Annotated in this window: 58 protein-coding genes and 1 tRNA gene (2 of these 59 running past the window's edge); 40 read left to right on the top strand and 19 right to left on the bottom strand. The window is 67.1% G+C overall.

Annotated features, from left to right (window positions below; translation table 11 throughout):
* Positions 1-120: the 3' end of a MogA/MoaB family molybdenum cofactor biosynthesis protein gene (locus BM199_RS21185; RefSeq protein ID WP_091675127.1), read on the top strand. 387 nt of this gene lie to the left of the window's left edge; 120 of the gene's 507 nt are visible here — the last part of the coding sequence; the start codon falls outside the window, past its left edge; it ends in the stop codon at positions 118-120.
* Positions 117-314 carry a hypothetical protein gene (locus BM199_RS21180; protein ID WP_091675033.1) on the top strand — a complete coding sequence of 66 codons (198 nt, stop codon included), beginning with the start codon at positions 117-119 and terminating at the stop codon, positions 312-314. Before BM199_RS21185 ends, BM199_RS21180 begins: the two co-directional genes overlap by 4 nt.
* A gap of 169 nt (positions 315-483) precedes the next feature.
* Here the strand turns inward: BM199_RS21180 and mscL are convergent, their stop codons facing one another.
* From mscL to BM199_RS21160, 4 genes are all read right to left on the bottom strand, one after another.
* Entirely contained in the window at positions 484-885 is a 402-nt protein-coding gene (mscL, locus tag BM199_RS21175) for a large-conductance mechanosensitive channel protein MscL (protein WP_091675032.1), read from the bottom strand.
* Between the two features lie 69 nt (positions 886-954).
* Positions 955-1,515, bottom strand: a complete 561-nt coding sequence (locus BM199_RS21170) for an SAF domain-containing protein (protein WP_245788494.1) — start codon at positions 1,513-1,515, stop codon at positions 955-957.
* A gap of 286 nt (positions 1,516-1,801) precedes the next feature.
* The gene (locus BM199_RS21165) at positions 1,802-2,203 is read right to left on the bottom strand and encodes an FmdB family zinc ribbon protein (RefSeq protein WP_091675030.1); all 402 of its coding nucleotides are present in this window, start codon (positions 2,201-2,203) and stop codon (positions 1,802-1,804) included.
* A 148-nt stretch (positions 2,204-2,351) separates the two neighbouring features.
* Positions 2,352-2,954: a 5-formyltetrahydrofolate cyclo-ligase gene (locus BM199_RS21160; protein ID WP_091675029.1), complete on the bottom strand. Its 603-nt coding sequence runs from the start codon at positions 2,952-2,954 to the stop codon at positions 2,352-2,354.
* 24 nt (positions 2,955-2,978) lie between these two features.
* Between BM199_RS21160 and BM199_RS21155 the strand changes: the two genes are divergently transcribed.
* The 7 genes from BM199_RS21155 to BM199_RS21125 all read left to right on the top strand — a co-directional run bounded on the left by BM199_RS21155 (position 2,979) and on the right by BM199_RS21125 (position 9,759).
* Positions 2,979-3,884 (top strand): UTP--glucose-1-phosphate uridylyltransferase, encoded by a 906-nt coding sequence (locus BM199_RS21155; RefSeq protein WP_091675028.1) that lies wholly within the window; start codon positions 2,979-2,981, stop codon positions 3,882-3,884.
* Positions 3,881-5,176 (top strand): molybdotransferase-like divisome protein Glp, encoded by a 1,296-nt coding sequence (glp, locus tag BM199_RS21150; protein WP_245788493.1) that lies wholly within the window; start codon positions 3,881-3,883, stop codon positions 5,174-5,176. The genes BM199_RS21155 and glp overlap by 4 nt, the downstream gene beginning before the upstream one ends.
* Positions 5,177-5,180: 4 nt before the next feature.
* Positions 5,181-5,852: a GNAT family N-acetyltransferase gene (locus BM199_RS21145; RefSeq protein WP_091675027.1), complete on the top strand. Its 672-nt coding sequence runs from the start codon at positions 5,181-5,183 to the stop codon at positions 5,850-5,852.
* A gap of 224 nt (positions 5,853-6,076) precedes the next feature.
* Positions 6,077-6,985, top strand: coding sequence for a divisome protein SepX/GlpR (gene sepX / locus BM199_RS21140; RefSeq protein WP_091675026.1), 909 nt, complete (start codon positions 6,077-6,079; stop codon positions 6,983-6,985).
* 57 nt (positions 6,986-7,042) lie between these two features.
* Positions 7,043-7,118 (top strand) — tRNA-Ala (locus BM199_RS21135).
* A gap of 714 nt (positions 7,119-7,832) precedes the next feature.
* The gene (locus BM199_RS21130; protein WP_143101879.1) at positions 7,833-8,603 is read left to right on the top strand and encodes a hypothetical protein; all 771 of its coding nucleotides are present in this window, start codon (positions 7,833-7,835) and stop codon (positions 8,601-8,603) included.
* A gap of 58 nt (positions 8,604-8,661) precedes the next feature.
* A complete protein-coding gene (locus BM199_RS21125; protein ID WP_143101878.1) occupies positions 8,662-9,759 on the top strand; it encodes a hypothetical protein in 1,098 nt (365 codons plus the stop codon).
* Positions 9,760-9,832: 73 nt separating this feature from the next.
* Here the strand turns inward: BM199_RS21125 and BM199_RS21120 are convergent, their stop codons facing one another.
* The 3 genes from BM199_RS21120 to BM199_RS21110 form a co-directional block, all read right to left on the bottom strand.
* Positions 9,833-10,972, bottom strand: a complete 1,140-nt coding sequence (locus tag BM199_RS21120; RefSeq protein WP_091675023.1) for an SMP-30/gluconolactonase/LRE family protein — start codon at positions 10,970-10,972, stop codon at positions 9,833-9,835.
* Between the two features lie 275 nt (positions 10,973-11,247).
* Positions 11,248-12,258 (bottom strand): helix-turn-helix transcriptional regulator, encoded by a 1,011-nt coding sequence (locus tag BM199_RS21115; RefSeq protein ID WP_091675022.1) that lies wholly within the window; start codon positions 12,256-12,258, stop codon positions 11,248-11,250.
* 46 nt (positions 12,259-12,304) lie between these two features.
* Entirely contained in the window at positions 12,305-13,348 is a 1,044-nt protein-coding gene (locus tag BM199_RS21110) for a TetR/AcrR family transcriptional regulator (protein ID WP_218160386.1), read from the bottom strand.
* 483 nt (positions 13,349-13,831) lie between these two features.
* Here BM199_RS21110 and BM199_RS21105 point away from each other — a divergent pair, with 483 nt between their 5' ends.
* Positions 13,832-14,752 carry an SMP-30/gluconolactonase/LRE family protein gene (locus tag BM199_RS21105; RefSeq protein ID WP_177242719.1) on the top strand — a complete coding sequence of 307 codons (921 nt, stop codon included), beginning with the start codon at positions 13,832-13,834 and terminating at the stop codon, positions 14,750-14,752.
* A gap of 34 nt (positions 14,753-14,786) precedes the next feature.
* A complete protein-coding gene (locus BM199_RS21100; protein WP_091675019.1) occupies positions 14,787-15,038 on the top strand; it encodes a hypothetical protein in 252 nt (83 codons plus the stop codon).
* 406 nt (positions 15,039-15,444) lie between these two features.
* Here BM199_RS21100 and BM199_RS21090 read toward each other — a convergent pair whose 3' ends face one another.
* A complete protein-coding gene (locus BM199_RS21090) occupies positions 15,445-16,593 on the bottom strand; it encodes an epoxide hydrolase family protein (protein ID WP_091675017.1) in 1,149 nt (382 codons plus the stop codon).
* A 63-nt stretch (positions 16,594-16,656) separates the two neighbouring features.
* On the opposite strand from BM199_RS21090, the gene BM199_RS21085 reads away from it, so the two are divergent.
* The 3 genes from BM199_RS21085 (at position 16,657) to BM199_RS21075 (ending at position 19,193) form a co-directional block, all read left to right on the top strand.
* Entirely contained in the window at positions 16,657-17,613 is a 957-nt protein-coding gene (locus BM199_RS21085; protein ID WP_091675016.1) for a helix-turn-helix transcriptional regulator, read from the top strand.
* Positions 17,614-17,771: 158 nt separating this feature from the next.
* Positions 17,772-18,149 (top strand): peptidase inhibitor family I36 protein, encoded by a 378-nt coding sequence (locus BM199_RS35220; RefSeq protein ID WP_177242718.1) that lies wholly within the window; start codon positions 17,772-17,774, stop codon positions 18,147-18,149.
* 465 nt (positions 18,150-18,614) lie between these two features.
* Positions 18,615-19,193 (top strand): dihydrofolate reductase family protein, encoded by a 579-nt coding sequence (locus BM199_RS21075; protein ID WP_091675125.1) that lies wholly within the window; start codon positions 18,615-18,617, stop codon positions 19,191-19,193.
* 5 nt (positions 19,194-19,198) lie between these two features.
* Here BM199_RS21075 and BM199_RS21070 read toward each other — a convergent pair whose 3' ends face one another.
* Positions 19,199-21,079: an ABC transporter ATP-binding protein gene (locus BM199_RS21070; protein ID WP_091675014.1), complete on the bottom strand. Its 1,881-nt coding sequence runs from the start codon at positions 21,077-21,079 to the stop codon at positions 19,199-19,201.
* Between the two features lie 194 nt (positions 21,080-21,273).
* On the opposite strand from BM199_RS21070, the gene BM199_RS21065 reads away from it, so the two are divergent.
* From BM199_RS21065 to BM199_RS33935, 14 genes are all read left to right on the top strand, one after another.
* Positions 21,274-22,710, top strand: coding sequence for a pyridoxal-dependent decarboxylase (locus BM199_RS21065; RefSeq protein WP_091675013.1), 1,437 nt, complete (start codon positions 21,274-21,276; stop codon positions 22,708-22,710).
* A gap of 135 nt (positions 22,711-22,845) precedes the next feature.
* Positions 22,846-23,301, top strand: a complete 456-nt coding sequence (locus BM199_RS21060) for a hypothetical protein (protein ID WP_143101877.1) — start codon at positions 22,846-22,848, stop codon at positions 23,299-23,301.
* On the top strand, positions 23,298-24,587 hold the full coding sequence (locus tag BM199_RS21055; protein ID WP_218160385.1) for a M16 family metallopeptidase: 1,290 nt from the start codon (positions 23,298-23,300) through the stop codon (positions 24,585-24,587). Before BM199_RS21060 ends, BM199_RS21055 begins: the two co-directional genes overlap by 4 nt.
* Entirely contained in the window at positions 24,584-25,891 is a 1,308-nt protein-coding gene (locus BM199_RS21050; RefSeq protein WP_091675010.1) for a M16 family metallopeptidase, read from the top strand. The genes BM199_RS21055 and BM199_RS21050 overlap by 4 nt, the downstream gene beginning before the upstream one ends.
* A 119-nt stretch (positions 25,892-26,010) precedes the next feature.
* Positions 26,011-27,507 carry an acyl-CoA dehydrogenase family protein gene (locus BM199_RS21045; protein WP_177242717.1) on the top strand — a complete coding sequence of 499 codons (1,497 nt, stop codon included), beginning with the start codon at positions 26,011-26,013 and terminating at the stop codon, positions 27,505-27,507.
* 23 nt (positions 27,508-27,530) lie between these two features.
* Positions 27,531-28,622 (top strand): acyl-CoA dehydrogenase family protein, encoded by a 1,092-nt coding sequence (locus BM199_RS21040; RefSeq protein WP_091675008.1) that lies wholly within the window; start codon positions 27,531-27,533, stop codon positions 28,620-28,622.
* Between the two features lie 176 nt (positions 28,623-28,798).
* On the top strand, positions 28,799-29,059 hold the full coding sequence (locus BM199_RS21035) for a hypothetical protein (protein WP_091675007.1): 261 nt from the start codon (positions 28,799-28,801) through the stop codon (positions 29,057-29,059).
* A gap of 79 nt (positions 29,060-29,138) precedes the next feature.
* Positions 29,139-30,011 (top strand): hypothetical protein, encoded by an 873-nt coding sequence (locus tag BM199_RS21030; RefSeq protein ID WP_091675006.1) that lies wholly within the window; start codon positions 29,139-29,141, stop codon positions 30,009-30,011.
* A complete protein-coding gene (locus BM199_RS21025) occupies positions 30,008-31,873 on the top strand; it encodes an ABC transporter ATP-binding protein (protein WP_245788492.1) in 1,866 nt (621 codons plus the stop codon). The genes BM199_RS21030 and BM199_RS21025 overlap by 4 nt, the downstream gene beginning before the upstream one ends.
* A gap of 5 nt (positions 31,874-31,878) precedes the next feature.
* A complete protein-coding gene (locus BM199_RS21020; RefSeq protein ID WP_091675005.1) occupies positions 31,879-32,796 on the top strand; it encodes an alpha/beta fold hydrolase in 918 nt (305 codons plus the stop codon).
* Positions 32,793-33,371, top strand: coding sequence for a DUF5819 family protein (locus BM199_RS21015; protein ID WP_091675004.1), 579 nt, complete (start codon positions 32,793-32,795; stop codon positions 33,369-33,371). Before BM199_RS21020 ends, BM199_RS21015 begins: the two co-directional genes overlap by 4 nt.
* Entirely contained in the window at positions 33,371-34,570 is a 1,200-nt protein-coding gene (locus BM199_RS21010; RefSeq protein ID WP_091675003.1) for an NAD(P)/FAD-dependent oxidoreductase, read from the top strand. Before BM199_RS21015 ends, BM199_RS21010 begins: the two co-directional genes overlap by 1 nt.
* Positions 34,571-34,672: 102 nt before the next feature.
* The gene (locus tag BM199_RS21005; RefSeq protein WP_091675002.1) at positions 34,673-34,933 is read left to right on the top strand and encodes a hypothetical protein; all 261 of its coding nucleotides are present in this window, start codon (positions 34,673-34,675) and stop codon (positions 34,931-34,933) included.
* A gap of 306 nt (positions 34,934-35,239) precedes the next feature.
* Entirely contained in the window at positions 35,240-35,413 is a 174-nt protein-coding gene (locus BM199_RS33935; protein WP_177242716.1) for a hypothetical protein, read from the top strand.
* Positions 35,414-35,419: 6 nt separating this feature from the next.
* Here BM199_RS33935 and BM199_RS21000 read toward each other — a convergent pair whose 3' ends face one another.
* A complete protein-coding gene (locus tag BM199_RS21000) occupies positions 35,420-36,082 on the bottom strand; it encodes a helix-turn-helix transcriptional regulator (RefSeq protein WP_143101876.1) in 663 nt (220 codons plus the stop codon).
* Between the two features lie 331 nt (positions 36,083-36,413).
* Between BM199_RS21000 and BM199_RS20995 the strand changes: the two genes are divergently transcribed.
* The 7 genes from BM199_RS20995 to BM199_RS20965 are packed head-to-tail and all read left to right on the top strand — an operon-like array spanning position 36,414 to position 43,317.
* Positions 36,414-37,310: a hypothetical protein gene (locus tag BM199_RS20995; protein WP_091675000.1), complete on the top strand. Its 897-nt coding sequence runs from the start codon at positions 36,414-36,416 to the stop codon at positions 37,308-37,310.
* Complete coding sequence (locus tag BM199_RS20990; protein WP_091674999.1) at positions 37,307-38,278, top strand: alpha/beta hydrolase; 972 nt, start codon at positions 37,307-37,309, stop codon at positions 38,276-38,278. The genes BM199_RS20995 and BM199_RS20990 overlap by 4 nt, the downstream gene beginning before the upstream one ends.
* Positions 38,275-38,907 (top strand): hypothetical protein, encoded by a 633-nt coding sequence (locus BM199_RS20985; RefSeq protein WP_245788491.1) that lies wholly within the window; start codon positions 38,275-38,277, stop codon positions 38,905-38,907. Before BM199_RS20990 ends, BM199_RS20985 begins: the two co-directional genes overlap by 4 nt.
* Positions 38,892-39,647, top strand: a complete 756-nt coding sequence (locus tag BM199_RS20980) for a class I SAM-dependent methyltransferase (RefSeq protein ID WP_091674997.1) — start codon at positions 38,892-38,894, stop codon at positions 39,645-39,647. Before BM199_RS20985 ends, BM199_RS20980 begins: the two co-directional genes overlap by 16 nt.
* Before the next feature lie 24 nt (positions 39,648-39,671).
* Positions 39,672-40,958: a glycosyltransferase gene (locus BM199_RS20975; protein WP_091674996.1), complete on the top strand. Its 1,287-nt coding sequence runs from the start codon at positions 39,672-39,674 to the stop codon at positions 40,956-40,958.
* Positions 40,946-42,037 (top strand): cytochrome P450 family protein, encoded by a 1,092-nt coding sequence (locus tag BM199_RS20970; protein WP_091674995.1) that lies wholly within the window; start codon positions 40,946-40,948, stop codon positions 42,035-42,037. The genes BM199_RS20975 and BM199_RS20970 overlap by 13 nt, the downstream gene beginning before the upstream one ends.
* Positions 42,034-43,317 carry an activator-dependent family glycosyltransferase gene (locus BM199_RS20965; protein ID WP_281245729.1) on the top strand — a complete coding sequence of 428 codons (1,284 nt, stop codon included), beginning with the start codon at positions 42,034-42,036 and terminating at the stop codon, positions 43,315-43,317. Before BM199_RS20970 ends, BM199_RS20965 begins: the two co-directional genes overlap by 4 nt.
* A gap of 6 nt (positions 43,318-43,323) precedes the next feature.
* Here the strand turns inward: BM199_RS20965 and BM199_RS20960 are convergent, their stop codons facing one another.
* Both BM199_RS20960 and BM199_RS20955 read right to left on the bottom strand, forming a co-directional pair.
* On the bottom strand, positions 43,324-43,926 hold the full coding sequence (locus BM199_RS20960) for a response regulator transcription factor (protein WP_091674993.1): 603 nt from the start codon (positions 43,924-43,926) through the stop codon (positions 43,324-43,326).
* Entirely contained in the window at positions 43,923-45,113 is a 1,191-nt protein-coding gene (locus BM199_RS20955; protein WP_091674992.1) for a sensor histidine kinase, read from the bottom strand. Before BM199_RS20955 ends, BM199_RS20960 begins: the two co-directional genes overlap by 4 nt.
* Before the next feature lie 145 nt (positions 45,114-45,258).
* On the opposite strand from BM199_RS20955, the gene BM199_RS20950 reads away from it, so the two are divergent.
* Both BM199_RS20950 and BM199_RS20945 read left to right on the top strand, forming a co-directional pair.
* Entirely contained in the window at positions 45,259-46,227 is a 969-nt protein-coding gene (locus BM199_RS20950) for an ABC transporter ATP-binding protein (RefSeq protein ID WP_091674991.1), read from the top strand.
* Positions 46,224-46,979 (top strand): ABC transporter permease, encoded by a 756-nt coding sequence (locus BM199_RS20945; RefSeq protein WP_091674990.1) that lies wholly within the window; start codon positions 46,224-46,226, stop codon positions 46,977-46,979. The genes BM199_RS20950 and BM199_RS20945 overlap by 4 nt, the downstream gene beginning before the upstream one ends.
* A gap of 68 nt (positions 46,980-47,047) precedes the next feature.
* Here the strand turns inward: BM199_RS20945 and BM199_RS20940 are convergent, their stop codons facing one another.
* Positions 47,048-47,743, bottom strand: a complete 696-nt coding sequence (locus BM199_RS20940; protein ID WP_091674989.1) for a response regulator transcription factor — start codon at positions 47,741-47,743, stop codon at positions 47,048-47,050.
* Positions 47,744-48,288: 545 nt separating this feature from the next.
* Here BM199_RS20940 and BM199_RS20935 point away from each other — a divergent pair.
* Positions 48,289-49,020: a class I SAM-dependent DNA methyltransferase gene (locus BM199_RS20935; RefSeq protein WP_245788490.1), complete on the top strand. Its 732-nt coding sequence runs from the start codon at positions 48,289-48,291 to the stop codon at positions 49,018-49,020.
* 20 nt (positions 49,021-49,040) lie between these two features.
* Here BM199_RS20935 and BM199_RS20930 read toward each other — a convergent pair whose 3' ends face one another.
* From BM199_RS20930 to BM199_RS20910, 5 genes are all read right to left on the bottom strand, one after another.
* Complete coding sequence (locus tag BM199_RS20930; RefSeq protein ID WP_245788522.1) at positions 49,041-50,159, bottom strand: DegT/DnrJ/EryC1/StrS family aminotransferase; 1,119 nt, start codon at positions 50,157-50,159, stop codon at positions 49,041-49,043.
* Positions 50,160-50,161: 2 nt separating this feature from the next.
* Positions 50,162-50,662: a sugar 3,4-ketoisomerase gene (locus BM199_RS20925; RefSeq protein ID WP_091674988.1), complete on the bottom strand. Its 501-nt coding sequence runs from the start codon at positions 50,660-50,662 to the stop codon at positions 50,162-50,164.
* 137 nt (positions 50,663-50,799) lie between these two features.
* Positions 50,800-51,609 carry an SGNH/GDSL hydrolase family protein gene (locus tag BM199_RS20920; protein ID WP_425425564.1) on the bottom strand — a complete coding sequence of 270 codons (810 nt, stop codon included), beginning with the start codon at positions 51,607-51,609 and terminating at the stop codon, positions 50,800-50,802.
* 68 nt (positions 51,610-51,677) lie between these two features.
* Positions 51,678-52,868: an MFS transporter gene (locus tag BM199_RS20915; RefSeq protein WP_091674987.1), complete on the bottom strand. Its 1,191-nt coding sequence runs from the start codon at positions 52,866-52,868 to the stop codon at positions 51,678-51,680.
* 4 nt (positions 52,869-52,872) lie between these two features.
* A complete protein-coding gene (locus BM199_RS20910) occupies positions 52,873-54,363 on the bottom strand; it encodes a GAF domain-containing protein (RefSeq protein WP_091674986.1) in 1,491 nt (496 codons plus the stop codon).
* Positions 54,364-54,479: 116 nt separating this feature from the next.
* Here BM199_RS20910 and exaC point away from each other — a divergent pair, with 116 nt between their 5' ends.
* Positions 54,480-56,003 (top strand): acetaldehyde dehydrogenase ExaC, encoded by a 1,524-nt coding sequence (exaC, locus tag BM199_RS20905; RefSeq protein ID WP_091674985.1) that lies wholly within the window; start codon positions 54,480-54,482, stop codon positions 56,001-56,003.
* Between the two features lie 155 nt (positions 56,004-56,158).
* A complete protein-coding gene (locus BM199_RS20900) occupies positions 56,159-56,545 on the top strand; it encodes a DUF779 domain-containing protein (protein WP_091674984.1) in 387 nt (128 codons plus the stop codon).
* 50 nt (positions 56,546-56,595) lie between these two features.
* Here the strand turns inward: BM199_RS20900 and BM199_RS20895 are convergent, their stop codons facing one another.
* Positions 56,596-56,952: the end of a beta-N-acetylhexosaminidase gene (locus tag BM199_RS20895; RefSeq protein WP_091675120.1), read on the bottom strand. It continues 1,188 nt past the right edge of the window; the window shows 357 of its 1,545 coding nt (coding positions 1,189-1,545); its start codon lies beyond the right edge, outside the window — the gene reads right to left on this strand; the stop codon is at positions 56,596-56,598.

Below are 56,952 nucleotides of genomic sequence, written 5' to 3'. Positions count from 1 at the left end.
ACCCTCGTCGTCAACCTGGCCGGTTCCCGTGCCGCTGTTCGCGATGGAATGGCGACCCTGTCCGGTCTGGTGCCGTTCGTGATCGGCGAGCTCTCCGGACTCGAGGAAGCCCAGGCGTGACAGAGCGGCCTGGCGGGCCCGTCCCGCCCGGTGACTCGTCTTCACCTCCCCGTCGACCCGACAAGCGGGAACTCGACGCGGTCTTCGGGGAGGTACTTCCGGACACCACCTCGGACGAGCGTGAGCCCGGTGTGCGGGGCCGGGACTCCGATGACTGGCATCTGGAGAACCGGCCACCGCACCACGACCGGTAGAAACTGCCCGCCCTTGGCTCTGCTCGGTTGGCGGCTGAGGATCGAGCTGACTTGTGACGGTGAGCAGAAGAACGCGCCCTGCCGCCTCGATAGCGGGACTTCGTCGGCCGAGTTCCACGGATCATCGTGACCACGCAACGTCAGTTCTCAGACGCTCTCTCGGACAAACTCAGCTCCGGCCCTGCTGCTGGCGAAGCAGGTCCCTGATCTCGGTGAGCAGTTCCACATCGGTGGGTGCGGCGGGGCCGGCTTCCTCGCCGCGCTTGCGCCGCTGCTGGACCTTCTGCACCGGGAGCACGATGACGAAGTAGACCACCGCGGCGATCAGCAGGAAGTTGATCGCCGCGTTGATCACGCTGCCGAAGTCGAGGAATGTGGCATCGTTTTCGCTGAGGATGTTGAAGCCGAGCCCCTGCCCCGCGTCGGCACCGCCCAAGGCGTTGATCAGGGGCTTGATCAGACCCTCGGTGAATGACGTGACGATCACGGTGAACGCGGTACCGATGACGACGGCGACCGCGAGGTCGACGACGTTGCCGCGCATGATGAAGTCTTTGAAGCCCTTCAGCACAGTGCTCTCCTGAGTGGTGTCGGGACGGTGGGTGAGTGGCGGTCTCTCCCTTATGGACCCGGGCACCGCCTAGCGGAGCGTAACCGTTACGGGTTGTCCCAGCGACGCCGACGCCAATGCGGTGGCTGATGCCAGCGGCACGGAGAGCAGTACCAGCGGGCCGTCCTGCTCGCGCTCGGCACTCGGAAGCACGGTCAGCACGGTTGCGGTGTCCAGGTCGTCCGCGTGGTCGCTGTTGGCCACCGGCGGAACCGGGTGCTCGGTACCGGTCGTCACGACGCCGACCTTCGTGCCGGCCTGCAGCAGACCCGCGATACCCGGGTCGGCGAGGCGAACCGGCACTGTTGCGGTGCCCGGAGCGGTTGGGCGGCCACCGACCAGGCGTGCGTCGGTCAGTGCCTCACCGGCCCTGACCGCTCCGGCGAGCGGACGGCCCAATGCGTTGTCCGGCGAGTCCATGGCCCCGTTCGGGCGCAGCGGCGCGGGGACGTCGACGACACGTAGGTCGCCGGGGGCGAGGCTGGTACCGAGCGAGAGGTCACGGGCGGCGACCAGAGTGGGTATCGACGGCTCCACCCCTGTTGCGGCAGGGTGCACCGCCAGCACGGTGGCGAGCACCAGCAGCACCACTGACAACGCCCAGCGCGCGAGGGTGAACGGTCGTGCCGTGGCAAGCGGTCCGAGCCAGGCCCGCCAGCGGTGTCGACAGCGGGATCCGGTAGCCGAAGGCCCTGCCGTAGATCTTCCCGGATTTCCTGGACGTGCTGTCCTCATCACAACCCCCGTCTCGGCCCGCGGAAGGCGAGTCGTCCTCGCCCGGCCCGATCGACGCTAGGGGCGCCTGCGCGTGAACCGGAAGGACGGAATCACGCGCCTGTGGACAACTCAGGGGATGTGGACAGAACCGGTGGTCCGGTCAGGACGCGGCGGCAGCTTTCGTCGAGGACGAGGACGCCCCCGAGGACGAGGACGAGGACCCGGACGACGTTGCCCCCGAGGACGAGGACGAGGACGAGGACGAGGAGTCGGTGGACGAGCTGCTGGTGGACTCCGACTTCGCCGAGCCGCCGGAGTCGCCGGAGTCGCCGTTCTTGCTCTCGCCGGTATTCGCGTTCGACTTGCTCGAGGCCTTCGCGGAGTCGGAGCGGGCGTCGTTGCGGTAGAAACCGCTGCCCTTGAAGATCACGCCGACCGAACCGAACAGCTTGCGCAGCTGGCCGGAGCACTGGGGGCACTCGGTCAGGCTCGAGTCGGAGAACGACTGGACCGCGTCGAAACGGTGGTCGCATTCCTTGCAGGCGTACTGGTACGTGGGCACGGGGGCTCCTTCGCGAGTTGGCACTCGATCCGCGAGAGTGCTAACCCAATTCTGCGGGACGACATTCCCCGAGCGCAAACACGGATTCGTCACAGCAGGTCACGGGTGGGGCACCACATCACAGCACACCTGGTCCGGCCAGATCCACTCACGGTTCGCCTCGTTCGGGCAGGGCCAGCATCCCCCGTCCGGGTGTGAGTACGGCATCCATCCGCGTGTCGTGTGCTTCGGCGGGCAGCCGCCGGACGAGTTCTGTGTCCCGAATCACGGCGACGAACGCCGTCCCCGGTCGCGCGAGCGGCAGAGTCCGATCGTAGAAGCCCGCGCCCCTGCCGAGCCGCACACCGCGATGGTCCACGGCGAGCGCGGGCACCAGAACCACCTCGGCGGCTGCCACTCCGGCAGACCCGAGCCGCTCGCCCGCCGGCTCCATTAGCCCGCGAAATCGGCCCTGGACCAGGAGTGGGCTACCGGTGTACTCGGCCCAGTCGAGGGGGCCGGGCCGAGGAGGGACGATCGGCAGGAGCACGCGGACACCCCGATCACGCAGTGCGTCGAGCAGCGCGAGCGAGCCGGGTTCATCGCCGAACGGGACGTAACAGCACACGGTTCGAGCCTGGATGCTTGCCGTCGCGAGGGCCAGGGCGTCGGCCTCGGCCGCCCGCTGGGCAGGCGGCACGCCGGCCCGCCGGGCGAGCAGGTGCGCGCGCCACTCCGTCTTGCTCAGGCGCTCATTGCCGCGGGGGTGCACGTCGCCAGGTTAGGCTTTGCGCCCATGACGGGCGCCGCGAATAACCAGACGTTCCGAACCGCAATCGTGCCTGCCGCAGGCCTTGGCACGAGGTTTCTGCCGACGACCAAGGCAGTGCCCAAGGAACTGCTGCCTGTGGTCGACACACCGGGCATCGAGCTGGTCGCCGCCGAGGCGGCTGCCTCGGGCGCGAAACGCCTGGTGATCGTCACTTCGCCGGGCAAGGAAGCAGTGGTCGACTACTTCCGCGAAGCTCCGGAGCTGGAGCAGACGCTGGAACGCAAGGGCAAGACCGAGTTGCTGGAGAAGGTGCGCAGGGCGCCGGGGCTGCTGGACGTCGAGGTGGCGATCCAGCACGAGGCCCTCGGCCTCGGGCACGCCGTCGCGCAGGCAGAGGGAAACCTCGCCGACGAGGACACGTGTGTCGCCGTGCTGTTGCCGGACGACCTCGTGCTCCCCACCGGGGTCCTGGACCGGATGGCACAGGTACGGGCGCGGTACGGCGGCAGCGTGCTCTGCGCGTTCGACATCCCCAAGGAGCAGATCTCCGCGTACGGGGTGTTCGACGTGCAGGACACCGACGACTCCGACGTCAAACGGGTGCACGGGATGGTGGAGAAGCCCGCACCCGAGGACGCACCGTCGACGTTCGCGGCGGCGGGCAGATATCTGCTCGACAGGGCGATCTTCGACGCGCTGAAGCAGATCACCCCCGGGTCCGGCGGCGAACTGCAGCTCACCGACGCGGTGGCGCTGTTGATCGAGCGGGGGCACCCTGTGCATGTCGTCGTCCACGACGGAGGACGGCACGACCTCGGTAACCCAGGCGGCTTCCTGCGGGCGGCCGTCGACTTCGCCCTCGAACACCCGGACTACGGACCGTCGCTACGTGATTGGCTGGCCGAACGGATCGGAAACCCTCGCTCATGACCGAACCCGAACCGATTCCCGCCCCTGGAGCACCGGAGGCACTGGACTCCGCTGAGCCTGCCACCGACTTCCGGTCGGTGGAGGCCCAGATCGAGGCCGTGCTCGGTGCCGCGGTGCGTCCACGGCCGGTGCGCGTCGCGATCTCCGAGGCGCAGGGACTGCTGTGCGCGGAGGAGGTCGTCGCCGAACACGCGCTTCCTGGCTTCGACCAGGCGGCGGTGGACGGATACGCGGTCCGCAGCGTGGACGTCCGCGCTGTCGGGGACGAGCCGGTGCAGCTTCCGGTGGTCGGCGAGATCGCGGCGGGCTCGCGGCAGCCGCGCAGGCTGCAGCCGGGTCAGGCGGTTCGGGTCGCGACCGGCGCACCGCTGCCCACGCTGGCCGACGCGGTCGTGCCGACGTCGTTCACCGACGGGCACCAGGCCAAGGTGACGGTGCACCGACCGGTGCCGTCCGCCGGATACGTGCGGCGGACCGGCGAGGACGTGCAGATCGGCGACGTCGCCGTGCGGCAGGGTGACACCATCGGCTCCGCGCAGGTCGGGCTGCTCGCCGCGGTCGGCCGCTCCAAGGTGCTCGTCTACCCGCGCCCACGGGTGTCGATCGTGTCCGTGGGCGACGAGCTGGTCGACATCGACCGCACGCCCACGGTGGGCCAGGTCTACGACGTGAACTCCTATGCACTGTCGGCCGCAGCGCGCGACGCGGGCGCGGAGGTCAGCAGGGTCGGCATCGTCCCGAGTGATCCGAAGCGGCTGCAGGAGATCGTCGAGGGCAGGCTGCTGATGTCGGAGATCGTGGTGGTCGCGGGCGGAGCCGGTGGCAACATCGGTGACGAGGTACACGCCGCGCTGGCCGATCTCGGCGATATCGACATGACCAGGGTCGCCATGCACCCCGGTTCGGTGCAGGGCTTCGGCAGGCTCGGCCCGGACTCGGTGCCGACGTTCCTGATCCCGGCCAACCCGATGAGCGCGCTGGTGGTGTTCGAGGTGCTGATCCGGCCGCTGATCCGGGCGGCGCGTGGCACCAGGAACCCGCATCGGCGCGTGGTGGGTGCTCGTCTGCTCTCGCCGGTCACCTCGACGAAGGGGCGCAAGGGCTTCCTGCGCGGGCAACTGCTGCGGGACGAGGGCAACGGTGAGTACCTGGTGCAGCCGCTCGGGACATCCGGCGCGCATCTGCTGGCGTCGCTGGCCGAGGCGAACTGCCTGATCACGGTGGACGAGGACCTCACCGAGGTATCCGTGGGTGAGCAGGTCAAGGTGACTTTCCTCGCCCAGCGCACATAGCGCTATGTCGACACCGGCGAGTGGCACCACGCACCAGATCGAGTCGCGGCACCCCGGATGGCCTGCGCGTCCCGGCGCCCTCCGGGTGCCCGCGGGAGTGGTCGCGCTACGCCCGGTGCGCCTGCGGGACGCGGGCGAGTGGAGCAGGCTGCGGCTGCGGGACCGCGTGTACCTGGAGCGCTGGGAGCCGACCGCGCCCGGGGCGTGGGACGAGCGCAATTCCATCACGGCATGGCTGCCCCAGTGGTCGAGTCTGCGGCGGCTGGGCAGGCAGGGGTTGTGCCTGCCGTTCGCGATCACCGTCGACGGCGTGTTCGCCGGCCAGATCACGCTGGGCAACGTGATCCGGGCGTCGCTGCGCTCGGCCTGGGTCGGCTACTGGGTGTCCTCGGAACTGGCAGGCAAGGGGGTCGCGACGGCGGCTGTCGCGATGGCCGTCGACCACGCGTTCGGCGAGGCAGGGTTGCACCGTGTGGAGGCGACCGTGCGGCCGGAGAACGGGGCGAGTCTGCGGGTGCTGGCGAAGGCGGGCTTCCGGGAGGAGGGACTGTTCCTGCGTTATCTCGACGTCGCGGGAGCGTGGCGGGACCATCTCTGTTTCGCGGTGACCGCCGAGGAGGTCGAGGACGGCCTGTGCGCGCGGCTCGTCCGCTCGGGACGGGCCGAACACGCTTGACCAGCGCTGATCCAGCCGTGTGTGGTGGCTGTTTGAGGCCGATACCACATCATCTTGATTTCACCTAGTTCAGTGATGACTTTTCAAGTTTCCATGCGGCGTGGCGCTCCCGCTCGTGTGACTCCTGTGGCTAGCGTGACAAGAGGAGACAAGGATGGTTGTGCACAAGCCAGTGCATGAACCGGCTTTGGCATAGGGACAGAGGTCGGGGGAGGTGACGGGAGATGCCGAGCTCGTTGATCATCGTCGCGCTGGCTGCAGCGTGGCTTGTAATTTTGGTTCCGATGGTCGCGCGCAAGCGTCAGGAAATCGCGCAGACGAACGACTCAGCGTTGGCGGCCCGCGTCGTGCGGGCCGGGGGAACACGCGGAGTTTTCGCTGCACCTGCTGGGGGGCGGGAGGGATTCGCCATGTCCGACAAGACTCATCAGGACGCGCCCGTCGAGCGCGCTGCCGACCTGGATGTCGGTGACTACGATGCTGATGACCCCGTCGATCTCGAGGACGAGTTCGACGACGGTTTCGACGACGAACCGGACGAACTGGACAACGTCCACGAGGACTTCGTGGACGAGGAGTCGATGACACTCGAGGAGCAGCGCCCCCAGGGACGTGGCACCGGTGTGCCCTCGGCCGGCCGTTCGGCGCGTCGATACCGCCCGGGACGCGGCGGATTCGATCCGGAGGCCGCGGAGATCGCCGCGAAGGCGAAGTACGCATACCGGCAGCGTGTGGTGCTGTCACTGATCGCTGTCGTGATCATCACAGCTGTGGCCGCGGTGTTTCTCTGGTCGTCGCTGTGGTGGGCCAACGGGGCGGCGGGTGTCACTCTGGTCGGGTATCTGGCGTATCTGCGCAGGCAGGTGCGTATCGAGGAGGAGATCCGGCAGCGCAGGCTGGCCAGGATGAACGCCATAGCCCGCGACCGCAGGGGCATGGCGGAGTTCGAGTCGCACGAGGAGATCGAGGTGGCCGAGTATCGCCGCGAGATCGTGGGTGCCGAGCGCAAGCCGGTGCCGACCTCGCGGATCCGGCGCCAGGCCGTCGTGCTCGACCTGGATGACGAGGATCCGGCCTTCCATGAGCTCAACGACCCGGGGCAATTGCCGTTCCGTAGGGCGGTGGGCGAGTAGCCACCCCGCTTGAAAGGTGGGTCGCGCCCGACTGTTATGCTCGTCGCGCTTCACCAAGGGGCTGTAGCGCAGTTGGTAGCGCGTCTCGTTCGCATCGAGAAGGTCAGGGGTTCGATTCCCCTCAGCTCCACCAGTTGAAGATGTAGCAAGAATCAACCCCTGGCCTGCGGTAATGCGGTCGGGGGTTGATCTCGTTCTGGGCCCCGCTCTTCCGCACGCATAGGACCTGTGGCGGGGCACAAAGACGGCACCAGCTCGGGACCCGGCCCACCTCGACCCGGCCCGTAGCGCAGCCGTACCCGGTACTCGCCACGAGCGAGGTGTGGCAGCCGACCAGTGTGTCCTCCCGCCGGACTCGGGCGCTCGCGGGCAGCGTGTGCTGCCTGCCGCGTTCGGCACGATCGAGCGGTGGCCGCTGCGGCCGCGACCCCGTGCCGTCCGGATTCCGAGTGGCGCACACGGAGCGCTGGCCGACCCAAACAGGCCAGGAGTGGGCGTGTAAGCCATTGGAGGAACCCGTCGCATGCGAATGTCGCGCAGGAACACGGCCGTAATGCTCGCCGCTATGGCCCTCGCCGTGCTGCCGGCCTGCGACAGCCACCCAGCCGAGTCCGCAAGCGGGCTGTCCGCGAAAGACCTGTCCGGATTCGTGCGACTCCACGTGCCGAAAGTCCGGGACAGCGGGGACGTCTCCGTGACATTCCATGATTCCGACGGCGGCGCCGAGCGGGTGCGGTTGGACCTCAACGTCACCAAGTACGACAACGGCTACGTACCAAGGCCCTTGAGCCTCAGTTTCTCACCTGACTTCCGCCGGGTGGCGTGGACGTTCGACCATGGAGTACGCGTGGCCGAGTTGGACGACCGTACCCACGCCTACAGGGAGGCTGGAGCCGTGCCGCCGCCCCAGCCAAGTCCGGAAGGGCACTCCATGCAGTACGGGGAGGTCCAGTTCTCTCCGGACGGGTCACAGATCTGGTTCGTGCTCCGGCCCAAAGCCAAGCCCGCGTGGCGCGAGGATGGCGCGTCATGGCGGGTTCTGTCGATCGATGCCACCGATCCCTCCGGATCGACACCGCGGCAACGAGGACACCTACCGGCCCCGGCCCAGTCCGTGAGCGACCTGGGCCAGAGCCTGTTGGCGGATACGAGCGAATCGGCGTTCCAGATCTCCCAGGGCAACACGCTGCGCGTCCTTGAGCGCAGGTCCGATCGTGACGACCGCCGTGACCTCGACTACTTCAGTGACGGGTCACAGGTCATCCCGGCGAATTTCAGGCACTACGCCGGTCGCAGCTACCTCCGGATCAGTGACACGAAGAACGGACCGGCAAGCGAGCGCGATGGCCGGGCCCTGATTGCCTTCGACATGAATCCAGACGGCACCGTCTCGAACGAGCGGACGCTCTTTCACTACCGTCGCACCTCCATCTGGAATGTGTTCGTCGATGCCGCCAACGACCGGCTGATCTTGTGGACAGACGACGGCTTCTACTCCGCAGGCGTCGACTCCGATGCCGATCCGCAGCGGCTGTTCGAAACATTCACCCACGCCGAACCCACACCGAAGTTCCACGCCGAAACAATGCTTGGCTTCTATCCACAGGAATCCGAGTAGTGCAAGGAATGCTGTGTCGTGCGGTGTTGTCATCGAGCGTTTGAAGGGGAAGCGGCCCATGGGAACGCTACGTAGTCACCTGGCGGTCGTGCTCGCCGCTGCGACGGTTGGGGTGCTGTCGGCGTGCGATGGCGGTCAGGCGGAATCCACGAGCAGGTTGTCCGCAACAGATCTGTCCGGATTCGTGCGACTCAACGTGCCGTCCAGTTGGGCCGCTGGCCCAATGAACGCCTACCTGACATTCCATGACCCTGACGACGGGGTCGAGCGGCTGCGACTCGACCTCACCGTGACCAGAGAAGACAGGCGACGGATGCCTACGCTGGGCGACTACGCATTCTCGCGCGACTTCCGCCGGGTGGCGTGGATCGGCGCCGACGGAGGTGTGAGGGTGGGTGAAGTCGACGACGGTACCCGCGCCTACGCCGAAACCGGATCCGTCGCGGCGCCGCGTGAAGGTCGGATGGAATACGCGCTCCCCCAGTTCTCCCCGGATGGGTCGCAAGTCTGGTTCATGTCGCGAACCGACGACAAGAAGTCCTGGGACAAGGAGGATGCGAGGTGGGAGATTCTCTCGGTCACCGCCGCCGATCCCTCCGGGGCGCCACCACAGCTGAGAGGAGAGGTGGCCGCCCCCGCCGAGCCGCGGAACGATCTGCGCCGGACCTTCGTCCAAATGAGAGGGTTCTTGCCCGATATGAAGTCGGCTGTGGTGGTTTCCGCGGACAACACACTGCGCATCCTCGACTCGGCGTTCGACGGGGACGACCCGCGCGGCCTCGAGTACTTCACCGACGGATCAGAGCTCATCCCAGCCAATTTCGTGCACTACACCGGCGAAACCTACTTTCGGCTGAGCTGGTCCGAGAACGGGTCCGCAGGCATCGGTCCCTATGTAATCGCGTTCGACATGGCCCCGGACGGCACCGTCTCCAACGAGCGGGTGTTGTTCCATCGCAGCGACCGCACGATACGGCGGCTGTTCGTCGATGCCGACAACGACCGGCTGATCCTGTCCGGCGACGGCTACTACGCCGCCACCACCAACTCGGAGGTCGATCCGCGACCACTGTTCGACAAGTTGACCTACACCGGCCGGGAAGAGAAGTACACCGAACGTTCGACGCTGGGCCTCTATCCACCGGAACCGGGGTAAGGACCCCGAGTGGCTAAGCCTTTCTGCTCCGACTGGACATCGGCCCAGCCCGATCGGCGCAGTGCCGGTGCCTCTAGTTGATCTGTGGCCGAAACGGCTGCAGTCCCTTTTCTGCCGCGTAGATGTCGTAGACGACGAAACTGTTCGGGTTTCCGACCAGGAAGGAGTGGTTGGTCACCAGCACCCGGTCGTCGAGGAACACGACGCTTCCTGGGCTGTCCATCGGGACCTCGAGCAGCAGATTCTCCACGTGGTTGGCGGGGTTGCGCCCCAACTCCTCGCCTTCTGGGGAGATCACGGCCAGGGAGTTGGCGACCGCGAGCGCGACGTAGATGTTGCCGGACTGCGCGATCGCGAAGCCGTCTGGGATTCCACCGGGCTCGCTCTCCCAGAAGAGGTCAAGCTCACCGGGACTGCCATCCGGCTGCACGGTCAGGGTGTAGAGGCGTCCGGTGTCCGGCCGTGGCGGCACACCGTCGAAGGGACCGGTGAATGACTGGACGAACATGAGCGTCTCGCCGTCCGGCATGACCTCGATGCCGTTGGGGCCGAAGACGCTGTCCAGACGGGTGTCGGTGAACCACACCTCGGCGTCACCGCCGCCACGTGGCACTCGCCAGATCAGGTTCTGCCGTACGTCGGTGACATACATCGTGCCGTCTTCGGCGAAGGTAAGATCGTCCGGCAAGCTGTTGCGCTTCAGCAGCGATTCCGAACATTCCTCCTGGGTGAGCGGTGGAAGACAGGTCTGCACGTCCCGGAAAGTGGCGTAGTCGCTCTGTTCGCCCGTTTCAGGATCGATTGTGATGATCCGGTAGGGATTGCGGTCGATCACGTAGAGCAGGCCGTCGGCGTCCATGCCCATTCCGACCAAACCGGGACCTTTCTCCAGGTCCTGGCCCTCGATTACATACTCCCTGAGGAACTCGCCATCGCGGTCGTAGGCGAAGATCTTCGACGGCGGTCCCGGCGTCTCGACCGCATGTTGGTGCGTGGCCACGTAGACCGTGCCATTGGGAGCGACCAGGATCCCCTCCGGATGCCCCGGATCCGGAACGTCGGTGAAGATCTCGATGTCCAACCATTCTCGATCGCTCTTGGTGCCAGGACCTGCCGTCGCCGCCGCGGGTACCATTGCCATCGCAAGCAGCACCACCGCAGGCCAGCACACCCACCGAGCGACCCGGCGGGCCCACGCTGTGACGTTGCGCATCGGCTCAACTCCTTATCGTTCTCGAATACGGACGCTCTCGCGCCGAAGTGACGTGAACGTAATGCGGCAGGGTGGTGGCGCTCTCCCGCGCGCACGCACAGGACCTGCGGCGCGGCGCAGGGACGGCAGCAGTTCGGGACTCGGCCCACCGCGATCTGGTCCTCGACCCGTAGCGCAGGAGTGACGGCGCTCGCCGCGTATCCGTCCGCAGGGTCGTGTGGATCGCCGACGTTGGGCCTCCATCCACCGAAGTCGGGGTAGGCACCCTTTCCTCGTCAGCCGATCGCGCGCCGGGTGGACCCTCGCAGTTCGCGCGGACGGACACCGTACTGCGCGCGAAACGCGCTGTTGAACGCGCTCAGTGACGAGAACCCCGAATGGTGGGCGACCTCGGCGATGGTGGCGTGCCGGTGCCCCGGACTGCTCAGTCGCGCTCTCGCCAGCCTGAGCCGCTCCTCCCGGATGAGGTCCCTCGGCGTCGTGCCCGCACGTTGCATGGCGACCTGGACCTGCCGCAACGACCAGCCGAGGGCGTGCGCTATCGCGGTGCCGTTCAGCGCCGGATCACCGGCGTTGGCCCGGACGTGGCGTCGTACCGCCGCTTCGATCTCCGCGAGATGCCCCTCGGCGGTTGGCCGGTCGTCACCAATGATCAGCAGGCAGACGAGGTCGACGAGCCGGTCGAAGACGGCGTCGAACTCTCGGCTCGTCAGGCTTTTTGCTTCCGCGAACAGTCCGGCCGACATCTCCCGAATGACGCGGCCGAGGCCGGCCGTGAAATCCAGCGACGCGCCCAGCTCGGCGGTCCCGTCCAACCTGCTGGTGATCTCGCGGCCGGGAAAGGTGAGGACAAGACCGTGCCCAGGGCTGCGCTGCGCGAACTCCAGCGGGGCACGCGCGGTGAGCAATGCACCAGTGCCCGGCCGAATCCGCACGTCGTCGTCACCATGCCGGAACAAGAGGTCTCCTGAGCCGAGCATGAGAAGTCGGTAGTCCTCATCGGCGTCCGCTCGAACCTGGCGGGGGCTTCGGCGTACCCATTGCTCGTCGGACGACCATCCGAGCATTTGGTAGCCGCTGGTCCGTCGACACAGCACCTTTCTCCGGAAGCGTTCGGCCCGCGGCAGCGTGAACTCCATGTCGAAGTGGAAGGAGGAGATGAGCTCACTCCAGAATTCCACCCGTTGACCGGGCGCCACCTCGCAGGTCTTCGCCACTCTGATGCCGCGGTCGTCCTCCGTGTCGTCGGACCCCAGCCCCGGCACGTCGGTGCCCGTGATCGTCATGACGAGATTCCGAGGTCGGTGAGCAGCATCGTCGCGGGCGGCGTTTTCAGGGTCTCCAGCACGCCGGGCTCCTCTCGTAGGTGCCAGGTACGGCGATGTCATTGATCAGGGTCAGCACCGTCTCAACCCGAATCCCTAGCTCGGCCTCCGGCGTCCGCGCTCTCGCGTCGCGCACGAGCTGGACCCACTCGCTGAGGGAGGAGCGCCTGCACTGCTCGAAATCTGAGCGCTCAGCCTCGAGAAGGTGCCGGGACTCGGCGACCAGGACATCGACCAGGTCGCTGCGGGTTACCGCGAAGTCCACATAGGAGACCAGTAGCCGTCGTAGTGCGTCGACGACATCAATGGCCCGCTCCAGCGCGCGATACATGTCGTGGCGCAGCCACTCGTCGCCGCGAACGAACGCGACGAACAGCGCGATGGCCGCGGTGCGCAACCGTTCCCGGCGCGAACTCGGGGTGAACATCCGGGGCCGGGATTGCCTTGCGACCGTGGGCGCGGGCTCGGCAGTGAGCACTTCGGTGACGACGGCGCGCAGAAGCCGCTGGTAATCAGCCTTCGGGAGTTCTCCGCCACGTGTCGACAGGCTGCACATCACGGAACAGACGCCCTGCGCGAGCAAGTTCGCGCACGCCTCGGTGCACTCCGGGCGGTTCCGTCGCACCAGCCCGGCCAGCATGCCGACGGTCGCGCGCACCTCGTAACGCAAGGTCGCGTAGTCCGGTTCTGGCAGACTCCGGGCCTCCTGCTGCCATAGCGGGCCCAGCAGCCTGCATTCAGCGGCCGCAGTGGCAGGACCGGTGACCAAATCATCCAATGTGGTAGACGCATCCGGCGCTGAGAACACCTCCCGGAACGGCTGCATTTCTTCCACCACCACGACGGCAGTGAGCAGCTTGGGCTTGCTCGCGAAATGCCGGTACAGCGCCGAAGGGCCGACGTTGACCGCGGCGGCGACGTCGCTCATCGAGACCTGGTCGTAGCCGAAACGGTGAACTGGGTCGGTCGCGGCCGGAATGATGACGGCGCGCCGAATCCGTTGCCGGGTTCCCCGGGGTGAAGCATTTCGGACGATGTCCTCGGTCGTCATCATCGCCTCCGGCGTACCTCGCTCAACTCGCCTGCCCGCTGCCCACCCGCGCTGTAAGACGCACCTGTTCCTGACGTGCCGGCCATGGTGCCACTGGTTGGCGAGAAGCCAAATAGCCATACACATAGCGCCCATATGCCTGCTGCGTGGATCCGTAGCTCACCCACGCGTCCCGCAGCGCCTCGCACACCTCGGCCCCGGCAGTTCCGTCGCAGCCTCCATCGATCCTTGGCGTCGGAAGAGGCGATATTCTCGCTTCAACCGCCCGGACTCGAGCATCCATGCGCGTAACCTCCGCAGACGTAGCCGAGCGAGCTCCGGGCGACGGATTGACGATAAACACCCATTTTCGATGTCGTCAACATGTGGTTCACTTGTCGACACTTGCCTACGGCAGATTCACTTAGTCGGAGCACCGCGGGTCGTGGTGATCCCGATGCCGGCACGGGCCCCGAGGAAGGTGCCCACGACGAAGGAGCGAGAATGAACGTACGGCGCGCTGAGATCGTCCGAGACGGATTTCAGTACCTCGAGGGCTTCCGCTGGCACGGCGGCGAAGTGTGGTTCTCCGACATTCCCCTCGGCAAGGTGTACCGGATGAAGCCGGACGGCTCCGGCTTGAACCTGGCGTTGGACGAGCCGATCCATCCCTCCGGACTCGGGTTTCCCGCAACAGGGGAAACGCTGGTCGTTGGGCAGGCCGACAACACCCTGCGCCGCATCCTGCCGACCGGCGGCAGTGTGGTCGTGGCCGACCTGAACGACGTCGCCGTCGGCGCCAACGACATGTGGGTCGCGCCGAATGGCCGCGCCTACATCAGCCAGATCGGCTTCGACCTGTTCACCGAGGAACCCAAGCCCTCCCACGTCGTCATCGTCCATCCGGACGGCACGATCGAGACCGCGGGCGAGGACATGTGGACACCCAATGGCATTCAGCTCACCGCGGACGGTACACAGCTCGTCGTGGCGGAGTCGTTCGCGAACCGGCTGACCCTGTTCGACGTCGACGCCAACGGCGGACTGGCCAACCAGCGGGTCTTCCGGCAGTTCGAGGACCCGCAGCAAGAGGTCCTCGACGGCCTGGTGATCGATGCCGAAGGCGGGATCTGGGTCGCGGTGCCCTTCGAAGGCGAAGTCCGCCGGGTCGCACCGGACGGCAAGGTCACCGACAAGGTTAAGACCCACACCGAAGGCCACCTCGGCATCACCTGCGCGTTGGGTGGGGCCGACCGGCGCACGCTTTACATCGCCGCGGCCGACACGCAGATGGAGACCTTGTTCGATGGCACGGCGCGGGTGGAGGCAGCCCGCGTCGATATTCCCGGTATCGATCTGGAGCCGTCGCTGCTGACCAGGCTGACCTCGCCCCTGAAATCCGCGCTTCCGTTGTCCGGCAACTGATCGACGACAAACACTGACCAGGAGGAACCTCGATATGCGGCACAACGACATGACCAGAGCGGCGGGAGCGGTCGACCGACGCACCGCGCTGCGGGCTTTCGGCGGCACAATCGTGGTGGCGGCGGCCACCATCGGCACCATCGGCACCGCGGTCGCCGCGCCACACACACCGGCGTCACGGCCGGGCCCGACCCGGCCATGGCGACCCGCCATCTCCGCGCGCGTTCCTGCCCGACACGGGCACGCCCGGCCGTGGCGTCCGGCGATCTCGGCAGTCAGGACCTGAGCGTCACGGTCTACTCCTGCCGTCGGCGAGGCTGGACAGCGCGCTTCCGACGTACGGATCCTCGATATCGCCGCGCAACTGGTCGCTGAGCACAACGGTGCCGAGGACCGTGAACGCGGCGACCGCGAAGCATCGGCTGCCCGCCGGTCGATCATGAGCCTGCCGACGGCATGGGAATCGGGCCGTTCCTCCTCCGGAACCGGTTCGGTGGACCGCACCCGGCGCAACACCGCCCGCATGCGCGCGATGACCTCGCGTTCTGTGCGGGCGGTGCCGCCGGTGCCTCCTTGCCGGTGTGTACCCAGTCCACTTCGAACCGTACGGGCTCAGCCCGCGTCGCAGGGACACCGCGACCGGCTCGTCGTCGTCCGCCAGCAGCACTCGGACTGCTGGATCAGCTTCCGTCTCAACGGACTTTTCGGAAGAATTCCCGGATGTCGCCGACCAGCAGGTCCGGTGCCTCCATCGCCGCGAAGTGCCCACCACGATCGAACTCCGACCACTGCACCACATTGTTCTGTCGCTCGGCGATGGACCGAATGGTGATATCGCCGGGGAACAGGGCACAGGCGGTCGGCACTCCCGAGTTCGTCAGTGCCGCACCCCACTGCTGGGATTCCTTGTAGAGCCGGGTCGATGAGGCGAGGGTCTCGGTCAGCCAGTAGATCATCACGTTGGTGAGCAGCAGGTCCTTGTCGACCGCGTCCTCGGGCAGTGTCTTCGCCGGATTCGAGAACGTGTGGAACAGGTCGGTGATCCAGGCCAGCAGTCCGGTCGGCGAGTCGTGCAGGCCGAACGCCAGTGTCTGTGGCCGGGTGGACTGGATTGCCGCATATCCGCCGACCGCTTCGAAATTCTCCAGCGCCGCCAGCCTTTGCTGGTCCGCGTCGTCGAGACCGCCGGGATCGGCGTCCCACTCGGCGATGGTGAGCAAACCGTTGACATGTACCCCAACTACGTTCTCGGTCGCGATTCTGCCGAGTTCGGGGGACACAAAGGACCCGATGTCGCCACCTTGCGTGCCGTACCGGTCGTACCCCAACCGCGTCATCAACTCGGCCACGACCTTTGCATACATCTCGGTATTGGCGTGGCCTGCCTCCAGGGTCGGGCCGGAGAAGCCGAACCCGGGCAGCGACGGGATGACGAGATGGAAGGCATCCGCTGGATCACCTCCGTGTGCACGCGGGTTCGTCAGCGGTTCGATCACGGGCAGGAACTCGACAAAGGACCCAGGCCAGCCGTGCGTCAGCACGAGAGGAAGCGCGTCCGGCTCGGGCGACTGGATGTGCACGAAATGCAGCCGCTGCCCTTGGACCTCGGTGACGAACTGGGGGTAGGAGTTCAGTTCTGCCTCCTGGCCACGCCAGTCGTAGGTCGTCCGCCAGTACTCGGCAAGTTGCTTCAAGTACGAGGCGGGCATGCCGTAGTCCCAACCGACGCCGGGGAGTTCATCCGGCCACCGGGCATTGGTCAGGCGCGCTTTGAGGTCATCGAGCTGTGCCTGGGGGATGTCGATGTGAAAGGGCCGGATCTCCGGCTGTGTGTTCGTCATGATGGGAACACTAAATGCCGCTTAGGACAGCTTTGTTCCTAAGGATGGAGCATAATTCCGGGTGTGCTGGAAACCTCGGCGAGACTGCTGAAACTGCTGTCGCTCCTGCAGACCCACCACGAGTGGTCGGGTACGGAACTGGCGGAACGCCTCAGCGTGACCACGCGGACGGTCCGCAGAGACGTCGAGCGGTTGCGCGACCTCGGCTATCCCGTGCACGCCGTCCAGGGCACCGCGGGCTACGTGCTCGGTGCGGGCGCGGTGCTGCCGCCGCTGCTGCTCGATGACGAGGAGGCCGTGGCCGTAGTGGTGGGCCTGCGGACTGCCGCCGGCGGTTCGGTGGCAGGCATCGAGGAGGCGTCCCTGCGCGCGCTCAGCAAACTCGAGCAGGTGCTGCCGTCCCGACTGCGGCATCGCGTCAACACCCTGCACACAGCCACTGTCCGTGCCGGTGCGGCACCCGGCCCTCAGGTGTCGGCGGAAACCCTGATGAGTATCGCGGAAGCCTGCCGGCGTCATGAAGGGATGCGCATCGACTACACCAGCCACCATGGCGCCGAAACGACCAGAGCCGTCGAACCCCACAGTCTGGTCAGCTTCGGCCGGCACTGGTATCTCGTCGCCTTCGACATCGACCGGGACGACTGGCGCACCTTCAGAGTGGACCGGCTCGTCGCACGTACTCCCACCGGGCCGCGCTTCACGCCAAGACAGCCACCGTACGACGATGTCGCGACCTACCTTGCACACCAGCTGTCCTCGCGGACCTGGCCGTACCAAGCAACCGTCACGCTGCACGAGTCCGCCGGGGCCGTTGCCGAACGGGTATGGCCGGGGATGGGAGTTGTCGAAGCCATTGACGAGGACAGTTGCCTGCTGCACCTCGGCGCGGACAGTCCCTCGTCACTGGTCTGGATGATCACGTCGGTGGGCACGGACTTCACCCTCGTCAGCGGCCCACCCGAACTCGCCGATGCCTTCCGTGCCCAGGCCGCTCGCTGCCTTCGGGCGGTGCAGTAGCCATGGCGAGTGGTTGGCCGGGCGGAGCGCGCTCAACAAGGAGGTTGCGCGACGTCAGTACCATTTCAACAGTCCGATGGAATGTCCGTATCTCGACCAGGGACGGAGGGAAGGCTTTTCTTTCTGCTGTTTGAACTTCGCGCGATGGGAGCTTGTTTGTGAGTCGAATTCTCCGACGTGCTGGATCTCTTCTTGCTGGTGTCGCTCTGGTGGTGACCGGTGCGGTCGTGGCGCCCGCGGGTGCGGTCGCCGAGCCAGCGGTGGATCTTGCGGCGGGCAGTTGCAATGGCAGCAACGTTTTCTGTAGCTGGACAGGTACGAACTACCGTGGCACAAAGAAGTCGTACAAGAAGAGTTCAGGCTGCAAGCGGGCCAATACGGACACGTTCAGCTCGGCAATGAATGTGTCGGGCGACTATGTCGTTTTGCTCTATTCCAGCTCGTCCTGTAAGAGCAGTGGCAGAGTCAAGATGTTGTCCACTCGAACGAACATGCCAAACATTGGCTTCCTCGCTCGCAGCTACTCCATCGGCTAGCTTCGCTCCAGTCGACGTGTTTACTGGGTAGAACTTGCGGAAAACGCCGTGCATGACGACAGGCCTCATGCGCGGCGTTTTCTGTGTCCTGCGATGACGGCTGCGCCGTTTGCTTATCGGTAGCGGCGGCGCAGCTGGCGGAGGCCAATCTCGGGCGCTGATGTGGTGGCCGACGGTCTCGACTCGGTTAGGCGCTTCTATCACTCCCCGCTGCCTTCCCGGGCGAAAACTCGTACTCCCCGGCGGCGTGTGGTGGTGGGGTCTCTGGTGGTACGGCTGGGCCCTGGCCGGCCGTCGCGGCGCACGTCGTGCCCGCCCCGCCCGCGATGGAATGGCTGCCTGCGGTGCTGTTGCTCAAGCTCGTCCTCGCGTACGGAGTCAGTGAGCGAAACAAATCCGTGGAACCACTTCATGTGTAGTGCTACGTTCGGAGTGGTAAAGCTCGATCGACACCGGGAGACCGCGTTGCGAAAACTGACCTACCTCGTCGCCTCGACGATCGACGGATACATCGCGGGTCCGGACGGAAGCGATCCGAGCGGCAACATCTTTCCCCTCGAAGGGGATCACGCGCAGCCGCTGATGACGAAGTTTCCCGAGATGCTTCCCGTGCACGTCAGGGAGATGCTCGGCGTCGCGCCGGAGAACATCAACTTCGACACCGTGCTGGAGGGACGAGGCTCCTTCCAGATGGGGCTGGACGTCGGGATCCCCGACGCCTACCCCCACCTGCGCCACTACGTGTTCTCCCGCACCCTCACCCCCGACCCCGGCTCAGCGGTCCGGTTCGTCGCCGATGATCCGCTGAAGACCGTGCGAGGGCTCAAGCGGGAGCCGGGTATGGGGATCTGGCTGTGCGGCGGCGGGACTCTCGCCGCGGCCCTGCTGCCGGAGATCGACGAGCTCTTCATCAAGCTCAACCCGGTGGTCATCGGCAAGGGGATCCCGCTGTTCGCGGGCGGTTTCCAGCTCAACCGATTCACCCTTGCCGAGACCACCACCTACGGCGACAGCGGCGTCATGCTGTTGCACTACGTCCGGTAGGGACGTCACACGGTGGCCGCTGCCGCAGGCTGGTCGAACTGGGTCCGGTAGAGCTCCTGATACCGCCCGCCCAGTTCGATCAGCTCGTCGTGCGTTCCGCGTTCGACGACCTGACCTTCCTCGATGACGAGGATCATGTCAGCCGCGCGAACCGTGGAGAGTCGGTGTGCGATCACCACCGCGGTCCGGCCGGCGAGCGCCTCGGTCAGTGCTTCCTGCACGGCCGCCTCGGACGAGGAGTCCAAGTGCGCCGTCGCCTCGTCGAGGATCACCACCCGCTGGCCGGCGAGCAGCAGCCTGGCGATCGTCAGCCGCTGCCGCTCACCGCCGGAGAGCCGATACCCGCGCTCACCGACGACGGTGTCCAGCCCGTCCGCCAGCGACGCGATGAGATCGGCGAGCCGGGCACGACGCAGGGCGTCCCACACCTCTTCCTCCGTGGCGTCCGGTTTGGCCAGCATCAGGTTCGCCCTGATCGTGTCGTGGAAGAGGTGACCGTCCTGGGTGACCATGCCGATCGTCTGCCGCAGCGATTCCGCGGTGGCGTCCCGGATGTCGAGGTCGGACAGCCGGATGGCGCCACTGTCCACGTCGTAGAGCCGCGGGAGCAACTGCGCGATCGTCGACTTGCCCGCCCCGGAGGAACCGACCAGAGCCACCACCTGTCCCGGTTCGGCCCGGAACGAGACCCCGTGCAGCACTTCGACACCACCACGCTTGTCGAGCGTCGCGACCTCCTCCAGCGATGCGAGTGACACCTTGTCGGCCGACGGGTAGCTGAACCTGACGCTGTCGAACTCCACCGCCACCGGCCCGTCGGGCACCTGCTTGGCCTCCGGCTTCTCGGTGATCAGCGGCTTCAGGTCGAGTACCTCGAACACTCGCTCGAAACTCACCAGCGCGCTCATCACCTCGACCCGCGCGCTGGCCAGCGCGGTGAGTGGGGAGTAGAGACGGGTGAGCAGGAGTGCCAGTGCCACGACGGCACCCGAGTCCAGCTGCCCGCGCAGTGCGTAGAACCCGCCGAGGCCGTAGACCAGCGCCAGCGCCAGCGCGGACACCAGTGTGAGCGCGGTGATGAAGACGTACTGCACCATCGCCGTACGCACGCCGATGTCGCGCACCCGCTGCGCCCGCGCGGCGAACTCCGACGACTCCTCCGCGGGCCTGCCGAAGAGCTTGACCAGGGTGGCGCCCGGCGCGGAGAACCGCTCGGTCATCTGGGTGCTCATCGCCGAGTTGTGGTTGGCCGCCTCCCGCTCGAGCCGGGCGAGCCGGTTGCCCATTCTTCGCGCGGGCAGCACGAACACCGGCAGCAACAGCAGCGCGAGCAGGGTGATCTGCCAGGAGATCCCGAGCATCACCACGAGCGTGAGTGCCAGGGTCACCAGGTTGCTGACAACCCCGGAGAGCGTGTTGCTGAACGCCCGCTGTGCCCCGATCACGTCGTTGTTCAGCCTGCTGACCAGCGCTCCGGTCCTGGTGCGGGTGAAGAATGCGATCGGCATGCGCTGGACGTGGTCGAACACCGCTGTGCGGAGGTCGAGGATCAGGCCCTCGCCGATGCGCGAGGACAGCCACCTGGTCAGCAGGCCCATCGCCGCGTCGAGGACCGCGATTCCGGCGATGAGCACGGCGAGGCCGACAACCGTGCCGACCGCACCACCGTCCACGATCGTGTTGACGACACGGCCCGCGAGAACCGGCGTGGCGACCGCGAGCGCCGCCCCCGCGGTGCTGAGCACGAGGAACATCAGCAGCCTGCGGCGGTGCGGCGCGGCGAAACGGCCGATCCGGCGCAAGGTCGCCATCGAGAACGGCCTGCGCTCCTCCTCCGCGTGCATCGTGCTGTACAGCGAGTGCCACGCTGTGACTTCCATGCTCATTCAAGGCCCCCACTGTGGTGTCCGGCGGAGCCGGGCGGTGTGTGTCGCGGTCACGGTAACCGCGTCCACCGACAATCCCGGTGCCGACGAGGCTAAAACCTAAAGTAATGTAGAGGTCAAGGGGTCAGTGCGGCGATGGTTAGGCTCACGTCATGACGCGACCGGAGGAGCCCGGCAGGCAGCACGCGGGGCACATGACGCCCGAGGAGTTCCGCGAACACGGCAAGCGGGTCGTGGACTGGATCGCCGACTACCTCGTCGATGTGGAGAAGTGCCCGGTGCGCTCACCCGCGAGACCGGGCGAGGTGCGCTCCGCGTTGCCCGCGCACGCACCGGAGCGGGGTGCGGACTTCGATGCCGTGCTCGCGGACATGGAACGGATCGTGCTTCCCGGGATCACCCACTGGCAGCATCCGAACTTCTTCGCGTACTTCCCGGCCAACGCCAGCGGCCCGGCCATTCTCGGCGATCTGCTCTCGGCGGGACTCGGTGTGCAGGGAATGGTGTGGGCGACGAGCCCCGCGTGCACCGAACTGGAGACCGTCGTCGTGGACTGGCTGGCGGAGTTGCTCGGTCTGCCCGGTCACTTCCGCACCGACGGCGCGGGCGGGGGCGTGATCCAGGATTCGGCCTCCAGCGCGGTGCTGGTCGCGCTGCTCGCGGCTCTGCACAGGGTGCGTAAGCGCACCGGCTCGGCACCGCGGCCAGTCCGGTACACGATGTACGTCTCAGGACAGACTCACTCCTCGGTGGAACGCGCAGGCCGCATCTGCGGCGTGGGAACGGACAACGTGCGGATCGTCGACGTCGACCCGAACACGCTGGCGATGGACCCGCGTCAGTTGGAACGGCTGATCAGTGCGGACATCGCGGCCGGTGCCGTGCCGGTGTTCGTCTGTGCCACGATCGGGACCACGTCCACCACGGCGATTGATCCGGTGCGGGCGATCGGGGAGATCTGTCGGTCGCACGATGTCTGGCTGCATGTCGACGCCGCATACGCCGGGGTTGCCGCGATCTGCCCGGAGATGCGCTGGATCAACGACGGAGTGGCCGAGTACGCCGACTCGTACGCCAGCAACGCGCACAAATGGCTACTGACCAACTTCGACTGTGGGCTGCTGTGGGTGGCGGACCGGCAACCGCTGATCGGGGCGTTGTCGGCGCTCCCTGAGTACCTCCGCAACACCGCGTCGGAATCCGGTGAGGTGATCGACTACCGCGACTGGCAGGTTCCGCTGGGACGGCGCTTCCGCGCGCTCAAGCTGTGGTCGGTCATCCGGTGGTACGGCGCGGAGGGATTGCGGGCGCACATCAGGGCCGGAATCGCGATGGCCGACGAGTTCGCCGCACTGGTCAGTGCCGATCCGAATTTCGAGGTGCTCGACCCGCACCATTTCGGCCTGGTCTGCTTCCGGCCACTGTGGACAGAAACCGATCCGGAACGCGCGGACGAACTCACCATGCGGCTGATGGAGTCGCTCAACGACTCCGGTGACATGTTCCTAAGTCACACCAAGGTCCGTGGCCGGGTCGTGCTGCGGATGGCCATCGGCGCCCCCGCGACCGGCATGAGCCATGTGCGCGCCGCCTGGTCACGCATCCGGGCGGTTCGCTCCCAGTTCGCGTAGACGGCACTTCCCGCTGAAAGGGGCCGTCGACCCGCACCACGGAATCTCCGCACAATGGCTGATGCCGTCGGACCACGATGCTGGCTAGCGTCATCGAGGCGTCAGCACCGAGCACAGTCGACGAAAGGCGGAACCGTGACCAGAACCCGTGCCACCCGACGTCTTTCCACCGCAATGGCCGGGCTGGCCTGCTCCGCGTCACTGGGTCTCGCGCTGGCGCCGACCGCGAGTGCGCAGGAGACGAGCGCCGACGCCGTGGAGTGGTCGACATCCCACGGTACGGCTGAGGCATCGGGGACCCGCTGGGTGGAAGGAAGTTCCATCTTCGACAGGGAACTGGTGGTGCAGGGCGAACTGCGCAATTCCGGTGACGGCTGCTACTCCGTCTGGGTTCGCTGGATCTTCGACCTCGCTCCCGGTCCGGAACGCAAAAACGCCACGGTCTGCGGCGCCGGAAGTGTCCCTGTCGACATTCGCGGGCGGTACACCACCCCGACCACCACCGCGTACCTGCGTATCTGTCGTGGTGAGACGGATGTCAGCGACTGCGGTCCCACGGAGAACCTGACCAGCTGGCCGATCGAAGGGTGACGGCACCCACCCGCGAGTACCTCGATACCCGCCTGCCCAACGGATTGCGGGTCGTCCTGGCTCCCGACAGGGCGGTCCCGGCGGTGTGCGTCGCGGTGTCCTATGACATCGGCACGCGGTCCGAGCCCCGGCACCAGGCCGGTTTCGCCCACCTCTTCGAGCATCTGATGTTCCAGGGGTCGGCGAACGTGGACAAGCTCGGCCACGCGCGGTTGATCGAGGAGACGGGCGGCACGTTCAACGCTTCGACCCGGGCCGACAGCACGGTGTATCACCAGACGCTGCCGAAGGGTGGCCTGGAACGAGCGCTGTTCCTGGAGGCTGACCGCATGCGTGGGCCGAGGATCACCGAGGCGAATCTGCGCAACCAGGTCGACGTCGTCGCCGAGGAGATCCGCGACAACGTGCTGAACGTGCCGTACGGCGGATTTCCCCGCAGACACCTGCGGCCGGTGCTCTTCAGCACCTTTCCCAACGCGCACGACGGTTACGGATCGTTCGAGGGGCTGCGCAAGGCCACCGTCGCCGACGCGGAGGAGTTCTTCCTGCGCTACTACGGCCCTGGCAACGCCGTGCTCGTCGTGGCGGGCGACCTCGACATCGAACACACTCTGCGCCTCGTCGAGAGCTACTTCGGTGACGTCGAGGCCGGAGAAACCCCCGCACCGCGGGATTTCGCCGAACCCGGTCTCCGTGCCTCCCGGCACCGCAAGCACTCCGACCCACGCGCCCCGCTGTCTGCCTTCGCCTGCGGGTGGCGCGTGCCCGATCCGCTGGCCGACGTCGAGGAGTTCCTCGCGTTCGTGGTCCTCGCCGACGTGCTCGGCGAGGGAGAACAGTCACGGCTCGCGCGCAGGCTGGTGCACGCCGACCGCAGAGCGGTGAACGTCGGCGCCGCGGTGAACCTGCTCGACGATCCCTTCGTCGTACGCGATCCCACCGGTCTTGCTGTCTGCGCGTATCTCCAGGAGGACGGGCAGGTGGAATCGGCGCTCCGGTCGGTGGACGAGGAGTGTGCGCGCGTTGCCGAGCACGGCCTGGAGCCCGGCGAGTTGGCTCGCGTACTGGCGCGGATGACCGCGCGTATCGCCCGCAACCTCGACGACCTACGGGCGGGGGCGCTCTGGATGGCGAGGTTCGCCCAGCAACGCGATCGGCCCGGATTCGCCACGGAACTGCCAGGGCTCATCGCCGGGCTGCGACCCGAGCAGGTGAGCGCGGCAGCCGCCACACTGGTGCCGGATCGGCGGGCCGTCGTCGAGGTCGTTCCGGGAACAGGGACATGACAGCAGTCAGCGAGGTGCCGGGAATCGAGCCCTGTGCACCGCTCACCCCGCCGTCGTGGACGCGGGAGGTGCTGCCCAACGGCCTGCGCGTGATCGCGGCGCAGCGGGCGACGTCGCTGCTCGAGGTCCGGCTGCGGGTGCCGTTCACCGGCGCACCCGGCGCGGCGGCGGTGCTCGTCGCGGCGACGATGCTGTCCGGCACTTCCGGTCGCGCACGCGGTGACCTGCAGATGGCACTACACGAGATCGGCGGGCAACTGCACGCTTCTGCCGACGCCGACAACCTGCTGATCAGGGGAAGCGCACTCACCGAGCACGCGGAACGACTGCTGGGCATTCTCGCCGACGTGGTGATTCGCGCGGTCTATCCCGCCGACGCGGTAACCGTCGCCCGGGCCAGGATCGCGCACGCGATGCGGGTGTCGAAGAACCAGCCCGGCCTCGTCGTCCACGAGGAACTCAACCGCAGGCTCTACCCGGAGCATCCGTACGGCGCGGCGAGTCCCGAAGCGGCGCAGGTGCTCGCGGTGGACCGCGTAGACCTCACCCAACTGCACAGGGAGCGCATTCGTCCTGCGGGCGCCACACTCGTACTGGTCGGCGATCTCCGGCCGGACGTGGCGGTACGGCTCGCGCACGCAGCATTGGATCGCTGGCAGCACACCGGTCCGGTACCGGAGGCGCCTCCCGCACCGTCCTTCGTACCCGGTCCCGCGGACATCGTGCACCGGCCGGACGCCGTCCAGTCCTCGGTTCGTCTCGCCATGGCCGGCATCGGACCGCTGGATCCCCGTTTCGCGGCGCTGCAACTCGCGAACCTCGTGCTCGGCGGATACTTCTCCGCACGGCTGGTGGAGAATCTGCGCGAACGCAACGGTTTCGCGTACACGCCGGGTTCCATGCTGATGCACCGGCGCCTGACGACACTGCTGGTGGTGTCCTTCGAGGTCGCCACGCAACTCACGAAGGCGGCGCTGGAGGAGACTTATCGAGAGCTCGACCGCATTTCCACCGATCCGATTCAGGGTGCCGAGGTCGATCGAGCCCGCCGCTATACCCTGGGCAGGCAAGGACTCGCGCTCACCTCAGCGGCCGGAGTCGCGGATTTGATCACGGAACTGGACGACCAGGGTGCCGACCTCTGCTGGTTCGCCGAGCACGGCGAGCGGCTCGCAGGGGTGAGTGCCACCGAGGTGAGTCGGGCCGCTGCCCGGTTCCTCGCCCCTTCGAAGACCTCCGGTGTGGTCCTGTGTGATAAGGAAATGGTCCACAAAGGCCATTCCAGGACAGGGCGCATCCGGTGATGCATGGATGCTCGGACGGTGAAATCAGTCGATTGACGGAGGCCGCCACTCTGAGCGGAACATAGTCTCGAGGAGCACGTGGTCCCAACGCATCGCTCCGGAGTCCCATGAGCCAGTCGATGACGCAGGCAGAGCACATCGCCGTGCCCGCGCGACGGGTGTGGTCGGTGTTGCGGACGCCGTTGTCCTGGCCGTGGCTCGGTGATGGCACCACGAGAGTGGAGTTCCTCGGTCGTGAACGAAGGCAGTCCCGATACCGGATGTCGAGGGACGGGGACACCTGCGAGTTCTCGATGTTCACGCACGATCGAGGCGCGATGCTGAGCCTCGCGGAGCAACCGGGTCCCGCACTGTCCTGGGAGGTCGCGGAGCAGGACGGGCCCTGCGTGCTCACCTGGGAGCTGGAGCAGCCGCTCCCCGAGCCATTGGCCGCACACTGGCGACAGCTCCCTTCCTTCGCTGACGCGCTTCAGGCCTGGAGCCGCGTGGTCGACTCGGCCTGCGGGCACTCCGACCCGGTGCGGGCGGTCAGGGCGCTGGCACCGCTGATCCGGCGAAGCGCGCGAGGTTCCGAACGCGCGTCGTCGCTCGATCCCGGAGTTGTCGCCGCACTACGGGAATGCGGCCTGTTCCGCATCGGTGTCCCTCGGTCCCTGGGTGGCCTCGATCTGCCCGCGGTGACGATCGTCGAGATCATCGAGCAACTGAGCCAGGCCGATGCCGCGGCGGGTTGGTGCACCCTGATCGGCAACCAGTCTGCCTACGCGGCCTGGCTCCCCGCGTCGAGCTTGCAGGACCTTGTCGGCAAGGACGACGGTTTCGTCCTCGCCGGATCCACCGCTGTTTCCGGCACCGCCGAACCCACGGGGAACGGCACCTACCGGGTCAACGGCCGCTGGCGCTTCAACAGTGGCTGCCTGCACGCCGACTGGCTGATGGGCGGGGTGACGGTACCGGACGAGAGTGGCAACCCACAGCCGATGCTCGCGTTCGTACCATGGACCGAGGCCACGATCCTGAACACCTGGGACGTCGCCGGGCTCGCGGGAACAGGCAGTCACGACCTGCTGCTGACCGATGTGGACGTTCCGGTCCACCGAATCGCCCCATTGTTCTCGGGTTCTTCCAACTTCACCGATCCGCTGCATCGGCTGAGCCCGTACAACATCCAGGGTGTCCTCATGGCCGGGCATCCGCTGGGCGTCGCCCGGGGAGCTCTCGACGAACTCGGCACGCTGGCCTCGTCAGGCGATGCCGCTGTTTCGGCGCAAGAGCTCGGTGTCGACCTGGCCCGGCTCGAAACGGAACTCGCCGCCGCGCGCAGTCTGGTCACTTCCACAGTGGATGGATACTGGCGAGAGCTGAATGCGGGCGATCGCCTCACGACACGCTCGGAAGCACGCCTTGCTCTGGTGTTGAGACACGTCGTCGACACGGCGAAGAGCATTGTCGGGCGCGCGGCCAGACTGGCCGGAACCGCCGCGACAGAACCCGCGAACAGCGTCCTGCAACGGTGTCTGCGCGACATCTACGGGACCGGCCAGCACCTCGCGTTCAGCGACGATGTCTACGAGCGCAACGCCCGCCGTTTCATCGGCGAGCCCGCACGAGCGTGAAAGACACGAGGACCGGGAGCACCATGACCGCCGTTGTCGACAGTCAGCACCAGCTGTCGGGACACGATGACGTTGTCTCGGCCGCGCGAGCCGTGGCGGACGGCATCGAGGACGGAGCACCGGTCCTGCCCACGCTGCGGTCGGCCGGCCTGCTGAACCTGTCCTGCGCCGCGCTCGGCGATCCGGCCACCGTGTTGTACGCCTGCGAGGCGATCGGATACGCGAACGGGTCCGCGGGGTGGCTCCTTGCCTCGGCACAGCACGCGCGCGTACTGCACTGGGCCGAACCACCGGCGCAGGCGCGGGTCGCGGCCGCCTCCTTCGTCACGGGGTCGTCCTCCGTGTGCGGGTCACTGGAAGGCGACACGTCCGGGTTCCGGGTCTCGGGCCGCTGGACCGCGGTGCCGGGGGCGACCGAAGCGAACTGGTTCGTGCTCTACGTGCGCTCGGAAGACGGGCCGGTGGCCGTGTTGTTGCCAGCCGAACAGGTTCGGATCGGTGCGACGACCGAGGTGATCGGACTCGGTGCGGCAGCCTGTCACGAGGTGCTGATCGACAACGCCTTGATCGACCCGGCCGGCGTCGTCGATCCGTTCGGTCCGGCTCGGTCGACGCGCTCAGCGACGCTGCCCACGGCGTTGCTGCACCGACACGCGGCGGCCGGGGTGGCAATCGGACTCGCGCGTCGTGCGCTGTACGAGTTCACCGCAACAGCCCGCCATCGCTCCCGGCTCGGATCAGTGGAACGGATGGCGGAACAGCCTGTGCTGCAACGAGAACTCAACCGGACGGTGTCGGCCTTCCGTGCGGCAAGGGCGCTGTTGCTCGCGGAGACACCGCAGCCGAACGGCCTGCCCTCCGCGCATCCCGCCCTCTCGCGCAGCCGACGCGTCGCACTGGCGGCCGCACAGTTGCACGCCCAGGACACGGCACTGGCCGCGGTCCGGTTCGCGTTCGCCAAGGCGGGTGGCTCGGCTCTCTACTCTGGTCATCCACTGGAGATCCGCTGGCGAGACAGCGAGACCCTGGCGCAGCAACCGGTCTTCGGTGAGGCTGCCGAACGCGAGGTGGCGCGGGCACAGTTCGGCAGTTACGTATCGCCCCTCGTGTTGTGAACAACTCGTCATCATCGAATGTCGTACAGGTACAGAGTGGATACCCCGGAAGGAAGAGATGGACAGATTGATGAGTCAATTTTCATCTCCATATCCTTACTCTGGTGGATGAGCGCGAGAACGTTGGCGCCTAGCTTTGTTCGGGCAAGGCAACCCCATCATTTAGGAGACAAGCTATGAGCAATGTCGAGGCGTTCGCCAACCAGAACGCGGACGGTGTGCTGAACCCGCTGCAGGTGACCTCCGCGGTGGGCCCCGTCCTCGCCACGCCCGCATACGCGGGTTACGCGGCCGGTGCTGGTGTCGTCTTCACCCTGGGCCTGATCTCCGACGCCGTGGAGGACCACCACGCCGACGAGGTGTCGCCGACGGGGCCGGTGCCCAGCTACGGCTCCGTGGACGAGCTCCTGGGAATGCGCGTGGCCAGCATCAACTGATTAGTTGACGCACGTGGCGCCACGGTTGAATCCGTGGCGCCACGTCCCCCAATTCTCTCGCAGACGGGAATGGTGTCGCGTGTCTATTTCGGCTTTCCTGGAAAAGCGATTCACCTCGTCGGACGCGCAGAGCTCCAGCGAGCAGGACAAGGCGCTGACGATGGTCGAGCAGTTGACCGGGCTCGGCGCTGCGGTGTCCTCTTTGGAGTACCTGGCTTCCTCGCGCGACTTCGATCGGGGTGAGCTGCTCAGCTGGGACACAGCCCGTACCCGGTATCGCTGGATGACGGGAAAGTCGGAGAAGGCGCTCGCGACGGTCTTCGACAAGCCAGGGATTCAAGCCCTGTTCGGGATGCGGGTGCTCGCCGCGGCCACGTTGATCAACCCGAACGCGACCGCGCAGAGCAAGACGGTTGCGGCGACCTACCTGGCGGGTACCAACTTCGCTGTGCACGCTCGCAGCCCTTACGGCTCGGACGGTTCCGAGACCGTGCTGACGATCTCGCTGACCACGCTGGCGCTGAGCCGGATGTTCGGCTCGGATCCACAGGCCAGGCGAGCCTGCCTGTGGTTCATCGCGGCGCAGTCCTGTCTGTCCTACGGGATCGCCGGCGCGGCCAAGCTGATCTCACCCGTGTGGCGGGACGGCACTGCCGTCCGGGACATCTTCCGCACCAGAATGTTCGGGCACCGGCTGGCCTTTTCCGTCCTGCGGGACCGGCCGAAGCTGGCTCGCGTTCTCGGACAGGTCACGATCGCGGGCGAGATGCTCTTCCCACTGGTGCTCGTGTCACCACGGCCGGTCGCACGCGCGCTGCTCGGTGTCGGTGCCGGGTTTCACGTCAGCAACGCGGTCTTCATGGGGCTCAACCGGTTCGTCTGGGCTTTCCTCGGTACCTATCCGGCCATCGTCTACTGCTCACGCTCACTCGGGCCAGGGAAGGACCGGTGACCGTGGCGACGGTGAAGGGGGCCACTGCCGAAGTGCCCTCGTCGCGACCAGGAAGACGTGATGCCCACGGCAATCCCGACTGGGTCGGTGCCATCGCCAGAAGGCATCTGGGGAAGATCGCCGGAGGCGTGTCACTTGGCCTTGTCGCCGCCGCGGCAGGGCTTGCCCAGCCCGCACTGATCGGCCAGCTGATCTCGGCTGTCGGGTCGAATTCCGATCTGGTCCTGCCCATCGTTCTGGTGCTCCTGTTGTTCGGCACCGAAGCGCTGTTCACGGCCGTTCAGGCCTACGCCATGGGCCGAACCGGGGAGCGCATCGTCTACGAGACCCGAACGGCGCTCATCGATCGCGTCCTCTTCGCCGACTTCGCCAGGTTCAGCGCACTTCGGCTCGGTGACATCGCCTCGCGAATCGTGGCCGACACCTCGATGCTGAAGGTCGCGCTTTCGCAGAGCGTCGCCACCATCATGGTGGACTCCGCGATGCTCGTCGGCGGCATCGTGCTCATGTATCTCATCGATCCGCTGCTGCTGGGGGTCACCGCCATCTGCATGGCGGTGTCGAGCGTGGTCTCGTTGCTGCTGGCGCGCAGGCTCCGTATCGCCGCGCAACGGGTTCGCGCGATCATGGGTGACTTCGGGGCGGATCTGCATCGCGCGATCGGGGCGCTCGGCACGGTCAAGGCGTGCAGGGCCGAATCCCTGGAGAGCAAGCGGATCGGTGGCCTCGCGCTGGCGGCCCGCCGATCCGGCATCCGGGTCAGCGCACTGGGTTCCCTGCTCTCCCCCGCGATGAGCCTCGGGCTGCAGGCTTCACTCGCCGCGGTCATCGTCACCGGCATGGGCAGGGTAGCCACCGGCTCGATGAACCCGGCCGACCTCACCGCGTTCATCATGTACTTGTTCTATCTTGTGTCCCCGTTGGTCACGCTGTTCATGGGCATCGGACAGTTCCAGCAGGGCAGAGGTGCGATCGGCCGGATCAACGAATTGGCCTCCCTCGACCAGGAGGAACAGGTTCGGCAGGACAGTGCCCTTGCCGACGCTGCCGCCTCGCCCGTGGACAACGGCGGCGTCGCGGGGGTGGAGTTCCAGCGAGTCCGTTTCGCCTACGAGCAGGAGCCCGCACTCCGGGACGTGTCCTTCTCCGTGCCGGCACGGGGACTGACCGCGATCGTCGGGCCGTCCGGCGCCGGCAAGACCACACTGTTCCAACTGCTGATGCGCTTCTACCCCTCGCAGGGAGGCCGGATCCTGCTCGGTGGGGAGAACATCGAAGCCATCCCGGTGCATGCTCTGCGCGGACTCGTGGGTTACGTCCAGCAGGAAAGCATCACCTTGCGGGGCACCATCGGCGAGAACCTCGTGTACGGAGAGGAACATGCCACCTCAGCCGAAATCGATCGCGCACTGGAACTGAGCGGGCTCGAGGAGTTCGTCGGCAGGTTGCCGAACGGACTGGACACACGGATCGGTGACAGCGGAGTCGGACTTTCCGGTGGCCAGCGGCAGCGTCTTGCGATCGCCAGAATGCTGATCCGCAGGCCGTCGGTGCTGCTGCTCGACGAGGCTACCTCAAACCTCGACTCGGATTCCGAACTGGCGCTGCGGCACAGCATTCGAAACATCGCGAGCGAGTGCTGCGTGATCAGTGTGGCGCACCGGATGTCCACCGTGGTCGACGCGGACAAGATCGTGGTCCTCGAGGACGGCCGAGTCCGGGAGACCGGCACCCACCGGCAACTGCTGCGGACGAGCCCGACCTATCAGCGGCTCACCTCGATCCAGTTCCACGCGGACCAGACGAACGACGTGTCGCTCACGGGAAGGGACTCCTTGCCCGCGGTACCGGGAGGTCACTGACGATCATGTCCACCACCAACTACGGCGAACCGGCCGGGCGCCTTGTCGGCGTCGGTGCCGGATGCCGGCACGTACGCGAACACGGCGCCCGGTCGGCCGCCCCCACGGTCGTACTGGAAAGCGGGCTGGCTTCGCCACTGCAGACCTGGGAATGGGTGCAACGGTCGCTGGGGGAGTCCGTCCAGACGATCGCCTACGAACGGGCAGGCTGCGGCTGGAGCACACCGGGAAGTGGGCCGCGCTCCGTGCCGCGACTGGCAGGTGAGCTTCGCGAGCTGCTCACCGCGCTCGGCGTCGAGGGGCCGGTCGTGCTGGTCGGGCACTCCTTCGGCGGGCTCATCACCAGGTGTTACGCGGAAACCTGGCCGGACGACGTCGCGGGTGTGGTGTTCGTCGACGCCCTGCATCCTGAGGAGCTGCGGCGGTCGGCGACTCAGCGGCGCGGTATGGCCTGGTTGGAACAGTCGCTGAAGCTCTCCGCCGCGCGGGCGCTGTTCGGCCTCGGCCGGAAACAGGCACGCGAGCAGTTCAGCGATCTGCCGGAGGAAGCCGCCGCTGCGGCACGCGCGCGGTTGCACGTGAGTGCGACCTGGCGGGCCGCGGCCGCGGAACTGGTGTCGTGGAAGACCGCCGATCCCCGGGCGTTGGTACGGGGCCGGTTCCCCAGCACTGTCGGTGTCGGCGTGGTGATCTCCGGGGAGTCCCTGCGCAACGACGTCGCACACCGCAAGCTCCAGGACGACCTGCTCACCCTGTCGAACGGCGCCTTCCCCGTGCTCGCACAGGAAGCAAGCCACTTCGGACTCGTGCTGCAACGGCGGTGGGCGGAGTTGGTGGCCGACACCGTCCGGAAGGTGATCAGCGAGTCGGCGGCCGGGTCGGCAGTGGCCGGTGGCACAGGCACGACGGAGGAGGTGCGATGACGAGCAAGACCGCTCGTGGCGCGCTGTACGGCTTGTTCGCGACCTGGTTCGGACTCACCGTGGTGGGCCAGAAGTTGTACCGGGACCAGAGCAGGCGCAGCCGGTGGGACAAGTTGTATCTCATCGTCCCGGACTGGCGGTTCTTCGCGCCGAATCCGGGTATCCACGATCATCACCTGTTGCTGCGCGACCAGCTGGCCGACGGCACGCTCACGGGATGGCGGGAGATCAGCTCCCTGGAGGAACGAACTCTGCTGCATTCGGTTTGGCATCCACACCGCCGCGCGGAGAAGACGGTGTTCGACACATCAGCCGAACTTCTGCGGTTCATCGGCCAGCACGGACAGCTCGACGGCAATGCCGATCCGACCGTCCAGTTGTCGGTGCCCTACCTGACGCTCCTCGCACATGTCACGACTCGTGAGCATCATCCCGAGGCCTTACGGACACAGTTCCTGATCGCCGTCTCCGGCGGATACGAGGAGGAGGACGAACCGACCATGGTGTTCCTCTCCGAGTTCCACGCGCTGGGCGGCAGATCCGTGCCGGACCGGATCACGGCGGCGTCGTCCTGATGCCCGCGGGACGGTCGGATGTCGTCGCCCCCGAGGTGGTGGTCGTCGGCGGTGGCGTCGCGGGCGCTACCGTCGCGGCGCTGCTCGCGCTGCGCGGACGGCAGGTCACCGTGTTCGAGCGTAGGCAACAGTCGCGACCTACCGGCGCGGCGGCGCTGCCCGCGGGCGTTCACCCCGTACTCACCGAACTCGGCCTTCGTGCGCGACTTCTCGCCTGCGGAGCGGTCCGGTCGAAGTTCGCCGAGCTGGACTGGGGCAACGGCACAGGTCCGTGGCGCAGCGCGCTCGCTGACTCCGGTCCGTTCGGGTACGGGTTCCACATCGGCTGCCGCGAGCTGACGGACCTTCTGCTTGTGCGCGCGACCGAACTCGGTGCGTCCGTCCGCAAAGGTCAGGCCGTTCTCGGTCCGGTCATGGAAGGTGACGTCGTCGTCGGCGTACGCCATCGGGACCACGACGGCAGGGAGGCGGTACGTGCGGCCGGGATGGTCGTCGACGCCAGTGGGTCTGGCAGAGTGGTGGCCGGTGTGTTCGCCGGACCGACTTCGGAGACCGGACAGCTGTACTCGATCGAGCGCGAACACGTCGTGGTGGACGTACTGCGGGAACCCGTTGATCCGCACACGTTCGTGACGGCGAGGGCGCCGGACGGCGATGCGTGGACGTGGGTGATCCCGCTCGGCGAAGGCATAGTCGAGCGGGGACGCCTTCGGCCGGCAGCGGAGAGGCCCGCCTCGGCCGATCGGGAACTCTGGTCCGGATACCGCTCGTCGGCATTGGCGGGGCAGGGTTGGCTGAGTGTGGGTGACGCCGCGGGCGCGGCCGATCCGCTGTTCCTCTCACCGGCGGCGCTGACCATGCTGTCGGCACATGCCGCGGCGGGGGCGGTCGAGTCCGAACTGGACTCCGCCGGGCCGACCGGGACGCTGCGCAACTACTCCGAGGCCTGTGACGACGTCCTCGGCCGGGTGCGTGAGTTCGCCGAATTCTGCCTCGACTCGCAACGCCAGTCCGAAAACGAGGACACTCTGGTACGAAATCTGACAGGACTGCTCAGCTCACGCGAATCGGGCGGAACACTCGCGCGTGTTCGCGGCGCCCTCGACGGCTCAAATCCACTGCTGGACGCGGACTGTCCCGAAGGTCCATTGGTGGCGTCCCTTGCGATGCCCGATCGAAGATCACTGCTGCCGCGATGAAGTTCTCAAACCGAGAATGGTTCACATGATGGATGCGATACGACACCACATCAGTAGCATTTTCAACGGTCAATAAATATTGATCGAAATGGAGGTAGCAGAATGAACGGTATCGAGCGAGCTGCCCAGGCGGCGGTTCCGGAAAACGGTGGCACACTCCGCCCGCTCGAGCGGGCCAACGGCACCGCGCCGGTGCTCGGCACGCCCGCGCTCGTGACGGCGGCAGGCGTGCTGTACGTGGCGGGAAACATGGTGACCGACCTCGTCGGCCAGGAAACGGCTTCGACCGGCAAGGTCCGGGGTCTTTCCGGAAAGTCCGGGGCCGAACTGCTCAACATTCGCGCCGCAGGCCTGCGCGAGTGACGCTCGGGTAGCTGAATTAACACAAAGGCGGAGCTCGTCAGGACCTTGCTCCTGACGAGCTCCGTCCATTTGGACACCGTGACCATTCCGTGTCATCATCGAGGCGTGGCCACAGTGTCTTATTCAGAACTCGGGTTATTCACCGCTGACGTGCTGCCACGTACTGGCCTCGTCGGCAGTCGGTCGCCACGGCCGCCCCTACTGTGGCAGAAACAGCATGCCACAGCGGGGGCCCTCTCCGGGCGGCCCCGTCTGCCGACTTGTGAACAACCCGCACAATTAATTCCAGTTGAAAAGGGGATCACAATGAATTCGAAGAACACCGGGACCCGAAAGCACACGGTCGAGTACCTGACCAGTATCGGGGCGCTCGTCGGCTTTGTCACCGGCATGCTCTTCGATCAGATACTCGTCGGTCTCGTCATCGGTATGGCACTGGGGGCGTTGATCGGCTTCATCATGCGGAAGCGAGGTGGCTGACCGGACTCAGGCGTGCCTCCGTCGAGTTGTCATCAGCCCGTACCTGTAGGCCAGCGCGGCCGCCTCGGTCCTGTTCGAGGCGTCGAGCTTGCGCAGGATACTCAGCACATGTGAGCCGACGGTCGCGCGGCTGATGAACAGCCGTCGGGCGATCTCGGAGTTGGAGCTGCCTTCGGCCAGGCAGACGAGAACGTCGTGTTCCCGGTTGGTCAGCGCGTCGATACGGGACGACGACGGGGATGTGATCAGCTCCAGCAACTGCCGACGGTAGTGATTTAGCACTCTCGGTGAGACGAACAGCTCTCGTGCCGCGGCCGCGTGAATCGCCGACGCTGTCTGCCATGGTGAGTCGTCCTCCAGCACGATCGCGGAGGCCCGGTGCTCCAGCGCCCTGGCCACGTCCTCCTCGTCGTCGCAGACGGCGACGATCGGCTGCGGAAGATCCTTGGGTACCGAGTCACCACACAGCCGGTGCAGGGGTCTGGCACGCAACGAGGCCCGGGCGCGCAGCACCCACACGTCCGTCCCCGCGCTGTCGACGATCTCAGCCGCCTGCTCCACCGTGCTGCAGACTTTGCTGATCGAAATGTCGAACTTGGCGAGGTCAACAGCCTGCAGCCAGGAGAAGAACTGCTTGTATTCCGTCCCGGCTGGCCTTTCGTCGATCATTCCCATCGTTATCACGAAGTATCTCAGCTTTCCGTTGGCGCTACAGGACTTCGCCGCGAACGCCTACCCGAGACCAGGCACCTGCGCTTTTTCCAGATGTAACACGGGGATCATGGCCGCGCAGCCACTCACGGTGACTCACCTACTTTGGTTGTGGTCCAGCAGGCGTAGCCGCATTCGATGTCCGCTATCTGGTTGAGGCCCACAACGGCGAATGCCGTTGATTGACGGACGAGTCCTGAGCGTTGCCGGCTGTAGGTTCGTGGCTCGATCCTGCGGTACCGCAGCACCGGTACGCGGCGATGATCACCGCTAACAGGTCGGAGGAGTCATGCGGTTGCGTTCGGATTCACGACGCTGGAACAAGCTGCCGAAGGACGAGGTCGACCACGCGTTCCGTCGTGTCGAGCAGCTCACGGCCGTAGGAGCGACCATCAGTGCGCTGGAACTACTGTCCACATCGAAATCGCTCGACGACAACGGTCTGCTCGGATGGCCCATCTCCCGCACCAGAATGCTGTCGTTGAACCGTGGCGCCGGGCGGCATCTGGAGAGGGTGCTCAAATACCCGGAGATCGTCCGCGTCGTGCAGACGCGGGCAATCAGTGGGCTCGGACTGCTCGCCCCACGAGCAGGAAGACGAGTTCGCGGTACGGCGCTCGCCGGCATGACAAGCACCGCCGCCGCACTGAACCTGCGCAGCAACTACGGGCTGGACGGATCGGACCACTTCGCCTTCATCAACTTCGCCGTTTCCCTTCTGGAAAAGGCTTTTCCGCACGACAGGCGAGCACGTGAAGCCGCACTCGCGTTCATCGCGGCGCAGAGCTGTCTCTCCTACTTCACCTCCGGAGCGGTGAAGATGACCTCGCCGGTCTGGCGCAGCGGCGATGCGATCACGGGAATCTTCCGGACGCGGACCTACGGCGACAAGTTCTTCTACAAGATGACGAAGGACAACAAGATCGCCGCGCAGGGACTGGCGTGGATGGTCATGCTCGCCGAGGTGTTGTTCCCGCTGGTACTGGTCGCGCCGAAGCCGATCGCGCGGCTGATTCTGCTCAGTGGCATGGGGTTTCACGTCGGCAACGCGCGGTTCATGGGACTCAACCGCTTCTTCTGGTCCTTTGTGGCTACATACCCGGCGGTCGCCCACTTCTCCCGCGCGCTGGGCCGCGCCGACCGCGGCTCACGGAGCGCGGAACTGACTGGGGGTTCGACATCATGAGCCGCGGTCTGCGCTACCTCGGGATCTCGGCCACGGTAGGCGCCGCGGCCACCGCCGCGCTCGCCGCTGTCCGTTCTCGTGCTCCCGAGGACTGGCCCCCGGCTCCCGGCGATTTCGTGGAGGTTGGCGGGGAACGGATCCATCACCTCGTGGAGCGAGGCGGGCGCGGCCCCACCGTCGTGTTCGAGAGTGCCCTGTCGTGTCCATGTACCGAATGGGCGTGGGTGCTGCGCGCGCTGAAGGGCACGGCTTCGTGCCTGGCCTACGACCGTCCCGGGAACGGGTGGAGCAGCCAGCGCAACCCGCCGATCACCGCGGCGGAGGTCAACGACCTGACGGTCGCCCTGCTCAGGAAATTGGACATGTCAGGGCCGTACGTGCTGGTGGGGCACTCTGTCGGTGGGCTACTGGCGCGTACGTTCGCCGGGCGGCACGCCGACGAGCTGGCCGGAATCGTGCTCGTCGACTCCTCCCACCCCGATCAGCTGGAACGTTCTGCGTTGCAGCGGGAGGGGATGCCACTGGTGAAACAAGGAATATCCACGATGTACTGGCGGGCCCGCCTGCGGATCCTCGGCGACGACGACGGTTTTGGGGCGATCAGCGAGTTGCCGGGCGAACTGGTCGAGCCCAGCGGCCGGGTCATGCGAAGGCCCGAACCGTGGGCTGCCGCCCGCCGCGAGTTCGGCCTGTGGCACACCCGCTGGGCGGCTGAGGCCCACGCCGTGACGCCGGCCCCGACGTTGCCCGTCGGCGTGGTCACCGCGGGACAGCAGGCATCCATGGATCTGGCCCACGGCCGTATGCAGGCGGAACTGGCCGGGCTCACGCAGGTCGGCAGACACGAGGTGGTCCGTACCGCGGAGCACGATTCGCTGGTCATGCGGGAGGAACTGGCCACGCATGTGATCGACCTCGTGCGGTGGGCCCGCGAGTGTCACGCCGAGAGCCTTCGGAGTCGGCCATGAGAGCGCATCAGGAAAGGCAGGCAGGTGTGATGTCGGGATTCTCGGCGCGGAGGCCGACCTGGGGCACGGTCCGTAGATGGGGCCTCTACGGGGTGCTTGGGAGCTGGTTCGCCCTCACCCTGTGCCAGCAGGCCAATCGGCCGCATCCGCTGGGCAAGCGAATCGACCCGACCTCTATGGCGATTCCGAACTGGCGGTTCTTCGCCCCGACCCCGGCCAGGCACGACTTCAACGTGCTGTACCGGGACAAGCTCGCGAACGGGGAGCTCACGCCATGGCGCGAGCAGGAGATCTCCAAGGACCGCACCCTGATGCAGATGATCTGGCACCCGGCCCGCCGGATGGAGAAGGCACTGTTCGATGTCGCGTCGGAGTTGTTGCAGGCCAGTGAGAAGGTCAAGGAGGTCGAGCGCATTCAGCTCACCGTGTCCTATCTGGCCCTGCTGAACTTCGTGACGAACCAGGTGGAGCACCACCCCGATGGCGTGCGGGTGCAGTTCCTGATCGCGCAGTCCGCCGGACACGACGAGAGCATCGAACCGCGGATGCTGTTCCTCTCCGACTTTCACTCGCTCGACACCAGCCGGGAGCCGGAGGCGGAAGAGGAGGACCTGTGCACCACCAGCTGAGGCCGGAGGCCTATGGCGAGGCACTGTCCGAAGTGTACGACCGGATGTACCCTTCGTTCGACACGCCACAGACCGTGGACTTCATCGCGGCACTGCTCGAACCCGGTGCGCGCGTGGTCGAGTTCGGTGCGGGCACCGGCCGCGTCGCGATCCCACTCGCGGGCAAGGGCTTCTCGGTGCACGCCGTCGAGGTTTCCCAGCCGATGCTGGACAAGCTGCACGAGCGGGATCCCGAAGGCACGGTCAAGACCGTGCGGGCGGACTTCGCCGAGCACGTGATCGACGGCAACTTCGACCTCTGCTACGTGGTGTGCAACACCCTGTTCATGCTGCCCGATCCGGAGCAGCAGATCGAGGGGCTGCGCAGGGCGGGGGAGCACCTGACCGACGGCGGCACACTCCTGGTGGAGGTTTACGACCCCTCGTACTTCCATCAGCTGGTCAAGCCGGAGTTCCAGGTGCGCAACCTCGCGAGCGACCAGGTCATGCTCGACACGATCAGCGTTGATCCGGTCAGGCAGCTACTGGCGCAGGTGCACACCACGATCAAGGCGGGTTCGGTCTCCACGTTCACCGAGCTCAGCCGCTACGCGTGGCCGAGCGAACTGGACCTGATGGCCAGGGTTGCCGGTTTCGAGAAGATCGAACGCCATGGCGACTGGGAGCGCTCGCCGTTCGTTCCCGGATCGCACCGCCACATCACCCGCTATCGCAAGTCCTCCGCGGACCCGCGGCGTTGACCATCCACAAGGGAGGCGAGGTGTATGCGCGTCACGCTGGTGGCGATCGGCTCGAGAGGTGACGTTCAGCCGTTCCTCGCACTCGGCGCCGGGCTGCGGGAAAGAGGACACGACGTCCGGCTGGCGACGCACGCCGACTTCCGGGATCTGACCAGGGAGGCGGGCCTGGAGTACTTCCCGGTGCCCGGCAGCCCGAAGCACTACTTCGAGTCGCCGGAACTGATCAAGTCGTTACGCAGGAGCCCCTCGGCTCTCCGGCTCGCCCGGACCATGCCGAGGCAGACCGCTGAGGCCGCCGCCGCGGGAACGGCGCAGCTCGATGCCTGTGTGCGCCCCGCCTTCGCGAACGCGGATCTGGTGGTGAGCTCGGTGTTCAACCGCAACGCCTACCTCGCCGAACCACCAGACGTGCCGTGGGCGCTGGTCTCCTGGTATCCGAACACGCCGACGACGGCCTTTCCCGCGATGGGCGCGCCGAGACTTCCGCTCGGCGGCTGGTACAACAGGCTGAGCCACCACATCTCACAGGCGGCGGAGTGGCGGATGTGCAGGCCCATCGTCAACGCGTACCGGCAACGTCTCGGCAAAGCACCGCTCGGGCCGCGCACGCCGTTCTCCGCGCTCGAGCGGGACCGGCCCACGTTCTACCTGCAGAGTCCGGCCGTCCTGCCCGCACCGCCCGACTGGCCCGCGACCAACCACATGGCCGGGTACTGGTTCTGGGACCGGGAGTGGCAGGCGCCGCAGGAGCTGGTCGAGGTGGTGGAGAACGGGCCAGCACCCGTGGTCCTCTCGTTCGGTTCGCTGTGGCCCGCATACCCGGAGAACAGCCTCGAGCTGGTTGCCGATGCGGTACGTGCCGCGGGGCGCAGGCTTGTGGTGGTCGACGGACCCACCCAGGACGACCTGCCCGAAGGGGTACTGCGGTTGCACGACGTCGACTACACCTGGCTGTTTCCCCGTGCGGCCGCGGTGATCCACCACGGCGGCTTCGGGACCGGCGCGGCGGTGCTGCGGGCGGGGGTGCCGCAGGTGGTGGTTCCGATCTTCGTGGACCACCCGTTCTGGGCGGCCACCATGGCCGATCTCGGCGTGGCGCCGAAAGGTGTGCCCGGCGCACGGCTCAGCGCGCCGCGCCTGCGCAAGGCCGTGGCACAGGCACTCGGCGACGCACGGATGCGCGGGCGGGCCGCCGATGTCGGCCGCTGTGTGCGCAGCGACCGTGGCGTGGAGCGAGTTTGCGCGATCCTGGAGAACTGGGTCGCTCCGGACGGGCATGCCCACCGTGAAGAGGCGACTTGGGCACGCTGAGCCGCAACGAGCTCGGCAGGCGGCTGCAGGCGATCCGCGGGGTGATCTGGCAGGAGGCGCTCGCCGGGGACTGGTTCGCCGAACTGCTGCGTGACTACCCGGCTCGCCTGTCGACCGCACCGCGAGGCGAGTCCCGGCCGTCCGTGTCCCGGAGCCAACTCGGGGCGTGGATGGTGCGCGATCCCGACGTGGCCTGCCGGCTGCTGGCAGACGAGAGATTCGGCTTCCGCCGCGCCGACGGGGGCAAGGCCCACCTGCAGGTACTTCCGTTGCCGCGGGCGCATCTCGCCCAGGAACGCGCGGTCCAGCAGGCGATGGTGGACGCGGTTCGCCCGGTACTCGGACAGGCGGCGCTGCGGCGAAGTTCCGGTGCGGTGCGCCGTCGCGCGGAGCAACTGCTGGAGGGCGCAGACACACGTACGGAGTTCGATCTGCTGAACGCCTACGCCGCCCCGCTGGCCACTGCGGTACTCGCGGACGTACTGGGGTTGCAGGACGGGCAACGTGCCGTCCTGGCCGGGCATCAGCTCGGGCTCGGGCTGGTGCCGGACGCGATGGTCAGCCCGCAGACCCTGCCGGACGTGCTCGCACTGTCGTGGGCAACGCGAGAGGTGGAGGAGCTGCTCGCGGAGCACGGCGCGAGCGGGGACACGCTGGGCGGCATGATGGCGGCGAGTGTGCTCTTCCTGGCCACGGCGCCGACAGTCATCGCGCGCTCCGTGGCGCACCGGCTCAGCGTCGGTACGGACCATGGTCCGGTGGACGGGGCGCTGCTGCGCTGGCCCCCGCTGCGGCTGCTGACTCGGGTCGCGCACACCGATGTCGATGTCGAAGGGCACAGGGTGGCCACGGACGAGCAGGTCGTCGTGCCAGTGACCGCAACTGGCGCGCCGGACCGGTTACTGGCTCGCGAGCCGCAGTACGCGCTGATCCGTCCGCTCCTGTCGATGACCGTCGAATTCGCCGTTGACACCCTGCTGGGCCGTCATCCCGGGCTCGGACTTTCGGGTCCGCCGCGCAGGCGCGGCAGGTCACCGGTGACGGGAGCGCTGTCGGAGATGCGGGTGATGCGGCGATGAGCGAGGGGACACCGATGCGGGTGCTGTGCACCACCATCGCGCACAGCACGCACTTCCACTCGATGGTTCCGCTCGCCTGGGCGCTGCGCTGCGCTGGGCACGAGGTGCGGGTCGCGTCGCGGCCCGCGCTGACGGACACCATCACCGGCGCGGGACTCACCGCGGTCGAGGTCGGAAAGGACGACCGCCTGTCCGGCGGCCGAGTCGGCGCAGCCGCTCCGGCTGCGCCCGCAACCGGAGCTTCCCAGGTGGACTTCACCGCGTTGCGTGCGGGTGAGTGGGATCCGCACGACCTGCTCGGCTTCTACACGATGCTCGTCCCTTCGTTCTTCGCCGGGCTGAATGACGACGCGATGATCGACGATCTCGTGGAGGTCGCGCGCGACTGGCGTCCCGACCTCGTCATCTGGGAGCCGCTCACGTGGGCGGGCGCGATAGCGGCGAGGGTCAGCGGGGCGGCACACGCGCGGCTGCTCTGGTCAGCGGATGTTCTCGGCCTTGTCAGACAGCAGTTCCTCGCCGAACTGGCGCGGGTACCGGCTCCGGAGCGGGACGACCCGATGGCGGAATGGCTCACGTGGACACTCGATCGGCACGGGTGTGAGTTCGACGAGGAGGTCGTCGGCGGGCAGTTGACCATCGATCAGGAGCCCCCTGCTGTCCGGCTTCCGGTCCGCGGCCGATCACTGCCGATGCAGTACGTGCCCTACAACGGCCCGGCGGTGCTGCCGGACTGGCTGCGAAAATCCCCTTCGAGGCCACGGGTCTGCCTGACACTGGGCGTTTCCGCGCGCAATGGCCGCGGGCGGACGACGGTGTCCTTCGGGGACGTGTTGAGCGCTCTCGGGGATCTGCACGTCGAGGTCGTCGTGACGGCGAGCGGGCAGGAGAGGGGAGCACTCGGGGAGGTGCCGCGTAACGTCCGCGTCGTTGAATTCGTGCCACTGCACGCCGTGCTGCCCAGCTGTGCGGCGATCGTCCATCACGGTGGGGCAGGAACCTGGAGCACGGCGATCCGGGCGGGTGTGCCGCAGCTGATCATTCCGGAGATCTGGGACACGGGAATCAAGGCCGACCTGATCACGGAAGCGGGTGCGGGGCTGTGCCAGCCGAGACCGACCATGACCCCGCGGTCGGTCCGCGAACACCTGCTCCGGCTACTCGAGGAGCCGTCATTCGCCGAGGCAGCGGCGAGGTTGCGTGCGGAGATGCTGGCACAGCCCACCCCCGCCGAGCTTGTACCGCGGCTGGAACGTTTCGTGGCAGAGCAACGCCGCTGACGGAGCCTAGATCCAGCCTTCCTCCCACGCGCGCCGCGCTGCCCCGTAACGCGTGTCCGCGCCCAGCTTGCCCATGGCGGAGGACAGATAGTTGCGCACGGTGCCGTGTGCCAGGTGGGTCCGTTCGGCGATGGTCGTGATCGTGTCGCCGTTGAGACTGTGCCGCAACAGCTCCAGCTCGCGCTCGCTCAACGGGCAGGCGTTGGCCGTGAGCGCCGTCGCCGCCAGATCGGGGTCGACATAGCGCCCGCCCGCGTGCACGTCACGCAGGATCGCCGACAGTTTCGACGCCGGGGTGACCTTGGGAACGAACGCGCGGACCCCCAGTGTCAGCGCCCGCTTCAGCACGCCGTGCCGCGCGTGCCGGGTGACGATCACCACGGGCATGTCCAGCTCGCGCAGGATGACCTCGGCGGCGGCTAGCCCGTCCAGCACCCGCATCTCCAGGTCGAGCAGCACGATGTCTGGTTGGTGCAGACGCGCGAGTTCGATCGCCTCCTCGCCGTCACTGCCCTGCGCGACGACGCTGATGTCCTCCTCGAGATCGAGCAACGTCGCCAGCGCACCCCGGACGAGGTCCTCGTCGTCGACCAGCACCACTCGAATCATCTGCGCTCGCTCCCCGGCTCTCGTGCCCGTCCCGTCAACTCGAACCAGTCGTGGCCGGTCTGGGCCGCGGTCACCTCACCGCCGATTGTGCCGAACCGCTCGCGCAGGCCGAGTACCCCACTGCCGTCGCTCACGGTGTCCGGCACGTGTCGCACTCCGTCGTTACCCAGCCGGACGACCGAGGTTCCGCCGGACACCTCGATGCTCAGTACGCAGCGCGTCGCCCTGCTGTGCCGCAACACGTTGGTGGTTCCCTCGCGGACCAGCGCACCGAACGGTTGCTGCAGCGGCGGGGCGATGGCCGCGACCTCACCGCGCACCTCCACCTCGATTCCGGCCGCCTGCATGAGTTCGACGGCGTTCGCCACCTCGGTGCGCAGGCCGACCCTGCGGTAACTGTGCGCGACCTTGCGGGTGTCGGCAAGTGCCGCGCGGGCCAGTTCGGTGAGTTCGGCCGCGTGAATCCTTGCCGCCTGGTCGTCCTTGCCGATCAGCCGTTCCGTCAGCTGTCCCTTGAGGATGATCGCCTGCAGGGAGTGGCCCTGGATGTCGTGCAGGTCGGCGGAGAACCGCAGTCGTTCCCGCGCCGTCGCGAGCTCACCGGCCAGCGCGCGGGCGTGGTCGAGCTCCAGCACCAGGTCCCAGAAACGCACGGTCAACAGGTCGATCACGACGAAGACCGCCACCACGAGGACGCTAACGCCCACCGCGGGCAGAATCTCGACGCCGGGTATTCGTCGCCAGTGCAACGCCAGCGCGACGGTCGCCGCGGTCGCCAGTACGAGGCCGTACGCGAGCCGCGAGCGGACCGCCCGTGGTGCGCTGATGACACCGGCGCCCCCGACCACGGCGGGCAGCAGCGCCCACACCTCCGGCCAGGTCGTGTAGCGCGCCGCATGGGCTGCCAGCACCACGGCACACGCGGAGGTGAGGATCTGCTCGGTGGGCCTGCGCGCCTCGAACGCGACCGCGTTCGCGGTGTACCCGAGAAACCGGATCCGCTGCACCGCTGCCGCGGTCAACGCGGCGGCCAGCAGGATCGTGTTGACCACACCGAAGTCCGTGCGAAACAGGTCAATGGCGACCAGTCCCAGTCCGGTGAGGCCGCTGAACGACAGTGAGGCCCAGATGTAGCGGCGCAGCCAGCTCATTCCGCCGGGTTCGCGCACATCCTGCACATCGGACATGGGTACAGCATGCACGTCCGTCCCCTTCCTCGCTTTCGGAGCATCGCGGGAATGACATCTGTCATGCGGGTCCGGTGTGTCGCACACCGGTAGTGGTGATCCTCGGCCCTGGTAGGGCCCGTCCGGTGGTTCCTATCGTCGAGGTGTGCAGAATCCACTGATCGAGGTGAACGACCTCCGCTGCTCCTATGGCTCCTTCGAAGCCGTGCGCGGGGTGGACTTCGAGGTCAACGAAGGTGAGTTGTTCGCGCTGCTCGGGACGAACGGCGCGGGCAAGACGACGACCATGGAGACGATCGAGGGCCACCGCAGGCCGTCGTCCGGTGTGGTCCGCGTGCTCGGGCTGGATCCGTTCCGGCAACGGAAGCAGCTGCGCAGCCAAACGGGGATCATGTTGCAGGAGAGTGGTTTCGCCGGTGACCTCACCGTCGCCGAGACCGTCTCCCTGTGGCAGGCCATGAGTTCCCGTCGATCGGACACCGGTGCGGCGCTGGAACGGCTCGACCTGGCGCACCGCAGGGACGTCCGGGTGAAGCAGTTGTCCGGTGGCGAGCGCAGACGACTCGACCTGGTGCTGGCCACACTCGGCAGGCCGCGGGTGCTCTTCCTCGACGAGCCGACGACCGGGTTGGATCCCGAGTCGCGCAAGACAGCATGGGAGTTCATCCGCGAACTGCTGGCCGAGGGGGTCACCATGTTGCTGACCACGCATTACCTGGACGAAGCCGAGAGCCTGGCGCATCGGCTGGCGATCATGCATGAAGGTCGCATCGCGGTGTCGGGGAGCCTGGTCGACGTGCTCAGCCAGGAGCGTGCGCAGATCAGTTTCGACCTGCCGTCCGGTGCGAGCGAGCTGGATCTGCCCGAGTTCACCGGGGAACTGGACGCCGATCAGCTGGCGCGAGGACACGTGCACGTCCAGACCTCCAGCCTGGAGAGCGACCTGCGCGCCGTCGTGCAGTGGCAGAGCGCCCATCAGCTCCCGCTGCTGCGGTTTCGCGCGCAGCACGCCTCGCTGAACGACGTGTTCCACGGAGTGGTCGACAGCCATCGCGGTCAGGTGCTGCCCTTTCCGGGCGTACCCGCGGTCGGCGGGAACGGGAGTGTCCGATGAATCTGGTCGGTAGGCAACTCAGGGCGCTGTTCCTCGCCGAGGTGAAGCTCCTCGGCCGGAACTCGGCGGTGGCCGCCACTGCCACGATCTTCCCGATCGGCATGGCCGCCGCGCTGGTCTACTTCGGAAGGGAGAACCTCGGCGCGCTCGGCTGGGCATTCCCGGTGGCGATGCAACTGTTGCTGATGTTCGGCATGACCGTCTACATCACCACCACCCTCGCCCTGACCAGCAGGCGCGAGGATCTGTACCTGAAGCGACTGCGAAGTGGTGAAGTCGCGGACAGCACCGTTCTCGTCGGGGTCAGTTCGCCCGTGATCGTGCTCGGAGTGCTGCAGTGCCTGCTGATCGTCGTGATCGTGGGAGTCTTCGGTCCCGCGGTACCGGCGAATCCGCTGGTGCTGTTGCTGGCCATCCTGCTCGGCGTCGCGTTGAGCGCGACGTTCGGTTTCGCGACCACCGGTCTTGTCTCCAGCACTCAACAGGCCGACATGGCCGCGATGCCGTTCTTCCTTTTCCTGCTCGCCACGGGAGTCTGGGCGGGAACGAACGGGGCCGAGGGACCGGGTGTCGAACAGCTCGTCACACCCGGGGGCGCGTTGGTGGACCTCGCCCAGATCGCTTACGGCGACGCCGGTTCCTTCGCCGCGCAACTGGTCGACGCGCTGCCGGCGTTGGGCGTACTCGCCGTGTGGACCGCGATCGGCGCGGTCGCGGCTCGGCGCTTCTTCCGGTGGGAGAAGCGAATCTGATCGTTCATTCTGCGCAAGGCCCACCCCGCCACGCACATCGCGAGGCGGGGTGGGCACCTCCATGAACTTCAGAGAGCGACCTTGTTCCGCCCCGCCTTGACCAGGCCGATCGAGTGGGCGATCGCCGCTGCTTCCGTTCGGTTGGCCGCCGCCAGCTTGCGCAGGATCCGCAACACATGCGAGCCGACGGTCGCCCTGGTGATGTGCAGTTGCGCCGCGATCATCGGATTGGACATGCCGTGCGCTAGACAGACCAGCACGTCGTGTTCGCGCTCGGTAAGTGAGTCGAGCCGTTCCGAGGAAGGAGTGGAGAACAGATCCATGATGTCGCTGCGATAGTTGCTCAACGTGTGTGGCGACACGAAGAGATGGCGTGCCGACGCGGAATGAATCGCGGCCGCGAGATGCCACGGCGAGTCATCGGAACGGACGACGGAGGCCACACCGCGGGTGAGTACCCCGCTGATCTCCGAGGGCTCACCCGAACACACGGCGACCACCGGTTTGACCCGCGCTCTCTCCGCTTCGTCCGCATCGCCGAACAGCCGGTGCCAGTTGGCGCAGCCCGTCACCGCCGCCGAAGGCAGGATCCAGACGTCCGGACGAGTGGGTCCTGCAGCGCCGAGCATCGCTTCCTCGAACGTCGACGTCGTCCTGGTGAGTTCTATGTGGAATCTCCTGAGGTCGAGTGCGTGAATCCAGGAGAGTCTGCGTTCGTCGTCGTTCAGCTTGCCCGATTCTTCGACCAATCCGATATTTACCATTGATTCCCCAGAGTCCGTGCGGTCACGCAGCGTGGTGACGAGTAACTCATATCGCCCGATGCGACCAAAGCACGCTCAAGGTTAATCGCTAACCAGAATACGTCAAGTCGAGTGACGTAAGCCGCACATCCCTTCCCCTGAGTGATCATCATTGCCACTTTCGGGCTAGCTGCGCCGAGTTCAATACATGAGGAATTCAATGCGGTTGTTCTGCGGGAACGACTCGCCTCGGGTATGCTCGATGAGCGGTTTTGTGGTTCAGACCATTTCGCCGATGCGCGAGCTTGCATGTGTAAATTTTTCACTTCCGCAGCCCTGATTGTCCTTGTTTCGCGTATGGCCACCTTGACGGCATCGGCAATTCACCCCGGGATCTAGTCACGGAGGGTATTCACCAATGCGAAACGTAGCGGCTGTATCCACCAAATGACGGAGGTGAACGCCGCAGGTGCCCGTAGCCCGGTGGATGACGAGCGAATTCGGTTCAGCGAGGCTCGTTGCGATGTTCCTCCAGGGTGGGCATGGGAGAGCCGGGTGAGTGACAAGTGAGCGTGGATCAGGGGTACGCGCGCGAACTGGCCGAGATCTATGACGCGATCTACCTCGGGCGGGGGAAGGACTATCGCGCCGAGGTTCGCGTCGTGCTGGACCTCGCGCGCGACCGGCTCGACCGCACACCGAACTCACTGCTCGACGTCGCCTGCGGCACGGGAGCGCATCTGCGGCATTTCACCGCCGAGGTCAGTCACGTCGAGGGTCTTGAGCTCTCCCCTGACATGCGTCAGATCGCGGCGGAGCGGCTGCCGGAAACGACAGTTCACGGTGGCGACATGCGTGAGTTCGTCCTGCATGACCGGTTCGACGTACTCACGTGCATGTTCAGTTCCATCGGGTATCTCCGAGACCAACGGGAGCTTGACGCGACACTGCGCTGTTTCGCCGCACACCTCACCGGCGGGGGTGTCGTTGTCGTGGAACCGTGGTATTTTCCGGAGTCGTTCCTGTCCGGTTATGTCTCCAGCGATGTCGTCCGCGCGGGCGAGCAGACGATCGCGCGTATGTCCCACTCTGTGCTCGACGGGACGGCGACGCTGATGCGAATCCATTATGTCGTGGGCCATCCGGAGCAGGGGATCCGCCACTTCACCGGCGAGCATCGGATCACGCTTTTCGACCGGTCCCAGTACGAGCGGGCATTCGTCGCGGCCGGCCTGACGGTCGAGTACGTGCCAGGGGGTCCGTCCGGACGGGGGTTGTTCGTGGGAACAGCCGCATAAAGCGATGGCGGCCCTCGGTGTCACCGCTGAGTCGATCGGTACACACTGTCCAGCACGTAGTCCACATCGGACCGAATGAGGTGAGGTCCCATCGGCAGGCTCAGTACCTCTCGGGAGATCCGCTCGGTGACGGGAAAGTCTCCTGTCGTCCACCCGGCAGCCGCGTAGGCCTCGCTGAGATGCGGTGGAACGGGGTAGTGAACCTGGGTCTGTACCCCGTGTCCGGCCAGCGCCGCGCCGAGCGCGTCGCGATTCCGGCTCCGTACCGTGAAAAGATGCCAGGACGGGTCGGTCTGTGCCGCGGGCACGGGGAGGGTCAGTCCCGGGATTCCGGCGAGTCCGGCGAGGTAGCGCTGGGCGACCTGTCTGCGCCGGTTGTTCCAGTCGTCGAGCCGGGACAACTTCACTCTGAGGATCGCCGCCTGCAGTTCGTCCAGCCTTGAGTTGTGCCCCGCGATTTGGTGGCGGTACTTCTCCTTGCTGCCGTAGTTCCGCAGCAAACGCAGCCGCCGTGCGACGTCGGAATCACCGGTCACCACGGCTCCACCGTCGCCGAGTGCGCCCAGGTTCTTGCCAGGGTAGAAGCTGAAGGTGGTCACCGCCCGCGATTCCGAGCCAGCGGTTCTTCCCGCGCGGCGCGCTCCGTGTGCCTGGGCCGCATCCACCACGAGGGCGAGCCCGTTGCTGCGTGCGATCGACCCCAGTTCCGCCATGTCGGCGGGGTGGCCGTAGAGGTGCACCGGCAGTATCGCTGCCGTTCGTGGGCCGATCGCCGCGGTGACGGCGGCCGGGTCGAGGTTGCAGGTACGGTCCTCGGGCTCGGCCGGTACCGGCCGAGCGCCCGTCGCCGACACGGCCAGCCAGGTCGCGATGAAGGTGTGCGCGGGCACCACAACCTCATCGCCCGCGCCGATGCCCAGCGCACGCAGCGCGAGTTCGAGGGCAGACAGTCCACTCCCGACTGTCACACACTCCCGGTTGCCGCAGTAGTCGGCGAACTCACGCTCGAAGTTCTCGGTCTCGGAGCCGAGCAGGTACCTCCCGGAACGCAGAACCCGGCGCCAGGCGGCGTCGAGTTCCTCCGTGATCTCCTGATGGGCCGCGTGCAGATCGAGAAACGGCACCGTTCTGTCCGCGATGGTCACCGGGGAGCGCTCCGGACCGAGCTCAGTTGCCGCTTCTTCTGGCGCAGTGCCCGCACGTCGGCCAGAAAATCGGAGTAGTCGCGGTAGTAGTCCGACTCGTCGTAGTGGGACGACGCAAGCACCAGGCCGACGGCTCCGGGGGAGAAGTTGACCAGGTTGCGCCACACCATCGGACCGACGTACAGGGCCGTGGCCGGGTGGTCCAGTTCGACGGTGGCCGAGCTGAAACCGTCGTCCAACTCGACTTCGAAGTGGCCGTGTACAGCGATCAGCAGCTGTTCGAGATTTCGGTGGCCGTGCGCGCCGCGCACTGTGGAGACCGGAAGGTCGTACAGGTAGTAGACCCTCCTGATGTCGAACACCACGTCCTTGTCCGTCTCGACCACGGCGAGGCTGCCGCGCGGATCCACGTGTTCGGACAGCGAGATCGTGCGGCAGGGGTGAACCAGACCGACCCCTGTTGATCCGCCCGCCGGTTCGATCAACTGCGCCGTCATCGCCACCCCTCCACAATGGCCTGTCGGTAGGCCCTTACGTGGTCTTCGGCGAACCTAACGGGATGATCTCGGTGGTCGCGTCCGTATTCTGGTCGATTGTCCGGGCTGCGCGTCCATCAGTTCTATGAGGGCGGGGGTCAGGACTCCAGTTCCGCGGCCGCGAGCGGCCGGAGCTCCGGCCGCTTCGGCTGAAAGCCGTCGCCGGGGGAGCGTCCGACGAGACGGTTGCGGACCCGGCTGACGGCGACCGGGCGTACCTCGCGCCAGACCCAGCGCGCGTGCCCGAGCATTCCTGGCCGCGCGGGCTCGCCCGGCAGCGGTTCCAGCCACCCGCGATCGAAGGGCACGTCGAGCCTGCGCAGCAGATGCCCTGCGAGTCGCCGGTGACCGTGTTCGCTGAGGTGCAGCCGGTCGGGCCCGAAGTAGCGCAGGTCGCGCACGGACGGGTCGTCGGCGAGGTCGACCACGAGGGCGCCGTGCGTGGCAGCCGCGCTGTGGATGGCGGAGTTGAGCGCCGCGATGCGCGGCTGGAGGCCGCGGGTCATGCGCATTCGCTGAGACAGGTCGCTGAGGGTGAACACCAGCACGGTCGGTGCGACCGCGGTCAGCTTTGCCACGGCTTCCGCCACCCTGCCTGCCACGGCGTCAGGGTCGAAACCGCCGGTGAGGACGTCGTTTCCGCCGCCGAAGAGGGCGACGAGGTCCGGCCGGAACGTGGTGGCCGCGGGGAACTGCTCGCTGATGATCTGGTCAAGCCTGCGTCCGCGAACCGCGAGATTGGCGTACCGGAGATCGGGGTTGTCCGCCGCGAGCCTGGCCGCGACCAGGTCCGCCCAGCCTCGATACCGGCTGCCGTCGGGGTACGGGTCGTCAAGACCCTCCGCGCAGCTGTCGCCGACCACGACGAAACGCTCGTAGCTCATCAGGGCCTCTTCCGTCGCGTTCACCGGCAGTTCATTCGTCGGCCATTGTTCGGCAACCGCGCGTGGCCTGTCCAGCCGACTCTCCTTGCGCGTCAGTTGCGCGGATCGACCGCATGCGGTGGAAGCCGGGGAGCCAGCGCACGCAGTCCGACGGAGGCGACGACCGCCGCTGCCGCGACCACGGCCCACGGCAACCAGACGGCAACCGAGAACAGCGCCACCACCGCGGGCGCGACGATCTGGGCCGAGGCGAACGCGTACTGGTACGAAGCCAGGTAGCGTCCCCTGGACGCGCGGGGAGCCGCGGCTTCGGCGAGTGCGTTGGAACGCGGGCCGAAGACCAGGTTCGCCGCGGCCATCACCAGGGTCGTCGCCAGCAGGTATGCGGGCAGCCAGGACGGGGGCAGCGCGACGGCGGCGACACTGACGAGGCACCACACCGCGTACAGCGCCGAGCCGAGGGACATCGCCCCGGTGCGGGTCAGGCGCCGGGTGAGGCGCAGCGCGAGAGTGCTGCAGAAGCTGGTTACGGTGGTGAGTAGGGCGAGGATCGCGCCCGGCAGCCAGGACGGACCGCCGAGCTGGTCGAGCACGAAGACCGGCATACCGACCAGGAAGAAGTCGAGGGAGAGCCCGAACAGGCTGGAGACGACGATCAGAGCCAGATAGGGCCGGTTGCGAAGCAGGCCCGTGGGGCGTCGCCCGCTTGGCGCGGCAGGGCCCGGCCGGGGTGCCCGCACTCCAAGGCCGAGCAGTATCGCGGCGACGACCAGCGTGACGGCGTTCGCCCCGAGTGCGAGCTGGTATCCGGCTGGCCCCCAGCCGGTCAGCAGTGCCCCCGCCACGAGTGCGCCGAGGCCGAACGAGCCCGCCCGAACCATGGTCACCACCGCGAACGGGCGGTCCTTCAGCACTTCCGGGGACACGTCGGCGACCAGGACGAACAGCGAACAGTAGAAGAGCTGCAGTCCGCCCGCGATCAGCAGAGCCGCCGCGACGACCATGGGCACCCCGTCCGCCAGCAGGTAGCAGCAGGCACCCGCCGCCTGCACCAGTTGCGAGGTGATCACCACGGCGCGCGGCCCGACGAGGTCGACGAGCCTGCCCGCGAGTGGTGGTGCCAGCAGCCCCGCCAGTGTGCCGGTGGTGACCGCCGCCCCCGCGACACCGAGCGGCAGCTGCACCACGCGGGTGAGGTAGATCAGGGTGAGCGGGAGGAACAGACCGGAGCCGAAGTTGTCTATCCCCAGCGCCGTGAGGAGGGCCAGCCGGCTTCTCGTCACTCCGTCACGGTGCCAGGCGCGCCTGGTGCGTGAGTGCGACGTACCTGCGGGGATCCGCGGCCGAGAGGGCGTCGCAGAGTGCGGCGACGACCTCCGGATCGTCCACCCCGCATGAGGTGTCCCAGAAGCTCCAGAGTGCATCCGGGTCGGCACTGTCCAGCACGATCCTGCGGACCAGGGCGACGAGTGACTCCCGTTCCTCCCGTACGGCGGGGGACTCGGAGTCCGGCAGGAGCGGGCCGTCGAAGAAGCCCACGGCCTGCTGTGCCGCGCCCCTGTGCAGGGCGTCGCGTACCCGGAGGAAGTCGGCGTCGATGTCCGCGGCGAGGCGGTACGGGCGGGTCCGCACCACGTCGGAACCGAGCTGGGTGCGCAGCCGGTGGATCTCGGCGCGCACCGTCACCGGGTTGCCCGCGTCGCCGTAGAGCTGGAAGGCCAGGCGGTCGGCGGTGAGCCCGCCGGGATGCAGCGCCAGCAGGGTGAGGATTTCGGCGTGCCGCAGCGTCAGCGGGATCTCCCTGCCGTCCACTGTGGCCACCGGGTCGCTCCCGGAGAGGAAGGTCAGGTTCAGTCGGCGCGCCGGCGCCGCGCCGCGCGGCGTCGCGGAGCGCCGCAGCCGGAGCAGGAACCCCTCCCGCAGCGGTTCGAGTTCGCCGAGCCTGCCGTCGGGCAGCACCACCATGCCGCCGCTCGCGGGAATTTCCACGGTGGCGGGAAGTTGTTCGCAGGACTCGGTGGCGAGTACGCGGCCGGTCGCTGACAACAGCGCGCCCGGCTCGCCGCGCAGCGATTCCAGGTACCGCATGTTCGTCCGGCGCAGCCGTTCGTCGCGCACCGCGAGCTGGGCCCGCAGCTGTCCCTCCGCGAGACCGGCCGATGCGGTGACCAGCGCGAGCATCGCGGGATGCACGGTGCGCAGCGGGCCGCTGACGTCGATCGCGCCGAGCAGCGCGCCGGTCTCCGGGTCCCGCAACGGTGCCGCCGCGCAGGTCCAGGTGTGGTAAGTGCGCACCAGGTGCTCGGCGGAGTAGATCTGTACCGGTTCACCGGTCGCCAATGCCGTGCCCATGGCGTTGGTGCCGATCGCCTCCTCGGCCCACCGGGTGCCCTCGGCCAGCCCGACGCGGTCCGCCCGCACACAGACGCCGGTCGAGCCCTCCCGCCAGAGGATGTGTCCCCCGGCATCGGTGACGATCATGATGTGCTGGGCGTCGTCGGCGATGCTCACCAGCGTCTCGCGCAGCAGCGGGAGCACGGGGGCGAGCGGGTGGGCGGCGCGCACGTCGTCGAGCTCTCCTCGGCCGTACACCTGCGGCGGCAGCTTGCTGTCGGGGTCGACGCGCGCGGCCAGGGAACGGTCCCAGGACTCCGAGATCACCGGGCGCGGGGCGTGCGATGCCGGTTCGCCGGAGAGGACCTCGTCGTGGACGCGACGCAGCAGCCGCGCGTACGAGATCGGATCGCGCAGCATCTCGGCTGTCGGCCGCACCGCCATGTCAACGACAGTAGTGACGCCGCTCACGAGCCTGCAACGTGCGTGCAACGTTGCCCTCCTTACTGTCGCCGCCACCAGCAGGACTCGTGCAACGCAGCAGGAGGGCGGTACAGCTCATGGCCAGGTACGCGGCACCCAACACCGAAGGCAGCGTCGTCGACTACGCGCCTCGCTACGACCACTTCATCGGCGGCGAGTACGTGCCGCCCGCGAAGGGGCAGTACTTCGAGAACCCCACCCCGATCACCGGGCAGCCCTTCACCGAGATCGCCCGCGGTACGGCCGACGACGTCGAACGAGCCCTGGACGCCGCGGAGGGGGCGGCGCCCGCGTGGGGCCGGACGTCGGCCGACGAGCGGGCGAACGTCCTGCTCCGGATCGCCGACCGGATGGAGCAGAACCTCGAGCGGATCGCGGTCGCCGAGAGCTGGGAGAACGGCAAGCCGGTCCGGGAGACCCTTGCCGCCGACATCCCGCTCGCCATCGATCACTTCCGGTACTTCGCCGGTGCGCTGCGTGCCCAGGAGGGTGGCATCTCGCAGATCGACGCGAACACCGTGGCCTACCACTTCCAGGAGCCGCTCGGGGTGGTCGGCCAAATCATCCCGTGGAACTTTCCGCTGCTCATGGCCACCTGGAAGCTCGCACCCGCACTCGCGGCGGGCAACGCCATCGTGCTCAAGCCCGCGGAGCAGACCCCGGCCTCGATCCACGTCCTGCTCTCGCTGATCGGCGACCTGATCCCGCCCGGCGTGCTGAACGTCGTCAACGGCTTCGGCGTGGAGGCGGGCAAGCCGCTGGCCTCCAGCCCCCGGGTGCGCAAGGTCGCCTTCACCGGGGAGACCACCACCGGCAGGCTGATCCTGCAGTACGCCAGCGAGAACATCATCCCGGTCACGGTGGAGCTCGGCGGCAAGAGCCCGAACATCTTCTTCGACGACGTCGCGGCGGCCGACGACGCCTTCTACGACAAGGCACAGGAGGGCTTCACGCTGTTCGCGCTGAACCAGGGCGAGGTGTGCACCTGTCCGTCCAGAGCACTGGTGCAGTCCGGGATCTACGACCGGTTCCTCGGCGATGTCGTCGAGCGGACGAAGCGGATCAAGCAGGGCCATCCGCTGGACACCGAGACGCAGATCGGCGCGCAGGCCTCCAACGATCAGCTGGAGAAGATCCTGTCCTACATCGACATCGGCAGGCAGGAGGGCGCGAAGGTGCTCACCGGCGGCGAGCGGGTGGACCTCGGCGGCGAGCTCTCCGGTGGCTACTACGTGCAGCCGACGATCTTCGAGGGCGATAACAAGATGCGGATCTTCCAGGAGGAGATCTTCGGGCCCGTGGTGTCGGTGACCAGGTTCGACGACTACGACGACGCGCTGAAGATCGCCAACGACACCCTGTACGGGCTCGGCGCGGGTGTCTGGTCGCGCGACGGCAACGTCGCCTACCGCGCGGGCCGTGACATCCAGGCGGGCCGGGTGTGGGTGAACAACTACCACGCCTACCCCGCGCACGCGGCCTTCGGCGGTTACAAGGCCTCCGGCATCGGCAGGGAGAACCACAAGATGATGCTGGATCACTACCAGCAGACGAAGAACATGCTGGTCAGCTACTCCGACCAGGCGCTGGGCTTCTTCTGATCGGCGGCGCACTTCCGCCACGAGGTGTCGTAGTTGCGCACGCGCGGTATCGCACTTTCCCGGGAAAGTGCGATGGGGCAAGCCGGTGACCTGGACGTGCCCGCAAGCGGCCTCGCACTTTCCCGGGAAAGTGCGAGGAAGGGAAGGCGGACGTGATGAGGGCAAGGCGGGTCGACCTGACGGAGGCCGCGGCCGAGCTGCTGCGGCGGCTCGTAAAGCAGCACGGCCCGGTCATGTTCCACCAGTCCGGCGGTTGCTGTGATGGCAGCGCGCCGATGTGTTACCCGCACGGCGAGTTCCGCACGGGCGCGGCCGACGTGCACCTCGGTGATCTGGTGGTGCCCGGGATCGCCGATGTTCCGGTGTGGATGTCCGGTCCGCAGTTCGAGTACTGGCGGCACACGCACCTGACCATCGACGTGGTGTCCGGCAGGGGGAGCGGGTTCTCCCTGGAGGCGCCGGAGGGCGTGCGGTTCCTGATCCGTTCCCGCCTGCTCACCGACGCCGAGGTGGCCGATTTGGACGGCCCCACCGCCGGCTGAGTGCCCCAGACCGGGAATTCGTCGACGAATTCCCGGTCTGGGGACGGTGGTTACTGCCAGTCGACCTGTGGGGAGCGGTAGAAGTTGATGTCCTGCTGTTCCCAGCGCGGTCCCTGCGCGCCGAGCCGCTGCCGGAACGACTCCCAGTCGTGGCTCGCCTCAGTGGACCAGCCGAGCTCCGCGATCGCGGGCAGCCTCGGGAACGCCATGTACTCGATGTCGTCGAGTGTCCGCAGCGTCTCCGACCACAGTGGAGCTTCCACCCCGAGTACCCCGGATTCCGGCACGTCCTGGACGTGGCTGCCCGGGTTCCAGTCGTAGGCGTCCTGCACCTCGACGAAGCCCGCCCACTTCAGTCCGAGCCGGGTGTTCTCGTTGTACTTCATGTCCAGGTAGGCCTTGTTCGC

Source organism: Amycolatopsis marina (genome assembly GCF_900111885.1).
Lineage (GTDB): Bacteria > Actinomycetota > Actinomycetes > Mycobacteriales > Pseudonocardiaceae > Amycolatopsis > Amycolatopsis marina.
This window is presented reverse-complemented; position numbering and strand designations above follow the sequence as displayed.

Bases quoted from the DNA above. Each gene is read 5' to 3' on its own strand.
- BM199_RS20990 (WP_091674999.1), top strand. From the start codon at position 37,307: ATGAGCCGCGGTCTGCGCTACCTCGGGATCTCGGCCACGGTAGGCGCC.
- BM199_RS20945 (WP_091674990.1), top strand. From the start codon at position 46,224: ATGAATCTGGTCGGTAGGCAACTCAGGGCGCTGTTCCTCGCCGAGGTG.
- BM199_RS21000 (WP_143101876.1), bottom strand. From the start codon at position 36,082: ATGATCGACGAAAGGCCAGCCGGGACGGAATACAAGCAGTTCTTCTCC.
- BM199_RS21090 (WP_091675017.1), bottom strand. From the start codon at position 16,593: ATGACGAACACACAGCCGGAGATCCGGCCCTTTCACATCGACATCCCC.
- BM199_RS21105 (WP_177242719.1), top strand. From the start codon at position 13,832: ATGAACGTACGGCGCGCTGAGATCGTCCGAGACGGATTTCAGTACCTC.
- BM199_RS20960 (WP_091674993.1), bottom strand. From the start codon at position 43,926: ATGATTCGAGTGGTGCTGGTCGACGACGAGGACCTCGTCCGGGGTGCG.
- BM199_RS20910 (WP_091674986.1), bottom strand. From the start codon at position 54,363: ATGGCGGTGCGGCCGACAGCCGAGATGCTGCGCGATCCGATCTCGTAC.
- BM199_RS21070 (WP_091675014.1), bottom strand. From the start codon at position 21,079: ATGAGCATGGAAGTCACAGCGTGGCACTCGCTGTACAGCACGATGCAC.
- BM199_RS21045 (WP_177242717.1), top strand. From the start codon at position 26,011: ATGACGCAGGCAGAGCACATCGCCGTGCCCGCGCGACGGGTGTGGTCG.
- BM199_RS20955 (WP_091674992.1), bottom strand. From the start codon at position 45,113: ATGTCCGATGTGCAGGATGTGCGCGAACCCGGCGGAATGAGCTGGCTG.
- BM199_RS20995 (WP_091675000.1), top strand. From the start codon at position 36,414: ATGCGGTTGCGTTCGGATTCACGACGCTGGAACAAGCTGCCGAAGGAC.
- BM199_RS21120 (WP_091675023.1), bottom strand. From the start codon at position 10,972: ATGCGCAACGTCACAGCGTGGGCCCGCCGGGTCGCTCGGTGGGTGTGC.
- BM199_RS20900 (WP_091674984.1), top strand. From the start codon at position 56,159: ATGAGGGCAAGGCGGGTCGACCTGACGGAGGCCGCGGCCGAGCTGCTG.
- BM199_RS20975 (WP_091674996.1), top strand. From the start codon at position 39,672: ATGCGCGTCACGCTGGTGGCGATCGGCTCGAGAGGTGACGTTCAGCCG.
- BM199_RS21020 (WP_091675005.1), top strand. From the start codon at position 31,879: ATGTCCACCACCAACTACGGCGAACCGGCCGGGCGCCTTGTCGGCGTC.
- BM199_RS21110 (WP_218160386.1), bottom strand. From the start codon at position 13,348: ATGACGACCGAGGACATCGTCCGAAATGCTTCACCCCGGGGAACCCGG.
- BM199_RS21050 (WP_091675010.1), top strand. From the start codon at position 24,584: ATGACAGCAGTCAGCGAGGTGCCGGGAATCGAGCCCTGTGCACCGCTC.
- BM199_RS21125 (WP_143101878.1), top strand. From the start codon at position 8,662: ATGGGAACGCTACGTAGTCACCTGGCGGTCGTGCTCGCCGCTGCGACG.
- BM199_RS21155 (WP_091675028.1), top strand. From the start codon at position 2,979: ATGACGGGCGCCGCGAATAACCAGACGTTCCGAACCGCAATCGTGCCT.
- BM199_RS20985 (WP_245788491.1), top strand. From the start codon at position 38,275: ATGAGAGCGCATCAGGAAAGGCAGGCAGGTGTGATGTCGGGATTCTCG.
- BM199_RS20965 (WP_281245729.1), top strand. From the start codon at position 42,034: ATGAGCGAGGGGACACCGATGCGGGTGCTGTGCACCACCATCGCGCAC.
- glp (WP_245788493.1), top strand. From the start codon at position 3,881: ATGACCGAACCCGAACCGATTCCCGCCCCTGGAGCACCGGAGGCACTG.
- BM199_RS21015 (WP_091675004.1), top strand. From the start codon at position 32,793: ATGACGAGCAAGACCGCTCGTGGCGCGCTGTACGGCTTGTTCGCGACC.
- BM199_RS20940 (WP_091674989.1), bottom strand. From the start codon at position 47,743: ATGGTAAATATCGGATTGGTCGAAGAATCGGGCAAGCTGAACGACGAC.
- BM199_RS21115 (WP_091675022.1), bottom strand. From the start codon at position 12,258: ATGACGATCACGGGCACCGACGTGCCGGGGCTGGGGTCCGACGACACG.
- BM199_RS21035 (WP_091675007.1), top strand. From the start codon at position 28,799: ATGAGCAATGTCGAGGCGTTCGCCAACCAGAACGCGGACGGTGTGCTG.
- exaC (WP_091674985.1), top strand. From the start codon at position 54,480: ATGGCCAGGTACGCGGCACCCAACACCGAAGGCAGCGTCGTCGACTAC.
- BM199_RS20925 (WP_091674988.1), bottom strand. From the start codon at position 50,662: ATGACGGCGCAGTTGATCGAACCGGCGGGCGGATCAACAGGGGTCGGT.
- BM199_RS21005 (WP_091675002.1), top strand. From the start codon at position 34,673: ATGAACGGTATCGAGCGAGCTGCCCAGGCGGCGGTTCCGGAAAACGGT.
- BM199_RS21145 (WP_091675027.1), top strand. From the start codon at position 5,181: ATGTCGACACCGGCGAGTGGCACCACGCACCAGATCGAGTCGCGGCAC.
- BM199_RS21010 (WP_091675003.1), top strand. From the start codon at position 33,371: ATGCCCGCGGGACGGTCGGATGTCGTCGCCCCCGAGGTGGTGGTCGTC.
- BM199_RS21100 (WP_091675019.1), top strand. From the start codon at position 14,787: ATGCGGCACAACGACATGACCAGAGCGGCGGGAGCGGTCGACCGACGC.
- sepX (WP_091675026.1), top strand. From the start codon at position 6,077: ATGCCGAGCTCGTTGATCATCGTCGCGCTGGCTGCAGCGTGGCTTGTA.
- BM199_RS33935 (WP_177242716.1), top strand. From the start codon at position 35,240: ATGAATTCGAAGAACACCGGGACCCGAAAGCACACGGTCGAGTACCTG.
- BM199_RS21040 (WP_091675008.1), top strand. From the start codon at position 27,531: ATGACCGCCGTTGTCGACAGTCAGCACCAGCTGTCGGGACACGATGAC.
- BM199_RS21065 (WP_091675013.1), top strand. From the start codon at position 21,274: ATGACGCCCGAGGAGTTCCGCGAACACGGCAAGCGGGTCGTGGACTGG.